The following is a 55,270-nucleotide window of genomic DNA, read 5'->3' on the forward strand; positions in this document are numbered from 1 at the left end:
GGTCGCGCTCGCCACCGACGCCGGGCCGGGCGACGTCCTCTACGGCGTCAAGCGCGGCACCGAGCAGAGCCGGCTGGCCCTGGCCGGCGACGACCGCGGGCTCACGCTGCTGCAGTTCGCCACCACCCGGCTGGCCGAGGTCGACGCCCTCGACGGCGCCGGCCCGGCCGACGTCGTCGTCGCGCTGCTGGACACCATGGACGCGCAGACGGCCGAGGGGGCCGCCCTGCTGGCGGGCCGGGCGGTCGCCGGCGGGGACGCCGCGCCCCTGCACGAGCTCGCCGGCTGGGCCGCGGAGCAGACCCACGCGCTAACGGTGCTGGCACCCGAGCTCACGGCCGGCACCGACGACGCCGCACGCGAGTCCGCGGACCTGCTGGCCCGGGTGACCGACCGCGCCGCCGGCCTGGCGGTCGCGCTGTCCTGCCCGGGCGGGCCGGCCACCGCCGGCACCGACGCCCTCGGCCCGGTGCCGGCCCCCTGTGCGACCGGGACCGACGTCGCGCCGCCCGCGACCGCGGCACCGCAGGCCCCCGCCACCGGCAGCACCCCGGGGATGCCGGCACCCGGCTCCGCGGCGTCCCCGACGCCCCCTCCGGCCCCCGCGCCCGAGCCGGGGCCCACGGCCGGGGCGCCGGGCGGCACCGGCGTCCCGGTGCCGGCCACGCCGCCGTCCGCCGAGGCGCCGCAGGTCCCCACGTCCACCCGGGCCGGGCCCGCGCCCGGTGGCGCCCGTGGCGTGCCCGGCCCGGCCGTGCCCACCCCGACGGTGACGCGGCCGCCCCGGACCCCTCCGCCACCGCTGGTCGAGACGCCGCTGCCGATCTGCCTGCCGTTCCTCGTCTGCTGACGTCTGCTGAGCCCGGCACGTCCGCTGCACCCGCGACCGCGGGCCCGTGGCGGCCCAACTAGGGTTCGGGACCGGGTCCACCACCAGCCCCGCGGACCGGTCGTGCGCCGGCCACGCCGGGTCGACAGGGAGGTCGTCGTGCCGGGACTGCCCTTCCGGAGCCGCCGCGCGCGGCGGGCGGGCGGGCTGCCCGACGAGGAGACCCGGGCGCACGTCGCCGGTGCCGCGTCGGCCGCGGCCGCCGAGGTCGAGCCGGCGCCGGCCGTCGTCCCCGACCTGACCTCGGCGGCCTTCTTCGACGTCGACAACACGATGATGATGGGCGCGTCGCTCTTCTGGTTCGCCCGCGGGCTGGCCGCCCGCAAGTACTTCCGGGCGCGGGACCTCGCGCTGTTCGTGTGGCAGCAGGCCAAGTTCCGGGTCGCCGGCAACGAGAGCGCCGACGACATGCACACCATCCGGGAGAACGCCCTCGCGTTCGTCGCCGGCCGCCCGGTCGACGAGATCGTCGCGGTGAGCGAGGAGATCTACGACGAGCTGATGGCCGACCGGATCTGGGCCGGCACGCGGGTGCTGGCCCAGAAGCACCTCGACGCCGGCCAGCGCGTCTGGCTGGTCACCGCCACGCCGGTGGAGCTGGCCCGCATCATCGCCCACCGGCTGGGCCTCACCGGCGCGCTGGGCACCGTCGCGGAGGTGGTCGACGGGCAGTACACCGGCCGGCTGGTCGGCGAGCTGATGCACGGTGAGGCGAAGGCCGAGGCGGTGCGGGCCCTGGCCGAGCGGGAGGGTCTGGACCTCTCCCGGTGCACCGCCTACAGCGACAGCTCCAACGACCTGCCGATGCTGACGCTGGTCGGGACGGCGGTGGCGGTGAACCCCGACACCGAGCTGCGCGCCGTCGCCCGCTCCCGCGGCTGGGACGTCCGCGACTTCCGCACCGGACGCAAGGCCGCCAAGATCGGCGTCCCCACGGTCGCGGCCGCAGCGCTGTCCGGCGGGATCGTCGGCGGGGCACTGGCCCTCCGCCGCCGCAACCGCTGGCCGTGGTGACGTGCTGGAACGGCCCTCGTCCGGGGCCGCGCCGAGCGGGCGAGGCGTGGGGGGACGAGGGTCCGTCGTCAGCCGAAGACGGACCTGCGCTGCAGGAGCAGCTGGTAGATCGACTGCTGGATGGTCTCGCGCACCTGGTCGGTCAGGTTGAACACCAGCATCGGGTCCTCGGCGGCCGCCGGCCCGTACGACGCGGTCTCGATCGGCTCCCCGAAGGCGATCAGCCACTTCGACGGCAGCGGCACCAGCCCGAGCGGGCCGAGCACCGGGAAGGTCGGCGTGATCGGGAAGTACGGCAGGCCGAGCAGCCGGGCGACGGTCTTGGCGTTGCCGAGCATCGGGTAGATCTCCTCGGCGCCCACGATGGCGCACGGGATGATCGGCGCCCCGGTGCGCAGTGCCGCCGTGACGAAGCCGCCCCGGCCGAACCGCTGCAGGGTGTAGCGCTCGCGGAACGGCTTGCCGATGCCCTTGAAGCCCTCCGGGAACACGCCGACCAGCTCGCCGCCGGTGAGCAGGCGCTCGGCGTCCTCGTTGCAGGCCAGCGTGGTGCCCATCTTCCGGGAGACGGAGCCGACGAAGGGCAGCTCGAACACGAGGTCGGCACCGAGCAGCCGCAGCCGCCGCTGCGCGGGGTGGTCGTCGTGCAGGGCGACCGTCGTCATCAGCGCGTCGATCGGCACGGTGCCGGAGTGGTTGGCCACGACCAGCGCGCCGCCGGTGTCGGGGACGTTCTCCACCCCGTGCGTCTCCACCCGGAACCAGCGGGAGAACAGCGGGCGCAACAGCGGCAGCAGCACGTGGTCGGTGAGGTCGGGGTCGAAGCCGAACTCGTCGGTGTCGTAGTCGCCGGTCAGCCGGCGGCGGAGGAACTCCAGCCCACCGGCGAGCTGCTCCTCCCAGCTCGGCGACGTCCGCGGCACACGGGGTTCGTCGTCCTCGGGCCGCAGCGGGATGACCCGGGCCTCAGGCATCGCGCACCGCCCGCAGCCCCGGGGCCGGCGGCGCCGGGCGCAGCCGCTGTCCGACCGAGGCGACCGTCGCGCCCACCCGGTCCACCACGGCCTGGGCCCGCGACGTCACGCTGCCGACCAGTTCCGGGGGGACGACGGGGGGCACCGTGCTGGCGTAGTCGGCCAGGGCCTCGGCAGTGGTGAAGCGCGGCGTGTAGCCGAACTCCTCGCGCAGGACCGTCGTGTCGACCACCCGGCCGAAGTTGAGGAAGCGCATCTGTTCCGGGGAGTAGTCGACGAACCCGAACCGCCGGGTGAGGCGCCCCACCGACCCCAGCGTGGGCGAGGGCAGCGGCACCTGCAGCCGGCCGAGCCGGCGGATGACCTGTGACAGCAACAGGGTGCCCTCCCCGCCGACGTTGACCGTGCCGTGGAAGTCACCGGTGGTGGCCCTGGCGAGCACCGCGAGCGCGTCGTCCTCGTGCAGCAGCTGCACCCGCGCGTCGTAGCCGAGCGCCGTGGGGACGACGGGCATCCGCAGGAAGTGCGTGAGCAGGGAGTCGATGCGCGGGCCGATGAAGTTGGTGAACCGCAGGGCCGCCACCCCGACGTCGGGCCGGCGGCGGGCGAAGGACCGGACGTACCCCTCGATGTCGAGGCTGTCCTTGGCGAACCCGCCCGAGGGGACCCGCCGGGCCTGCATGGCCTCGGTGAAGACGGCCGGGTCGCGCGAGGAGGCGCCGTAGACGGCGCTGGTCGACTTGAGCACGAACCGGCGCACCGACGGTGCGCGCTGGCAGGCGGCCAGGAGCTGCATCGTGCCGATGACGTTGAGCTCCTTCATCGGCCCGCGCCCGCCGGAGCCGGCCGGCGCCGAGCTGATGTTCATGTGCACGACCGTGTCGACCGAGGCCGTCGCGATGACCTTGCCGATCAGCGGGTTGCGGATGTCGGCGCGCACGAACTCGGTGCGGCCGAGGCGCCGGAGGACCTCCGGCGCCGGGGGGACGGTGTCCACCCCGATGACCCGTGCGATGGACCGGTCGCGAGCGAGCTCGGCCGCCAGCGCACCCCCGAGCCACCGGCTCACACCGGTGACCAGGACGACCGCGGGCGGCACGAGCGTCAGCTCACTTCTTGTTGCGTCGCTGGACGCGGGTCTTCTTCAGCAGCTTGCGGTGCTTCTTCTTCGCCATCCGCTTGCGGCGCTTCTTGATGACCGAACCCATGCCCTGTGCTCCTGGTGTCGTCGCGGCGCGACGTCCGGAGGGGACCAGGGTCCCGTCGGCCGCCGCGCGAGGTGATCAGCTCGTGTGCGACGGCCGGTCCTGCATCGACCCGGCGTCGCTCGGCGCCCGAGCGTACCCGGCGCCCCCGCGGCGACGCTGCCGCGGGAACGGAGCCGGCACCGAGCCCTCCCCCTCAGGGGTGGCCACCCCGCAGGGGGCCCGCCGCGGCCCGCCCCTCGCGGTGCGAGGAGGACGGGGTCCGCCCACGGCGAGGGGCAGGAGGGTCTGCTCTCAGGCGATGTCGGTGTAGGCGTCGCGCAGGTAGTCCTGGACGGCGCGCTCCGGCACGCGGAACGAACGGCCGACGCGGACGGCGGAGAGCTCGCCGGCGTGGACGAGGCGGTACACGGTCATCTTGGAGACCCGCATCATGCTGGCGACCTCGGCCACGGTCAGGAAGGTGACCGACGCGCGGGGCGCGGGGACGGCCGGGCGGCCGACCGGCATGGCGGCCGGGTGGGCCGGGGCGATCGGACGGGCCATCTGGGCGGCCGAGATCGGACGGCCGACCTGACGCGGGGCCGGGACGCCGGGACGGGCGTAGGCGGCGGCAGTGGCGGTGCGCTGGGGCATGCTCATGACTTCATCTCCGGACCTAGCACGCGTCGGGCGCCGGCTTCCCCACCGACTACGGGACACGCACGTGCTGATACAGAGCGTAGGGGGACAGGCGTGACAGAAGCGATGGAAGAAACGGACATGCGGACCGGTCCGTCCTGGGCAGAACTACACCTATGTAGCCACGTCGACTTGTGCCCGGGCGCGTCATCGACGACACGTCCGCATCCGACCACGGAACGTCGACAAAGCGCCGCACTCGAGCGGTAGGGTCAGCGACCCTCGGGACGCCGACCGAGCTCGACCGACCGGGCGTGCGCCGCCTCGATGGCCGCGATGAGCGCGGCGCGGACGCCGTGCCGCTCCAGCTCGCGGATCGCCGCGATCGTCGTCCCGCCGGGGCTGGTGACCGCCTCCCGCAGCTGCACGGGGTGCTCCCCGGAGTCGCGCAGCATCACCGCCGACCCCAGCGCGGTCTGCACGATGAGGTCGGCGGCCAGCTCGCGCTGGAGGCCCAGCAGGATGCCGGCGTCGATCATCGCCTCGACGAGGTAGAAGAAGTAGGCCGGACCGCTGCCCGACAGGGCGGTGACCGCGTCCTGCTGGCTCTCGGGCACCCGGCGCACCCTCCCCACCGCGGCCAGCAACGCCTCTGCCTCGTCCAGGTGCGCCTCGTCGGCGTGCGCGCCGGCCGAGAGGACCGACATCCCCTCGTCGACCAGGGCCGGGGTGTTCGGCATGACCCGCACGACCGGCACGCCGTCGGACAGCGCCGCCTCGATGGTGGACGTCGGGACGCCGGCGGCCACCGAGACGACGAGGTGCCCCGGGTCGACGACGCCGGTGAGGCGGCCCAGCAGCGTGCCGATGTCCTGGGGCTTGACCGCCAGCAGCAGCACGCGGGCGCGGGCGGCCGCCTCCTCCAGGCCCAGGGCGGGCACCCCGTACCGCTCGGCGAGCTCCGCGGCGCGCTCCGGGTGCCGTTCGCAGACGAGGATGCCGTCCGTGCCGCCGCGGCGGACCAGCCCCGACAGCAGGGCCTCGCCGATCTTGCCGCCTCCGATGATCGCCAGACCCGACCGCGCGGTCATCGCAGACCCGCCAGCCGGCGCAGCGCCGCGACGGCGACACCCTCCCCCGAGGGGACGGCGACCCGCACCCCGTACCCACCGGCGACCAGCCGGCGCTGCTGCTCGGTGCGGACTCTCCACGGCATGACGTACTCCCAGCTGTCCGGTGTTCGCTCGTTCCAGGCGGCCCGCTCGCCGGTGATGGCGATCAGCCGCGGGTCGGTGGTGCCGACCGCGGGCCGGCCGGCTCCCGCCATCAGCACGTTCAGGCAGCGCACGAACGCCAGGTCCGCCGCGGCCCCCCGCCCCGAGGTCAGGCGGACCCGCCCGCCGGCGAGGGCACGGCAGCGCTGCTCGGCGCCGGGGCGGTCGGCCGGCACCACCACGACCGGCGCGGGCAGGTCCGCGGTCAGGGTGTCGACCTGCCCGGCGTCCCCGTCGAGGGCCACGCCGAGCCCGGCGTCGGCGGCGGCCCCCGCCACCACTGCGGCGTCCGCGGCACCGAGCCGGTCCACCGGGACGGTGAGCTCGCACCGGTCGGCCAGCCCCGCGCCGGCGACCCGCGCGACGAGCTCGCGCAGCTCCGCGACGGGGTCGGCGGGGTCGGCGGCGGGCCGGTGCCCGAGGGCGACGGCGAAGCCGGCGGCGGTCAGCTCGGCCGCGGTCCGGACCGCGTCGTCGACCCGCGGGCCGGCTCCGGTGAGGGCACCGGGACGCCGGCCGAGCAGGCGGCGCACCGGCGTGGGGGTCTGCGTGCGCACGTGCCGAACGTAGTGCGGGGGCGTGTGCCGTCGTCGGGGCCGGGGTAGCGGCGGCCGCATGGCAGGAGAACTGGACGGGATGAAGGTGGCGGTCCTGGCGACCGACGGCGTGGAGCAGGTGGAGCTCGACCGGCCGTGGCAGGCGCTGGAGGAGGCGGGGGCCGAGCCGGAGCTGGTGTCGCTGGAGGCGGGGCAGATCACCGCCTACGACCACATCGACAAGGCCGACAAGAAGAAGGTCGACGTCCCCGTGAGCTCCGCCGACCCCGACGAGTACGCGGCGCTGGTGCTCCCCGGTGGCGTCATCAACGGCGACTTCATCCGTGCCGACGCCGACGCCGTGGCCTTCGTGCGGGCCTTCTTCGAGTCGGGGAAGCCGGTCGCGGCGATCTGCCACGCGCCGTGGGTGCTGGCCGAGGCCGACGTCGTGCGAGGGCGCCGGATGACCTCGTGGCCGTCCCTGCAGACCGACCTGCGCAACGCGGGCGCGAAGTGGGTCGACGAGGAGGTCGTCGTCGACGGCAACCTGGTGACCAGCCGCAACCCCGACGACCTCGACGCGTTCACCGCCGCGATGGTCGAGCAGTTCGCGGCCGGGCCGGAGGAGGACGAGGAGGAGGACTGAGGGCGGACCCCCTGGCCCGCCACTCGTGGGAGGCCCCGTCCCCGGCCCTGCGCGGGCTCAGGGGCCGGGACGGGGCCGGCAGGCCCCGGGAGGGAGCCGGGGCGGGGCCGGCAGGCCCCGGCAGGGGGCCGATCAGCTGCCGGAGAGCAGGCCGGCGGCCGGTGCGATCGTCAGGACCGTCCCGGCGAAGACCAGGACGCCGACCAGCCGGAAGCCGGCCGGCTCCTTGTCCTGCCGCTGCCGCCACGCCCCGACGCCGGCCACGAGCGCGGCGACGGCGAGCGGCGCCAGCACCACGGCCAGGTAGGGCAGCAGCTCCCACAGCACGGTGAACAGGAAGTAGATGCCGACGCCGGCGGCGAGGGCGACGACCAGCTCGCCGGCGAAGCGCAGCCACGCCAGCGCGCCCTCCCGGGGGCCGAGCGCCTCGTCGTCGAGCAGCGGGGCGTCGTCGTCGGACCGGACGACCGGGATCGGACCGGTGGAGGGGCCCGGGTCGGCCGGCGCCTGGGCCCGGGTCGGGCCGGTGGCCGACGGTGCCGCGCCGGGGACACCGGGCTTCTGCGACGGGCGCAGGCCCGGGATCGCGGCCGTGGAGGGCTCCGGCCGGGCACGCCTGCGGTCGGGGGTGGGCGTCGGGCGGGCGAGGTCTCCGGTCCGGTCGACGGCGCGGCGGCCGAACGGGGCGCGCTCACCGACGCGGCCGGTGTCGCTCGGACGTTCCCCGCCACTCCCCCGCTGGCGCACGCCGGTGTCGGAGTCGTCGTCCCGGCGGCGCCGCCCCCGTGCCGGGGACTCGACCCCGGCCTCCCGGAGGATGTCGGCCAGCGGCCGGCCGCCGGTCTCCGGGTCCCGGCGGGACGTGCCCCGCTCCCCAGGGGACGTGGTCACTGCTCTTCCCCCAACCAGTCCAGTCGCCGCAGGATGACGCCCTCCCGCAGCGCCCACGGGCAGATCCGGACGGACGGTACGTCCAGGGCCCGCATCGCCGCGCGCGCCACGACGGCACCGGCGGGCACCTGGTGGGCGCGGTCGGGGGACACGCCCTGCAGCTCGGCCAGCGCCGAGGACTCGATGCGGGACACGAAGCCGATCAGCTGGCCGAGGCCGTCCGCGGTGAGCTGGCGCGGTGCCCGCAGCCCGGCGGAGTAGGGCGCCGCACCGGTCAGCCGGGCGAGGGTCCGGAAGGTCTTGCTGGTCGCGGCCACGAGGTCCGGCGGCCCGCCGGCCAGCAACTTCTTCGCGGCCGGCTTGAGCAGGTCGGCGGCGTACTCGTCGAGCTCCTGCAGGGCGCGCAGGTCGGGACGCCCGCCGGTGCGGGCGTCGGGGAGGTAGCGGCGGGTCATCCGGCCGGCACCCAGTGGCAGGGACAGGGCGACGTCCGGGTCCTCGTCCACGCCGCTGGCCAGCTCCAGCGAGCCGCCGCCGATGTCCAGCACGAGCAGCCGGCCGGCGCTCCACCCGAACCACCGGCGGACGGCGAGGAAGGTCAGCCGCGCCTCCTCCTCGCCAGTGGTCACCTGCAGGTCGACGCCGGTCCGCTCCCGGACCCGCGCCAGCACCTCCAGGCCGTTCCCCGCCTCCCGGATCGCGGAGGTCACCAGCGCCAGCAGCTCCTCGCAGCCCTGCCGCTCGGCCTGGTCGCAGGCCTTGCGCACCGCCTTGACCAACGCCTTCTCGCCCTCCTTGGACAGGAGGTCGTTGCGGCCGACGTGCTCGGCGAGGCGGAGGACCTCGCGCTCGTCGTGCATCGGGGTCGGGTGCGCGCCCCTGTGCGCGTCGACCACCAGCAGGTGGACGGTGTTCGATCCGACGTCCAGCACCCCGAGCCGCATGCGGTCAGTCTGCCGGTCGCCGCCGGAGCGGGCTGATCCGGTCAGCAGCCGGGGGCGTCCCCGCCGCGGCTCCTACGCTGGCCAGGTGCACGACGTCCCCCCCGAGGTGCCACTGGACTTCGCCCGCGAGTGGGTCGAGTTCCCCGACCCCGCCGATCCCGCGCACGTCGTCCGCGCCGACCTGACGTGGCTCTCCTCCGCCTGGACCTGCGTGTTCGGCCGCGGCTGCGCCGGGGTGGTCGAGGGCCGTCCGGACGACGGCTGTTGCAGCCACGGCGCCTTCTTCACCGACGAGGACGACCTGGCCCGGGTGACCGCCGCCGTCGCCGACCTCACCGACGAGGACTGGCAGCTGGCTCCCGTCGGCCGCGGCGCCTGGACCGAGGAGGACGCCGCCGACGACGACGAGGGTGGCGTCCGCTCGCTGCGCACCCGGCGGGTCGACGGCGCGTGCGTCTTCCTCAACCGGCCGGGGTTCCCGGGGGGCACCGGCTGCGCGCTGCACCGCATGGCGCTCCGGGAGGACCTGCACCCGCTGCTCACCAAGCCCGACGTCTGCTGGCAGCTGCCGGTGCGGCGGGAACAGGAGGAGGTCCGGCGGCCGGACGGCACCACGGTGCTGGTGTCGAGCATCGGCGAGTTCGACCGGCGGGGGTGGGGCCCCGGCGGGCACGACCTGCACTGGTGGTGCACCGGGTCGCCGGCCGCGCACGTCTCCCCGGAGCCGCTGGTGCTGACCTACGCCGCGGAGCTCACCGCACTCCTCGGGGGCGCGGCGTACGAGGAGCTGCGCCGGCTCACCGAGGCCCGGCTGGACCAGGGGCTGGTCGCCCCGCACCCGGCCAGCCCGCGACCGGTCCCGCTCGTGCTGCACCGTCGCCGGCCGGACGCGGAGCCGGGGGCCGACCACCCGCACGGGGTGCGCCGGGCCTGACCCCGGGCTCGCCGCCACTACCCTTTGCGGGTACGGACCGACGAGCGGACGGCGGGAACTGTGATCGAGGAGCACGCGGCCGCGGACCCTCCGACGGCCGGGGAGCGGCTCCGCGGGCAGGACGCGGGGCCGGGGAGCGCCCGCCCCGACAACGCCTTCCTCGCCCTGGTGCGCATCCCGGTCTTCCGCCGGCTGTGGGCGGCGATCACCCTCTCCAGCCTGGGCGACTGGCTGGGGCTGCTGGCCACCACCGCGATGGCCCAGCAGCTGACCCGCGAGGAGTCGCTGGCGGTCCAGGGCGCGGCGATCTCCGGGGTGATCCTCACCCGCCTCCTGCCCGACCTGCTGCTCGGACCGCTGGCCGGGGCGCTCGCCGACCGGCTGGACCGGCGGACGACCGTGGTCGTCGGCGAGGTCCTGGCGTTCTCCCTGTACCTGTCCATCGCCGTCAGCTACGAGCTGACCTGGCTCTACATCGCGCAGTTCCTCGTCGAGGCGGTCGGGCTGTTCACCAACCCCGCCCGGCAGGCGATGTGGGTGGCGGTCGTGCCCCGCGAGCGGCTGGCGGTCGCCAACCAGGTCTCGCTGTTCAGCGTCTACGGCGCCGTCCCCGTGGCCTCGCTGCTGTTCGCCCTGCTGTCGACGGTCAGCCGGGGCTTCGGCGGCGCGGGCAGCGAGGCGCGGACGGCGATCGTCGTCGCCCTGGTGTTCAACGCGGTGACGTTCCTGGTCAGCGCCACGACGGTGCTGCTCTCCCGGCGGCTGATCCCGGGGACCGCCACCGACCGGGACGGCGGGCAGCGCAACGTCTTCTCCCTCGTCGTGGAGGGCGTCTCGTTCCTGCGCGGGCAGCCGCTCATGCGCACCCTCTACGTCGGGGTCATCGGCGCGTTCAGCGCCGGCGGGCTGACCATCGGCGTCGCCCAGCTCTACGTGGCCACGCTGCAGGCCGGCACCGCCGGCTACGGCGTCGTCTTCGGGGTGGTCTTCACCGGGCTGGCCATCGGCATGCTGATGGGGCCGCGCCTCCTGCCGACCGTCCCGCGCGGCAGCGTCTTCTCCCACGCCATCGGGCTGGCCGGGCTGGCGCTGCTGGCCATGTCGGTGCTGCGGGACTTCGTGCTGGCCACCGGTGCGGCCTTCCTCGTCGGGCTGTTCGCCGGCATCAGCTGGATCATCGGCTACACGCTGATCGGCTTCGAGGTCGAGGACCGGCTGCGCGGCCGGGTCTTCGCCTTCCTCTACTCCTCCGTCCGCATCGTGCTGCTGCTGGCGGTGGCGATCGGCCCGGGCCTGGCCGGGCTCCTCGGCACGCACGACCTGCGGCTCGGCGACCTCGTGCTCACCCTCACCGGGCCCGGCCTGACGCTGCTGGTCGGGGGGCTGCTGGCCCTGGTGGTCAGTGCCTACGCCACCCGCCAGGTCGCCCGGAAGGCGTCGCGCACCCGCGTGCGGGACGTCCTGCGGTTCCTGTGGGGCCGCTCGGACCTCCTCTCGGCGTCGGCCAGCAGCGTCGGGCTGTTCGTCGTCGTCGAGGGCGCCGACCGCCACCTCACCCACCGCTACGCCGAGGACCTCGCCCGGGTGCTGCGCGAGTGCGGCTGCCCGGTGGTGGTCACCGCGGAGCCCAGCGACACCCACCTGGGCCGGCAGGTGCGCGGCGTGCTGTTCCCGCCGCCCCCGGGCACCGGCACCGGGTTCCCGCCCGCCGAGCCGCTCCCGGCGGACGACGACCGGCCGGTCGGCGCCCACACGGCGGCGCTGCTGGCGGCCGCGGACCGCGCCCAGCACGTCGCGACGGTGATCCGGCCGGCGCTGGAGCGCAACCAGGTGGTGGTCAACACCCACTACGTGGACACCTCGATCGCCTTCCACGGCGCCGGTCAGGGGCTCGACGGCGACCGCATCTTCCGCACCTCGCTGTGGGCCACCCGCGGCCTGCTCCCCGACCTCACCGTGGTCGTGGACGCCCCGGTGACCGAGGCCCCCGACGGTGCCGACCCCCAGGCGGTGCGCCGGGCCTTCCTCGCCCTCGCCGATGCCGCGCCGGACCGCTACGTCGTCGTCCCGGGTGAGCTGCTCGAGCCCGACGAGGACGGCAGCCTGGTCTCCCCCGTGGTCCGGCGGCGGATCACCTCGCTGCTCGCGCTGCGCTACCCGAACGCCTCCGACGGCGGCTCCGGAGCCGCCGACCCGCCCGTCGGCGCGGCGGCTCCCGCGTCCCCGGGCCCGGCCGAGCGCTCCGTAGGGTGACCACGTGAGCGGAGCGGCGACGTGGACGGCCGAGGACACCGAGGACGTCGTCTGCTGCCTGTGCGGCGTGCCCGGCACGCTGGTCCACGACGTCGCCCCGTTCGGGGTGGTGCGCTGCCCGCAGTGCGCGCTGGTGTTCATCAGCCCGCGGCTGCGCCCCGAGGCCCTGCAGCGGCTCTACGACGACGTGGGCTACTTCGAGGGCGGCGTCTACGGCAACGCGCTCTCCGGTGACGACGGCGCCGGGGCCGGCGGCGGCCGTCTCTCCCCCGCCATGCTGCTGCAGCGCACGTGGACCACGGGCCGGCTGCGGCTGATCGAGCGCGAGCACGGCGGCGCCCCGGTCGGCGGACGGCTGCTGGAGGTGGGTGCCGGCTACGGGCTGTTCCTGGCCGCGGCGCGGGACGCCGGCTGGACGACGTCCGGCGTGGAGCTGTCCCGGACCGGCGTGGCCCACGCCCGCGGGACGCTGGGCCTGGACGTGTTCTGCGGGCAGGTGGAGGACGCCCCGCTGACGCCCGGCTTCGACGTGGTCTGCGCCTGGGACACCGTCGAGCACGTACCGGACCCGCTGGCCTTCTGGCGGACGGCGCGCTCGCTGGTCGCCGACGACGGCGTCGTCCTGTTCTCCACGCCGTCCTACTCGTCGCTGCCGGCCCGGCTGCTGGGCACCCGCTGGTGGACGCTGAAGCCGACCGAGCACATCTGGCACTTCACCCCGCGCACGCACGCCCTGCTGCTGGCCCGGGCGGGGTTCGCGCTCACCGAGGTGGTCCGCAGCCCGCTGGCACCGGCGAACGCCGCCCGCCTGGACTCCCTGGTCGGCATCGCCCGACCCATCCCCGGCGCCTGAGCGCGGGCCCGCCCTTCCGCCCCCGCGGGCTCGGGCCGGGCCCCGGGACAGGGCCGTTCAGGCGGCGCGGCCGTCCTCCCCGGCGAGCGCCGCCGCCCGGAACGTCTGGCGGTACGCCCGGGGCGAGACGCCGCGGCGCCGGGCGAACTGCTCGCGCAGCCCCGCCGCGGTGCCGAAGCCGACCAGCCGGGCGATCTCCTCGACCGGGGCATCGCTGTTCTCCAGCAGCTCCTCCGCGGCGGCCAGCCGCTGGCCGAGCAGCCAGGCGTGCGGTGTCGTCCCCGTGGTGGCCTTGAACCGGCGGGCGAAGCTGCGCGGGCTCATCAGCGCCCGCCGGGCGAGGGTGTCGACGCTGATGTCCTCGGCCAGGTGGGCCGAGGCCCACTCGAGGACGGCGCCGAGCAGGTCGTCCTCGCACGCGGGGACGGGGGCGTCGATGAACTGTGCCTGGCCGCCGTCGCGGTGCGGCGGGACGACCATCTCGCGGGCCAGCGCGTTGGCCGCGGCCGCGCCCCACTCCCGGCGGACGACGTGCAGCAGGGTGTCCACCCCCGCGGCGGTGCCCGCGCCGGTGATGATCTGGCCGTTGTCGACGTAGAGCACCATCGGGTCGACCCGCACCGCCGGGTACCGCGCGGCGAGCTCGCCGGCGTACTTCCAGTGCGTGGTGGCCCGCTGGCCGTCGAGCAGGCCGGTCGCAGCCAGCACGAACGCCCCGGTGCACTGGCTGACGATCAGCGCCCCGCCGGCGTGCGCGGCGCGGAACGCGTCGAGCAGCTGGGGCGTGGGGACGCGGGTGAACAGCTCCCACGCCGTGATCGTCACGATGTCGGAGGCGGCCAGCCGGTCGAGGCCGTGCTCGACGGTGATCGGGATGCCGGTGTCGGTGCGGACGACACCGGGCTGCTCGGTGACCAGGCCGAAGTCGAAGCGGGGCAGGCCCATGTCGCGGCGGTCGTAGCCGAAGACCTCGGCGGCGACGCCCAGCCCGAAGCTGCCCACCAGACCGTCGGCGACGACGGTGCTCACCACGAGGGGACGGTCGCTGACTGCCATGCCGACATGATGGCAGAGAAGTTGCGGTTGCGGTCAGTCCTGCCACTCGTGCGCGGATGTGGCCGGGAGCACGCTCTCCCCATGTTGCTCATCACCTGCCCCGTCACCTCCACCGACGAGCTGGTCGCGGCCCGGCGCATCCGCTCGGTGGTCAACCACCCGACCCACATCGCGCTGCACGTCGAGTGCCCCTCCTGCGGGGCGGTGCACGTCTACCGCACCGGCCGCCGGTGGGACGCCGTCCGCGAGCAGCAGGCGGCCGGGCACGCCACCCCCGCCCCGGCGACGCGGGAGCTGGCCCACGCCTGAGCGGCCGGCGCCGCTCGACCTGCGGTCCGGCGCGACTGCCCCTAGACTCGAACACATGAGCGAATCGAACCCGCACACCGAGAGCACCACGGAGAAGGACCCGTCGGACTGGGTGACCGGGGACGAGCCGGCCACCGGCGCGCAGAAGAGCTACCTGAACACCCTCGCCCGCGAGGCCGGTGAGGAGGTCCCCGAGGAGCTCACCAAGGCCGACGCCTCCCGGAAGATCGACGAGCTGCAGGAGGAGACCGGCCGGGGGCAGTGACCCTCGGCCGGACTGCCGACCGGGGCTACGCCTCGAACTTGTAGCCCAGCCCCCGGACGGTCACGAGGTACTTCGGGTTGGCCGGGTCGGGCTCGATCTTGGCCCGCAGCCGCTTGACGTGGACGTCGAGGGTCTTGGTGTCGCCCACGTAGTCCGAACCCCACACCCGGTCGATGAGCTGACCCCGGGTGAGCACCCGCCCGGCGTTGCGCAGCAGCAGCTCGAGCAGGTCGAACTCCTTCAGCGGCAGCGCGACCGGTTCGCCGTCGACGGAGACCACGTGCCGCTCGACGTCCATGCGCACGGGCCCGGCTTCCAGCGCACCCTCGGCCGGGGGCTCCACGTCACCGTGGCGGCGCAGCACGGCCCGGATCCGGGCGACCAGCTCGCGGGCGGAGTAGGGCTTGGTGACGTAGTCGTCGGCGCCCAGCTCCAGGCCCACCACCTTGTCGACCTCGGAGTCCTTGGCGGTCAGCATGATGATCGGCACGCTGCTGCGGGCGCGCAGCGAGCGGCACACCTCGGTGCCCGGCAGGCCGGGGAGCATGAGGTCGAGCAGCACGATGTCCGCGCCGCCGCGGTCGAACTCGGCCAGGGCCTCCGGCCCGGTGGGGGCGACGACGGCGTCGTACCCCTCCCGGCGCAGCATGTAGGACAGCGCGTCGGAGAAGGACTCCTCGTCCTCCACCACGAGCACTCGCGTCATGACCGTCCCTTCGGGGCGTTACCGGCGACCACGTCGCCACCGGCATCGGGACCGGCGACCGCGTCGCCGGTGGGTTCGGAGCCGGCGACCGCGCCGCCGGCGGGATGGGCGCCCGGCAGGGAGCCGGCCACGGGCGCCGGACCTCCGGCGGCGGGTGACTGCCCGACGGCGGCCCGCGAGGCGAGCGGGATCCGCAGCGTGAACGTCGACCCCAGCCCCTCCTCGCTCCACACGCTCACCGAGCCGCCGTGGTTGGTGGCCACGTGCTTCACGATGGCCAGCCCGAGGCCGGTGCCCCCGGTGGCCGAGGCCCGCGACTGGTCGACGCGGTAGAAGCGCTCGAAGACCCGGGACCGGTCCTCCCGGGGGATGCCGATACCGCTGTCGGTCACCGTGATCTCCGCGAAGCCGGACCGGGCCCGGGCCCCCACGGCGATGCGGGTGCCCTCGGGGCTGTAGGCGACGGCGTTGGCCAGCAGGTTGGTCACGGCGGTGGCCAGCTGGGACTCGACGCCACGCACCACCAGCCCGTGCTGGCCGCCGGAGGCGATGGTGATCTGCTTGGCCGACGCGGCCAGGCCGGTGCGGTCCACCGCCTCGGCGATCACGCGGTCGACGTCGACGGGCAGCAGCTCGGGCAACGGCTCGCCGCCCTGGAGCCGGGACAGGTCGATCAGCTCGCGCACCAGCCGGGACAGCCGCTCGGCCTCGTGGGTCATCCGCGCGGAGAACCGGCGCACCGTCTCCGGGTCGTCGGCGGCGTCCTCCACCGCCTCGGCCAGCAGCCGCAGCGCGCCGACGGGCGTCTTGAGCTCGTGGCCGACGTTGGCGACGAAGTCGCGCCGGACGGCCTCCACGCGGCGCGCCTCGGTCACGTCCATGAGCACGAGGGCCACCGGCCCCGGCAGGGGGCCGGTCTCCAGACGGATGCCGTGCACGCCGACCTGCCGCGGACCGCCCCCGACCAGCTCACCGGGCAGGTCCACGTCGACCCGGCGGCGGCCACCGGTCCGGACCTCGTTGGCCAGGGTCAGCAGCTCGGGGACCAGCACGCGGGTGCCGCGCACGATGCCCAGCGCCCGGGCCGGCGGGTTGGCCAGGAGCACGACGTCGTCGGCGTCGAGGAACACCACGGCCGGGTCCATGAGGTCGAGCAACCGGCGGGCCAGGATCGTCTCGGCCAGCGGCGGCGTCGCCGGCGGGGCGGCGCGGTCGAAGTCGGGCCGGTTGTAGCGCAGCAGGACCGTGGCGACGAGCCCGCCCCCGACGACGAGGCCGACCACGAGGGCGACCGTGGGACTCACGTCTCCTCCTCGCCGCCGCGCGCGGCCGCACCGCTCGCGAGCCCGCTCCCACTGCCGATGCTAGGCGGCCGCGACCCCCCGTCATCCCCCGTCGGGGTGGCGCCACCAGCGCGTACCGGCACTGTTCACGTTCCCGTGCCCACCCGTTCACCCGCTGGGCCGCAGGCCGGGCGCAACCGGACCTAGTCTCGGACGTGGACGTGCCGGAGCTGCGAACAGGCGGAGCTCGGTGCTGTGGACACGGCCGATCCCGGCCGACGAGGAGGACGACGGTGCGCGACAACTACCGCGAGGAGCTCGACGACATCCGCGGCTGCCTGGTGGACATGGCGAACTCGGTGGGGTCGCAGCTGGCCAAGGCCACCACCGCCCTGCTCGACGCCGACGTCACCCTCGCCGACCTGGTGATCGCCGCCGACGACGCGCTCGACAACACCCGCGAGAGCATCGAGCAGCGCTGCTTCACGCTGCTGGCCCGCCAGGCGCCGGTGGCCACGGAGCTGCGCACGGTCATCACCGCCATGCGCATCGCCAGCGACTTCGAGCGCATGGGCGACCTGGCCGAGCACATCGCCAAGGTCGCGCGGATGCGCTTCCCCGACGCGGCGGTGCCCCAGGAGGTGCGCCCGGTCTTCCTGGAGGCCGGTCACGTCGCCGAGAGCCTGGTCACCAAGGCCGGCACCGTCATCGCCAAGCAGGACGTCGAGGCCGCGCTCGAGCTCGAGGACGACGACGACGCGATGGACCGGCTGCACCGCCAGCTGTTCCGCGAGGTGCTCTCCGACGACTGGCCGCACGGCATCGAGACCGCCATCGACATCACCCTGCTGGGCCGCTACTACGAGCGGTTCGCCGACCACGCGGTGAGCGTCGCCCGCCGGGTGGTCTACCTCGTCACCGGCGAGCGCCGGATCAGCGCCGCCGGCTGAGCCGCGACATCGCGGTCCGCGGGACCGCACGACGACGACCCGCGGCCGGGTGCCGTCCCCGGCCGACACGACAGCGGCCCCCTCTCACGTCGGGAGAGGGGGCCACTGTCGTGTGCGCGGGCTACTTCTTGCCCTGGTTCTTGACCGCCTCGATCGCGGCGGCGGCCGCCTCGGGGTCCAGGTACTCGCCGCCGGGCTTGACCGGCCGCAGCTCGTCGTCCAGGTCGTAGCGCAGCGGGACGCCGGTGGGGATGTTGAGCCCCACGACCTCGTCCTCCCCCATCCCGTCCAGGTGCTTCACCAGCGCCCGCAGGCTGTTGCCGTGCGCGGCGACGAGCACGGTCAGGCCGGCGCGCAGGTCCGGCACGATCGCGTCGTACCAGTAGGGCAGCATCCGGACGACGACGTCGGCCAGGCACTCGGTGGCCGGGCGCACCTCCGGCGGCAGCATCGCGTAGCGCGGGTCGCCGTCCTGGGCGTACTCGCTGCCGGCCTCGATGGGCGGCGGCGGGGTGCTGTACGAGCGGCGCCACACGGTGAATTGCTCCTCGCCGTACTCGGCGAGCGTGGCGGCCTTGTCCTTGCCCTGCAGCGCGCCGTAGTGCCGCTCGTTGAGCCGCCACGAGCGCTTGACCGGGATCCACTGCCGGTCGGCCGCAGCCAGCGCCAGCTCCGCGGTGGTGATGGCCCGCTTGAGCACCGAGGTGTGCGCGACCTCCGGCAGCAGGCCGTGCTCGGCGAGCAGCTCACCACCGCGGGCCGCCTCGACGCGGCCCTTCTCCGACAGCGGCACGTCGACCCACCCGGTGAACAGGTTGGCCTTGTTCCACTCGCTCTCGCCGTGGCGGAGCAGCACCAGCGTCCCGGGGGGTGTCCTCGTCACGGGGCCATCCTGCCCGATCCGGTGCGGCTCGTCGTCGGCCCCGTCCCGAGGCTCGCCCCGAACGCGCCGAGGGATCGGTCGGCCTCGTCCCCGGTCCCGCCCCGAGCTCGCGGAGGACGGGGAGGACGAGGTCCTTCCGGGGGTCCCTCACCCGGTGAGCAGCGGCCACACCACCCACAGCTCGAAGGCCGCCGGCGGCACCAGGCCGGCCAGCAGCCACGGGCTGCGGACCGGGCGGGCGGCTCCCCAGCGCAACGCCGCGACGACGGCGACGCTGCAGGCCACCGCGACGGCCATCCACAGCACCACGGCGGGGACGTCGACGACGACCAGCTGGGCGAGGGCCAGCTCCACCGCGCACAGCAGGATCGGGTACGCCAGCGCCGACGCCGCGACCACGCCCGCGAGGGCCCGGACGAAGCGCTGCTGCGCGGGCTCCTCCTGCTGCACCGGCGTCACGCTAGAAGGACCCCCCTGCCGCCACCACTCGCACGCCCGCGGCGGGGCCCTGCCGGGCGGCCGGAGCGGCAGGGCACCATCGGATGGTGACCGCTGTGCAGCGCTGGCGCGACAAGCTGGCCGCGTGGGCCATCGACCCCGAGATCCTGGCCGCCGCCCCCGAGTCGCCGTACGGCTTCCCGCCCGGGCTGTTCGGCAGCGACCGCCGTCCCGGGCGCGCCGTCGACGCCGCGCGGGAGGTGGCCCCCTCCAGCGTGCTCGACGTGGGCTGCGGCGGCGGCGCGGCGAGCATCCCGGTCGGGGCGAGGGAGCTGCTGGCGGTGGACTCCTCACCGGAGATGCTGGAGCGCTACCGCGCGGCGGCCGCCCCGACGCCGGTGCGCACGTGGTGCGGCCGGTGGCCCGACGTCGCCGCGGAGGTGCCGGCCGCCGACGTGGTCGTCGCCGCGGACGTCGCCTACAACGTGCCCGACGTCGAGGAGTTCGTGGCCGCGCTGACCGCGCACGCCCGGCGGCGGGTGGTGGTGGAGCTCGGTGACGTCCACCCGTGGACGTCGATGGGCGCGCTGTGGCGGCACTTCCACGGCCAGGACCGCCCCGCCGGGCCGTCGGCGGCGCTGTTCGGGGAGGTGCTCGCCGAGCTGGGCATCGCGGCGGACTCGGCCACCGAATCGCGGCCGGACCCGTGGCAGGACGCCCCGCGCGACGTCGTCCTGGCCTTCACCCGCCGCCGGCTGTGCCTGCCGGTGGAGCGTGGACCCGAGGTCGCCGCGGCCATGCGGCGGTTCCGGGACGACCGGCCGCGGACGTCGACGACCTACTGGTGGGCCGGCACCGCGTCCTGACCGGCCGGCCGCCGGCGCCCGGGCAGCCAGGCGAGGACGACGACCGCGGCGACCAGCGTGGCCGCCGCGGTGCCCACCGCGGTCAGGTGCATGGCCGAGACGAAGGCGTCCTGGGCCGGGCCGACGACGCCGGCCGCGGCGGCCGCGACCTCGGCGTCCCCGGAGGTCCGGGCCGCCTCGACCGCCTCCAGGGTGGCCACGATCGAGGTGCTCGCCTCCGCCCGGGCGGCGGCGGGCAGCCCGTCGACGGCGTCCCCCAGGTGGGCCGAGTAGGACGCCGCCAGCAGCGAGCCGAGCGCGGCGACACCGAGGGCGCCGCCGACCTGGCGCACCGAGTTGTTCACCGCCGCGCCCGCGCCGGCCTTGTGCCGGGGGACGACGGACATGATCGACTCGGTCGTGGGCGCCATCACCGCCCCCATGCCGAGCCCCTGCACCGACAGGACGACCAGCAGCAGCCACAGCGGTGAGCCGGCGTCGAGCAGCTGGAACCCCAGGACGGCGGTGGTGATGAGCCCGAAGCCGGTGGCGACGACGAGCTTCGTGCCGAGCCGTTCCGCGATCCGCGACGTCACCGGCGCCGTGAGGGCCATGCCCAGGGCCATGGGGATCAGCGCGGCGCCGCTGTCCAGCGGCCCGTAGCCGCGCACGCCCTGCAGGTAGTAGACGAGGTAGAACGTCGCGCCCATGAGGGCGAAGAAGTTCAGCCCGAGGGCCACCGCGGCGGCGGAGAAGGCCCGGTTGCCGAAGAGCGAGACGTCCAGGGCCGGGTGGGTGGAGCGCCGCTGCAGCAGCACGAACAGGACCAGCAGCACCAGGCCGCCCACCAGCGGCACGAGGACGCCCGGCGAGGACCAGCCCGCCCCCGAGCCGCCGTGGATGATCCCGTAGACCAGCCCGACCAGCGCCGCGATCGACAGCAGGACCCCGGGGACGTCGAGCCGGCCCGGGGACGGGTCCCGCGACTCCGGGACGACGAGCAGCGTGGCCACGATCCCGACGACGGCCACCGGGACGGCGATGAGGAAGATCGCGCCCCACCAGAAGTGCTCCAGCACCGCGCCGCTGGCCAGCGGGCCCCCGGCGACCGCGAGCCCGGCGGCCCCGGCCCAGATGCCGATGGCCCGGCCCCGCTCGCCGGGCGGGAAGACGTTGGTGATGACGGCGAGGGTGGCCGGCTGCACCGCGGCGCCGCCGATGCCCATGACCGCCCGCCAGACGATCAGCTCGACCGGGCTGTCGCTGAACGCACCCAGCAGCGAGCCGACGGTGTAGATGGACAGCCCGAGCAGCAGCACCGTCCGGCGGCCGATCCGGTCACCGAGCACACCCCAGGAGAACAGCAGGCCGGCGAAGACCAGGATGTAGGCGTCGACCGCCCACTGGAGCTGGCCCTGCGTGGCGCCGAGCTCCCGCTGCAGCGTCGGGATCGCGACGTTGAGCGTGGTGTTGCCCATGATCACCACGAGCAGGCAGACCGTCATGGTCGCCAGGACCCACCAGCGGCGGGCGTGACCGGGCCGCTCCTCCGTGGCGGCGGCCGGCGTGCGGTCGGTCGCCGTCACGCCCCGGAGTCCGCGTCGGCCGCGGGACGGGACCTCCGCGTCGGGTCGGCGAAGTCGGCGAACGCCTCCAGGTTGCGCAGCGACTCGCCGCGCTTGACCCGCCACTCCCACTCCCGGCGGATGGAGGTGCCGAAGCCGATCTCCAGCATGGTGTTGAAGTGGTCGTCGGCGTAGCTGAGCACCGCGCCGAGGATGCGGTCGAGCTCCTCGGGGGTCACCGCCGCGTGCGGCAGCCGGCCGGTGAGGTAGACGTCGCCGACGCTGTCGATGGAGTAGGCGACGCCGTACATGCGGGCGTTGTGCTGCAGCAGGTAGGTCCACAGCTGCTCGCGGTTCTCGTCGGGCCGGCGGCAGACGAAGGCCTCCACCCGCAGCGCGTGCTGCCCGACGACCAGGCCGCAGACGGTCTTGAGCTTCTGGGTGCCGGGCAGGTCGACCAGCCAGCGGCCGGGTGCGGGGTGCTCGTGCACCAGCTCGGCCGCCCGCAGCGTCTGCTCGATGACCGCGTCGAGCTGCTCGACGCTCACCGGGCCACCTGGGCGCCGAGCGCCCGCACCGTCCCCAGCCCGCGGGCCGCGCGCAGCACCGGGCCGGACGCCGCCTGCCGGGCCGCGGCCGCCATCTCCTCGGCCGCGGCGGTGTACGCCGCCACCAGCGAGTCGACGGTGCGCTCCCAGGAGAAGGAGCCGGCGTGCCGGCGGGCGCCGGCCGACAGCAGCTCGCGGCGGGCGAGGACCGCGCGGATCGCGGCGGCGTAGTCGTCGGGGCGGCGGCCCTCGACCAGCACCCCGGAGACGCCGTCCCGGACGGCGGTGCGCAGGCCCCCCACCGCGGCGGCCACGACCGGGGTGCCGCAGGCCTGGGCCTCCAGCGCCACCAGGCCGAACGACTCGTTGTGGCTGGGGACGACGGCCACGTCGGCCGCGCGGTAGTGCTGGGCGAGCCGCTCGGCGTGCTGCGGCGGGAGGAACCGGACGAGGTCGCCGACGCCGAGCTCCCCGGCCAGCTTCTCGAGCTGGCGCGGGGCCTCCAGACCGGAGCCGCTGGGCGCGCCGATGACGTGCACCTGCAGCCGGCCGCGCAACCCCGGGTCGTCGGCCAGCATGCGCGCGGCCGCCTCGAGCAGCAGGTCGGGGGCCTTGAGCGGCTGGATCCGGCCGACGAACAGCAGCACCACGGCGTCGTCGGCGATGCCGAGGGCACGGCGGGCCGCCGTCCGGTCGCCCGGGGTGAACCGGTCGAGGTCGACCCCGGGCGGGACGATCAGGGTGCGGCGGGGGTCGGCGGCGTAGTGGTCGACGAGCTGGCGGGCCTCGTCGTCGGTGTTCGCGATCAACCGGTCGGCCTCGGCGACCACCTGCTCCTCGCCGATCACCCGGCCCTGCGGCTCGGGCCGGTCACCGGCGGCCAGCGCGGCGTTCTTCACCTTGGCCAGGGTGTGCGCGGTGTGGATCAGCGGGACGCTCCACCGGTCGCGGGCCAGCCAGCCCACCTGGCCCGACAGCCAGTAGTGCGAGTGGACGACGTCGTAGTGGCCCGGCTCGTGCTGCGCCTCCTCGCGCAGGACCGCGGCGGTGAAGGCGCACAGCTGCCCGGGCAGCTCCTCCTTGCCCAGCCCCTCGAACGGGCCCGCGCTGACGTGCCGCACGGTCACGCCCGGGCTCATCTCGACCACCGGCGGCAGGTCGCTGGAGGTGGCGCGGGTGAAGACGTCGACCTCGATGCCGCGGGCGGCCAGCCGGCGGGAGACCTCGACGATGTAGACGTTCATGCCGCCGGCGTCGCCGGCGCCGGGCTGGTCCAGCGGGCTGGTGTGCACCGACAGCGTCGCCACCCGCCTGGGCACGGCCGACCGGGGACGTCGGCGAGCGGCCACGTCCGACCTCCCGCCTCGGCTGGGGCACCCGACGGCACCCGCTCGACTCTCCATCCTGCAACAGCGCCAGGATGGGGTTCATGCCCGGCCCCTCAGCCCAGTCTCCCTCCGCTCCTCCCGTCCTGCCCGGTCAGGGCCGCACCGCCGTGGTCACCGGCGCCTCCAGCGGCATCGGGGCGGCCACCGCGCGCCGCCTGGCCGCGGAGGGGTTCGACCTCGTCCTCGGAGCGCGGCGGATGGACCGCCTGACCGCGCTGGCCGAGGAGATCGGCGCGCGGGCGCTGCCGCTGGACCTCACCGACCCCGACTCGGTGGCGACCTTCGTGGGTGCGCTGGACGGCGTGGACGTGCTGGTCAACAACGCCGGCGGGGCCTTCGACGCGGCCCCGGTCGCCGAGGCCGACCTGGACTCCTGGGCGCGCACGTACGACGTCAACGTGCTGGGCACCGTCCGGCTCACCAAGGCGCTGCTGCCGGCGCTGATCGCCTCGGGCGCCGGTGACCTGCTGTTCGTCGGCTCGACGGCCGGACTGATCAGCTACGAGGGCGGCGCCTCCTACACGGCGTCCAAGCACGCGGTGCACACCCTGGCCGAGACGCTGCGGCTGGAGCTGTTCGACCAGCCGGTGCGGGTGGTCGAGATCGCGCCCGGCATGGTGAAGACCGACGAGTTCACGCTGAACCGGGTCGGCGACCGGGAGAAGGCGGAGGCGGTCTACCGCGGGGTGCGCGAGCCGCTGGTCGCCGAGGACATCGCGGACTGCATCGCCTGGGCCCTCACCCGCCCGCACCACGTCAACGTCGACCTGCTCGTCGTCCGCCCCCGCGCCCAGGCCGCCCAGCACAAGGTGTTCCGGCAGTAGGAGGCCCCCCACCCTCGCACTCTCGGGGCGGTGCCCGGAGGGCCCAGGGCTACGGCCGGACGGCGGTGGGCTCGCGCTCGAGGGTGACGCCGAACTCCTCGTGGACCGTGGTCACGACCTTGTCGGCGAAGGCGAGCAGCTCGGCCGCGGTGGCGCCGTCCGCCGTCGTCAGCGCCAGGCTGTGGCGGGACGACGTCCCGACCCGCCCCTCGCGCGTGCCCCGGCCGAAGCCGGCGTGCTGGACCAGCCAGGCGGCGCTGAGCTTCACGTGCCCGTCCCCGGCCGGCCAGCTCGGGCAGCCGTCGACGGCCTGCGCGACCGGCACGATCGGGTTGGTGAAGAACGAGCCGGCGCTGCGGCTGTCGGGGTCGGCGGGGTCCCAGACCATGCCCTTGCCGCGGCGCAGCTCCAGCACGGCGGCGCGGACGTCGGCCAGCGGGGCGGGCGTCCCGAGCTCGACGCCGAGCCGGCGGGCCAGCTCGGCGTAGCCCACCGGGCGGGACAGCTGCCCCGGCGCCAGCTGGAAGGTGACCTCGAGGACGACGAAGCGCCCGGGCTCGCGCTTGAGCCGGCTGTCGCGGTAGGCGAACCCGCACTCGGCCGGCGTCAGCACCCGCTCGGCCTGCTCCGCCCGGTCGTACACGCGCACCGCCGTGATGACCTGGGCGACCTCCTGGCCGTAGGCGCCGACGTTCTGCACGGGCGTGGCACCGGTCGAGCCGGGGATGCCCGACATCGCCTCCATGCCGGCCAGGCCCTGCTCGACGGTCGCGGCGACCAGGTCGTCCCACGGCTCCCCGGCCTGGACCACCAGCTGCGCCCCGGTGCGCTCGATCCCCCGGCTGCGGACGGCGACGACGTCCCCCGGCCAGCCCTCGTCGGGCGCGATCAGGTTGGAGCCGCCGCCGAGCAGCAGCAGTGGCCGGCCGGCCTCGTCCGCGTCACGGACGGCGGCGACCAGTTCGTCGGCGTCGGTGACCTCGACGAGCCGCTCGGCGGGACCGCCCACCGCCAGCGTCGTCAGCTCCGCGAGGGGGGCGTTCCGTCGGACCTGCACGGCTCCACGCTAACCGGGTCTACGCTCTGGACCGGTGAGCGAGGCGGGAGGCGGGGACCACAAACGCCGAGCCGTCCTCACCCCGAAGAAGGCCAACCCCCGCCTGGCGGCCGGCCGCGCGCGGGCGCTGGGCCTGCCGACGCGGGGCACCACGAACGCCAACCGGCTGCGCCGCATCGACCGCTGGCTGCTGGCCACGCAGGTCCCCCGGCTGCGGGACGCCGCCCGGCCGCTGGTCGTCGACCTGGGCTACGGCGCGTCGGCGGTGACGACGCTGGAGATGGCCGACCGGCTGGGCCCGGAGGTGCACGGCCTGGAGGTCGTGGGCCTGGAGATCGACCCGGAGCGGGTGGCCGCCGTGGCCGACGACCGCGACCCCCCGCGGGTGGACTTCCGGGTGGGCGGCTTCGAGCTCGCCGGGCTGCGGCCGGTGCTGGTGCGCGCGTTCAACGTGCTGCGCCAGTACGACGAGGAGTCCGCGGCCCGCGCCTGGGAGACCATGTGCGCCGCCCTGGGGCCCGGCGGTCTGCTGGTGGAGGGCACCTGCGACGAGTGGGGACGGCGGGCGGCCTGGGTGGCCCTGGACGCCGACGGACCCCTCACCCTGACCCTCTCGGCGCGGGTCGCCGACCTGGACCGGCCCTCCGACCTCGCCGAGCGGCTGCCCAAGGCGCTGATCCACCACAACGTCCCGGGGCAGCCGGTCCACGAGTTCCTGCGCACGTTCGACGCCGCCTGGGCCACCGCCGCCGGGTTGTCCACCTTCGGCCCGCGGCAGCGCTGGACCGCCGCCGTCCAGTCGCTCGCCGACCAGGGCTGGCCGGTCGTCGGCACCTCGCGGCGGTGGCGGCACGGCGAGGTCACCGTCCGCTGGTCGGCCGTCGCCCGGGCCTGAGCCGGGCGGGACCGGCGAGCCCGTGGGGATGCGGCCGTCGGACCGGGCGGGATCGGCGATCTCGCGCGGTCGGGCACCATGGGGGCGTGAGGTCCCTGGGAGGTGAGCCGCTGCGCCAGCGCTGCATCGAGGCCGTCGTCGAGGAGGGCGAGCGGTTCGGCGTCCTGGGCCAGGAGATCGAGGCCGGGCTGACGGCGGCGCACTGGCGCACACCGGTGCCGTGGATCCCCGCCTGGACCGTCCACGACCTCGTCGGCCACCTGGGTGCCGTGCACCGGTGGGCCACCGCCATCGTGTGCGCCGGCACCACCGCGCCCCCGGCTCCGCCACCCGCACCGCCGGCCGACGGCCTGCTCGACTGGTACGCCGCCGGCCTGGCCGGGCTCGTGGAGGCCCTGCGGGCGACACCGCCGGACTCCCCCTGCTGGCACATGAGCCCCGCCGCGGAGCGCACCGCCGCCTCGTGGGCCCGCCGGCAGGCGCACGAGCTCACCGTCCACCGGATGGACCTCGAGGTGGCCGTGGGCGTCCCGGTCACCGAGGTCGACCCGGAGCTGGCCGAGGACGGCGTCGACGAGGTGCTGCGCGTCGTCGTCCCCCGCTGGGCGCACACCGAGCCCGTGCGCACCGCCACGGCGAGCGTCGCCGTGCGCAGCGTCGACACCGGCCGCGCGTGGCTCGTCCGGATCACCGACGGCGCGGTCGAGGTCCGCGACGGCGACTCCCCCGCCGACGCCCGGCTCGAGGCGCCCGTCACCCACCTGCTGCGCCGGCTGTGGGGCCGTCCGGCCGAGGTCGCCGTCACCGGCGACCCGGCCGCCGAGTGCCTGCTGCGCGGCCGATGACCCGGCGCCCCGTACCCGGGGTGGTGCCCCCCGGCCCCACACCGGTGGCCGGCGGCACCGCCGAGCTGCTCGGCGACGCCGACCGCGACGGCTCCTGGGTGCTCATGGTGGACGGGACACCGCAGTCGCACGTGGACCTCGACGACCCCGGGCACCTGGAGTTCGAGTACGTGCGCCGGATCGGCCACGTGCTCGACCTCGCCGCGGAGGAGGGCGCGCCGATCGACGTCGTCCACCTGGGCGGCGGGGCGCTCACCCTGCCCCGCTACGTCGCGGTCACCCGCCCCGGCTCCCGGCAGCGCGTGGTGGAGATCGACCAGCCGCTCACCGACCTGGTGCGCGCCCACCTCCCGCTGCCCCGCGGCGCGCGCATCCGGGTCCGCGCCGCGGACGCCCGCGCCGGGCTGGAGGCGCTGCCGGCCGGCAGTGCCGACGCGGTGGTCAGTGACGTCTTCGCGGGGGCCCGCACCCCCGCCCACCTGACCAGCGTGGAGTACGCCGGGCAGACGCGGCGGGTGCTGCGCCCCGGTGGCGTGTACGCGGTCAACGTCGCGGACGGGCCGCCGCTGCGCTTCGCCCGCGTCCAGGCCGCGACGCTGCGCGCCGTGTTCGCGCACGTGTGCCTCCTGGCCGAGCCGGGCACGCTGCGCGGCCGCCGCTTCGGCAACCTCGTGGCGGTCGCCTCGGACGCCGAGCTCCCCGTCCCGGCACTGGTGCGCCGGTGCGCCGCCGACCCCATGCCCGGCCGGGTGGTCGAGGGCGCCGACCTGGACCGGTTCGCCGGGAGGGCGCAGCCGGTGCACGACGCCGACGCCGTGGCCTCGCCGGAGCCCCCGGACGGCGTCTTCAGTCGCTGAGCGCGGCCTCGAACGCCGCGAGCGCGGCGTCGCCGAGCAGTCCGGGGTTGGCCGCGTTGACGACGACGTCGACGTCGGCGCGGGTGAGGTCACCGAGAACTGCCCGCAGGAGCACGTCGGGACCGTAGGGTCGGGCGCATGACCTCGCCCGTCCGCCCTCCGCTCCGTCGCGACACCCGCAACAAGGTGATCGCCGGTGTCTGCTCGGGGATCGCCCGGCGCTACGGCCTGTCGGCCGGCGGCCTGCGCCTGGCGTTCGTGCTCTCCTGCGTCCTGCCCGGGCCGCAGTTCATCGCCTACCTGGTGCTGTGGATCGTCATGCCCGCGGACCGGGGCTGACGGTCACCAGCTGTTCCCGCCGCGGCGCAGCCCGCGCACCGCGGGCCGGACGTCGACCAGGTAGACGATCGCGGCGATGATCGCCGGCAGCCCGAGGAAGCTCATCGGCCCCTGCCAGAACACGACGAGCACGGCGAGCCCGGTGATGGCCGCCCAGGCGGGCTTGGTCAGCTTCCCCGCCGCGACGTAGCCGGCCGCCGGCCGGATCAGCGCGTCGACGAGAGCGTACGCGGTCAGTGCCAGGGCCCCGTAGTACAGCCCCAGGTAGATGACCCCGTCGAAGGACAGCATGTCCGGAGGGTACCCGTCGCGCGGCCGCCGTCCGGGTCACCCGCGGCGTCCCGGCACGGCGCCACCCCGTCAGGGGAGTCGGCGACCACCGGTCACCGGGGACTCCCCCGACGGCACAGGGCCCCGGGGCGCGGTGCGCTCCGGGGCCCTGTGCGCGGCCCCTCTGCAGGGTCCCGCCGCGAGCGTGCGGCGGCGGGGGCAGAGGGGTCCTCTGTCAGGCGTCGCTCTTGGCGGGGACGGCCGTCGGGTCGGCCGGCTTGGCGGTCCGGGCGCGGGTGACGCGAGCCGAGGCCTTGGCCGGGCTGCTCTTGCGGGCGGCCGAGCTCTTCTTGACCGGCTTGGCCGGCGCCGGGGCGTCGGCCTCGCCGATGGTGGCCTTGGCGGCGTCGGCGGCCTGCGCGGTCTTCTCCTCGGCGGCGTCGACGACCTTGGCGGTCTTCGCCGCGGCCTTCTGCGCCACGGAGGTGACCTCGTTGGAGGCCTCGGCGACGGTCTCGGCGGTCTCCTCGAGGACCTCCTCGAGACGGTCCTCCACCGCGTCCACGGCACGCTCGGCGCGGAACACGACCTTGCGGAAGGTCGGCTGGCGACGCAGCTCCTCGACGACCTCGCCGCCGCGGACGGCGAGGGACTCGATGGTGGCCACCGTCTGGGTGCGGGCGGTGCTGACCAGGCCGGTCACGGTGTTCTTGACCGACTCGGGGCGGACGGCGGCGGCCACGTGCTGGGCCGACGTGCGGGCGGACTGCACGGCGCTGCGGGCGCGGCCGGCGGCCTCCTCGGCGCGGGTGCGGGCCTCCTTGGCGGCCAGGTCGACCTGGACCTGGGCCTCGCCGGGCAGGGCCTCGGCGCGCGAGCGCAGCGTCCCGACGGCGGCGCGGGCGCGCTCGACGGCGAGGTCACCGGCGCCGACGGCGGCCAGCAGGACGGTCTTGTTCTGGACGGCGACGGTCTCGCCGACCTTCTTGAGGGTCTCGGTGGTGCTCATGCGGACTCCTTGGCGGAACTCGGGGTGGGGGTGGTGCTCGGGACCGTGGTCGGTGCAGCGGGTGCGGTGGCGGCGTGCTCGCGGACGTAGGTCTCGTAGAGCTCGAGCAGGACCGCCTTGTGCCGCTCGGAGAGCGACTCGTCGTTCCGGATCGCCGCCACGGTGTCCGGGTTGCCGGCGCGGCGGTCGAGGATCCCGGCCTGCTCGTAGAGCGTCTCGGCCGAGATCTCCAGGCCCTTGGCGATGGCCGCGAGGATCTCCGCCGACGGCTTGCGCAGGCCCCGCTCCACCTGGGACAGGTACGGGTTGCTCACCCCGGCGCTGCGGGCGAGCTCGCGGAGGGACACCCGCGCGGCGTTGCGCTGCTCCCGGATGAAGTCACCCACCTGCGAGCTCGTCGCCGAGACCTTGGACCGCTCGGCGGCGACGGTCTCCGCGACACTGCCCGCCAGCTGGTCCACCTTCTCGCGGACGGTGGTCACCTGCTCGCGGACGAACTCGCCGGGCTTCTGCACGACCTCGACGCTAACCCCGGGTGCTAGCTCCTGCAAGCGGTGTAGCTAGCGCCCCGGCGTGAGCCGCCTCACACCCGTGCGGTCCGGCTCAACTCCGCGCCGTCGCGGCCGAACGCACCTCGCCCACCACGTCCTCCCCACCCGACACGGGGACCAGCGACCACGGCGCCAGCTGCTCCGCCGGGACGCCGAGCCGCCGCAGGCCCGCGCACAGGGCCGGGGTGCGGCCGCGGTCGCCACCGTCGTCCAGCTTCAGCGCGACCGCGCCACGGCCGGGCAGCGCCGCGACGTGCACGCCGTCCGCCCCGCCCTTGACCAGCAGGCCGTCGACGGCCCGCATGAGCCCGGTGTCCTCCCGGCCGGTACCGGCGACGAACCACGGGTGGGCCCGCATCGCGTCGGCCACCGCCCGCTCGCGGCTGCCCGGGGGCGCCTCGACCAGCGACGACACCGCACGCGCCAGGCCGGTGAGCGGCAGCGCGTGCTGGGGGGCCCCGCACCCGTCGACGACCACGGCGCCGACCGGGACGCCGGCGGCCTCGCCCAGCCGCGCCTCGATCGCCTCCTGCAGCGGGTGGCCCCGGTCCAGGTAGCCCTCGGTCGGCCAGCCGGCCGCGACGCAGGCGGCCAGCATCGCCGCGTGCTTGCCGGAGCAGTTCATGGCCAGCCGCTCCGGCTCCCGGCCGCCGGCGAGCCAGGCGGCGAACGTGGGGTCGTGGACGGGCAGCGCCGGCGGGCACGCCAGGTCGTCGGGCGAGAGGCCGGCGGCGGCGAGCATGCCGGCGACGAGCTCCCGGTGCGCGTCCTCCCCCGAGTGCGAGCCGGCCCCGACGGCGAGCTCCTCCCCGGAGCGCGGCGTCCAACCGGCGGCCAGCATCGCGGTGGCCTGCACCGGCTTGTTCGCCGACCGCGGCAGCACCGGCCGGTCGACGTCCCCGGCCGAGAACAGCACGTCCCCGTCGGCACCGACGACGACCACCGCCCCGCGGTGCACCGACTCGAGGAACCCCGAGCGCCAGACCTCGACCAGCACCGGGTTCTCCGGCCAGTCGGCCGGCGTCACCGGCGCGGAGCCGGGACGGGTGACGGCGGTCAGTGCCGCCCCTCGTCGGCCAGCAGCGCGGCGACGTCGGCCTCGCCGTTCTGGTAGCGCCGGCCCAGCTCCGCGGCCAGCCCGTCCATCACCCTCTGCACGCCGCGGCGGCGCTCGGACAGGGAGCTCTCGGCGGCGGCCAGGGCCCGGGCGGCCTGCTCCAGGTCGGCGTCGCCGAGATCGGGGACCGCCGACAGGTCGATGCCGCGGGTCAGGCCGTTGACCCAGGACTCGTACTCCTCGGGGGCGGCCGGCTGCACCGTCTGGTGCCGGCCCAGGCCGTGCGCGGGGCCGCGGCCCTTCTCGGCGAGGATCTCCGGCAGCAGGTCGACCAGGGAGCGGCCGTCGTGCTCGGCGCGGCGCTGCAGCTCGCGGCGCACGATGTCCAGACGGCCCTGCAGCAGCCGGCGGGTGTAGGAGAGGTTGACCTCCTCCTGCTCGGCCTGGCGGCGCAGCCGCCGGACGTCGGCCATCGGGCGCCGGACGGCGTCCTCGAGGAAGCCGGGGTCGAGCAACGCGTCGACGGCGGCGCCGCCGGCGGGCGTGGGTTCGGGGGTCACGGGGCAGCCTCCACGGTCGTGCGCGAGGGGGACGGGTGGGAGATGCCCAGCAGGGCGCGGGCCTCGGCGGTGGTCGTCGGCGGGCGCTGCGCGATCCGGGCGAGGCCGGCGGCGCGGGCCACCAGCTGGGCGTTGTCGCGCACCGGCTCCCCGGGCGCGTAGGTCAGGGTGTCCTCCATGCCGACCCGCAGGTGGCCGCCGGCCGACAGCGCCGCCAGCATCACCGGCAGCGAGGTCCGGCCCACGCCGGTCGCCGCGAAGGTCGCCCCCGGTGGCAGGTGCGGCAGGCAGGCGGCCAGCGCCTGCGTCGTCCCCGGCATCCCGCCGGGCACGCCCATGACCAGGTCGACGTGCACGTGGCCGCCGTGCGGCGGGCCGTACCGGTCCAGCAGCCGGGCCAGCGTGGCCAGGTGGCCGAGGTCGAACACCTCGTACTCGGGCACGATGCCCCGCTGCTGCATCCGGGTGTGCAGCTCGACGATGAGGTCCCAGGGGTTGCTGAAGACGTCGCGGCCGAAGTTGACCGTGCCCAGCGACAGCGAGGCGGCGTCGGGCTCGGCGTCGAGGACGGCGAGGCGCGCGTCGAACGGGTCGGTCACCGCTCCGCCGGTGGACAGCTGCACCACCAGGTCGGTGGTCTCGCGGACGGCGGCGACCACCTCGCGGACCCGGCCGAGCTCCAGCGTGGGCCGCGCCTCGGCGTCGCGGACGTGCAGGTGGACGACGGAGGCACCCAGCGCCTGACAGTCCCGCGCGGTGGCCACGACCTCCTCGACGGTCACCGGCAGCGCCGGGACGTCGGCCTTGGCCGACTCCGCCCCCGTGGGGGCGACCGTGATCAGCGTGCTCGGGCTCACCGGCCGATCGTCGCAGACCGGACGGCCCGGATCCTGTCGCGGGCCGCGGCGCGAGTGTCGTCGAGCTCCGCCGGGACGTCGTCCGGGTCGATCGCCGCCCGCGCGCCGCCCACGGTCAGCTCGGCGTCCGCCGCCACCGACTGCTTGACCAGCGCCAGGGCGACGACGCCGAGCTCGTGGTGCCGGACGACGGTGCCGGCCCGGCCCACCTCGCGGGTGCCGCTGCGCACCGGTGTCCCCGGGGCGGGCAGCTCCTCGCTGAGCCCGTCGAGGTGCAGCAGCACCAGCCGCCGCGGCGGACGGCCGAGGTTGTGCACCCGCGCCACCGTCTCCTGCCCGCGGTAGCAGCCCTTGTCCAGGTGGACGGCGCCGGTCAGCCACCCGGTCTCGTTGGGGATCGTGCGGTGGTCGGTGTCGACGCCGGCCCGCGGCCGGCGGGCCTCGACGCGCAGCGCCTCGTAGGCGTCCAGCCCGGCGGGCGTCGCCCCGGCGGCGAGCAGCGCCCCGGCCCGCGCGCCCAGCTCCGACCGCGGGACCAGCAGGTCGACGACGTCGGCCCCGTCCCCCACCGGGGGCATGCGGCGCACCCAGCCGCCGCCGTCCACGGGGAGCACCGCGTACGGCTCGGCCGGCACCGGCAGCCCGGCGGCCGCCAGGACGGCGGACCCCTGCGGCCCGACCAGCGACAGCAGCGCCCACCCGGCGGTGACGAGGGCGGGCTCGACGCGGAGCAGGAAGCGCATCCGGTCGAGGAAGGTGTGCAGCGCCTCGCCCGACCCCGGCTCGACGTCGGCCCAGGTGGTGCCGGCGAGGTCGGCGAGGACGAGGTGGTGCTCGACGTGCCCGTTGGGCGAGAGCAGCAGGGCCTCGGTGCCGGCGCCGTCGGCCAGCCGGTCCAGGTGCTGGGTGGTGAGGCTGTGCAGCCAGGAGAGCCGGTCGGGGCCCGGGATCGCCAGGACGTCGCGGTCGCTGCGGTCGACCAGGCCCGCCCCCTCGGCGAGCGCGCGCTGCTCGCGCAACGGGTCGCCGTAGTGCGCGGGGACGGACCCGTCCTGCACGGCGACGGCGCCGGGGTGCGAGAGGAGGGGCGAGGTGCTCATGTGTTCTCCGTTCCAGCGCGTTCACGGCAGGCGCGGCACGTCCCGGACAGCGCGACGTGCCCCACGTCCAGCTGGAAACCCAGGTCGGCGGCCAGACGTTCCGCGGCGGTGTCGAGCAGCGCGGGGTCGGCCGAGGAGATCTCGCCGCAGCCCTGGCAGACGACGTGCAGGTGCGGGTGCTCGGCGGCGTGGTAGACCGGCGCCCCCTTGCCGAGGTGGGTGTGCCAGACCAGGCCGAGACGCTCGAGCAGTTCCAGGGCGCGGTACACCGTCGAGGTGTCGGGCGCGGCGCCGCCCGGACCGGCCTCCTCGCGCAGCCGGGCGCTGATCGCCTCGGGCGTGGCGTGCTCGAGGGAGGCGACCGCGGCCAGCACCCGCTGGCGCTGGGTGGTCAGCCGGAGGCCGCGCGCCCGCAGGCGTTCGGCCAGCGGGGCGGCGAGCTCCGTGCGGTGCGAGTCGGCCACGCGGTCGAGCCTATGCCCGGGCGCAGTCCCTCAGTCCGGCCAGCAGGTCGGCGTAGGCGGGCACCGGGACGCCGTCCACCGTCGCCCCCGGGACCCCGGTGACGCCGTCGACGGCCCCGGCCGCGGTGGCCGCGTCCAGCACGGCGGCGTCGACGGCGGGGTCCAGCAGCGCCCGCAGCGCCGCGGCGTGCTCGGGCACCAGGACGGCGAGCGCGGCCACCAGCGCCGAGCAGCCCCAGTTCGACGTCCCGGCCACCACCAGCGCCCCCACCGGCACCCGGCAGGCGATCCGCTCCCCGTGCGCCACCTCGGCCGCCACCACCGCGGCCGGCACGTTCCCCATGCCGATCTCGTTGCCGCCGTCCCCGACCGCGCCGGTGACCAGGCCCGGCCGGGCGAAGGCCGCGTGCAGCGGTGCGGTGGCCGCCGTGATGTCCACCGCCCGCATCGTCATGACCCGCCCCTCCGCGTTGGGGCCCAGCCGCTCGACGGCGACCAGGTGCGACGGGCCCAGCGCCTCGATGCGGTCGGCGACCCCCGCGGCGTCGGCCCCCAGCGGGACGACCGACAGCCGCCCGGCGCCGAGGACGTCCAGGCAGGCGCCGGTCACCTCGGCACAGGGGTCGTCGGTGACCACCACCGGGTCCGCACCGATCCGCGCGAGCGCCGCGGCGAGCACGGCGGTGCCGACCGGCCCGTCGGTCTCCGCGGCCGGTGCCGGCGCCCAGGCGATGTGCACCCCGGTGACCAGCCCCACGCGGCTCCCCGCCGTCCCGGCCGCGGCGAGGGCGGCGGCCAGCCGTCCGAGCTGGCCGCGGACCGCGGCCCCCAGGGCGGTGACGTCGCGGGCGCCGGGCCGCAGCACCGCCTGCTCGATGGCGGCGAGGCGCTCGTTCACGCGCCTTGCCCGCCGGCGCCCGTCAGCCGGGTGACCGGCGTCGCCGTGTCCTCGCGCGACCTCGCGAGCTCGGTCACGGAACCGGCGGGCGGGCCTCCGCCAGGACCCGCCGCAGCGGTTCCAGGTACGCCGGGGGGACGGCGTGCGGCCCGTGCGGCTCCAGGAACCCGGCGACCGTCGCGCCGGTCACCCGGGCGAAGGACGCCGCCTCCTCCCCCAGCGCCCGCACCACCGGGAACCCGCCCCACGCCGTGCTCTGCGCCAGATGTGCCATGGCCGCGGCGCTCTCGGCCCGCTCCCCCACGCAGTCGAAGGGCTTCTCGGTGGCCCACAGGACACGGAACCCGTCGACGAGGGAGAGGTCCTCCAGGGGGTTGCCGCCGAACATGGCGCGCGCCTCGTCCGGGGTGAGGAAGACGGCGAAGCACAGGAAGGTGAACAGGCACTTGTCGCAGTGCAGGCACCACCGCTGGGTGGCCTCACCGCCCAGGTGCGCCTGCGTGTAGGAGCGGTTGCAGCTGAGGATCTCGCCCCGCAGCGCGGGCAGCGCGGCCACCGCGGCGACCGTGGCGAGCTCCGACAGCTGCCGGGTGAGGCTGAAGTAGCCGACACCCAGCTCGGCGGCGGCCGCGGCGAACAGCCGCTCGAACTCGTAGGACTTCGAGTACTGGTGGTTCACCCGGGCGCCGTCGACCTCGAGGGTCTCCTCGTCGGCGGAGCGCTCGTTGGCGAACACCACCGGCCCGAAGTCCCCGAGGACGGCGACCAGCGTGGAGATCGCCGAGTTGATCGCGGTCACCGGCACGTGCCCGTTGAGCCCCCCGGCCGCCGTCCGCTCGGCCAGCAGGGGGTCCAGCCGCCGGCGGACGCCGATGAGGGGCACGCCCGCGGCGGCGGTGACGTCGCGCTGTGCGCCGGTCGGGTTGATCGCCAGCGCGGTCGCCGGGGAGACGACCACGAGCGCCAGCGCGGAGTCCTTGCCGCCGCCGACCGGCAGCAGCGCGCCGGCGCCGGCGGCGTCCGCCGGCGGCGGGTCGGCCGGCCGCAGCCCGACGTCGAACTCCACCGCGTGCGGCACCGGCAGCCGGTTGACCGCGGCGAACTCGCCGAGGCCGTGCGTGTAGGCGGCCTCGGCGACGGCGAGCTGCGCCGCGGTCAGCGGCCGGGTGACCGTCACCCGGCCGGGCGCGCGCAGCTTGTAGTAACTGGTGCCCATCACCAGGTGGACGAGGTCGAGCGCGGCGTCCAGCCGGGCGAGGTCGACGTCGGCGACCCCCTCGGTGTCCAGGACCAGCCGCTCGGTGAACTCGTCCTGGCCGAGCCGGTAGGTGAAGGCGGCCTCGCCCGTGGTCAGGTCCAGCGAGCGCTCCGCCACCACGAAGGCCCCGTCGGGGACCGGCGACCGGCCCGGCTCCACGTCCGCGGCCTCAGACGCGCTGCGCACCGGCGTCCCGGAGGATCTGCTCATAGGTCCGCGCCAACTCCTCGTAGTTGCGGTAGCGGTTGTAGCTGGGGGCGCCCGGCGACAGCAGCACCACGCCGCCGGCCGGCGTCGTCCGCACCGCCTCGGCGACGGCCTCGGGCAGGCCCGCGGTCTCGGTGACCGGGGGTTCGGACCCGCGCTCGGCGGCGGCGGACCGGACGTCGGCGGCCAGCCGGGCGCCGGTGTCGGGGACCGTGACGACCCGCACCGCGCCGTCCCGGGCGACGACGGCGCGGGCCAGGTCCGTGTAGTCCAGGCCGCGGTCCTGCCCGCCGGCGATGAGGGTGACCTGCTGCGCGGCGAACGCCTCCAGCGCGGCCAGCACCGACACCGGTGTGGTGCTCAGCGTGTCGTCCACGAACGTCACGCCGTCGCGTGTGGCGACCGGGGACAGCCGGTGCGGCAGCGCCCGGAACCCGGCGACCGCGGCACGGACGGCGTCCCGGTCGGCGCGCAGGTCCACGCCCATGCGGACGCAGGCGGCGAGCGCGACGTGCACGTTGGCGACGTTGTGCACGCCCGGCAGGTGCTCGGGGCGGAACCCGGCCAGCTCCGCCGCCGGGACGACGTCGCCCGGGTCGACCAGCAGCGCGGGCTCCAGGTACCGCTCGGCGATCGTGCGGGCCTGGACGCCGACGACGACCGAGCCCGGCGCGCACCCGGCGAAGACGTGCAGCTTGTCCCGGTAGTAGGCCTCGACGCCGCCGTGCCAGTCGAGGTGCTCGGGGGCCAGCGAGGTGATCGCGCCCCACCCGGCGAAGTCGTCGACGGCCGCGGCCTGGTAGCTGGAGATCTCGACCACCAGCGTCGTCCCGTCGCCGACGGCGCCGTCCAGCAGGACGTCGAGCAGCGGCGTGCCGATGTTGCCCGCGTGCACCGCGGGCCGGCCGGCCGCGTCCAGCACCGCCGCGGCGAGCGCGCTGGTCGTGCTCTTGCCCTTGGTGCCGGTGACGCAGAGGGTCGGCACCGCCCGGGCCCCGAACTCGGCGAGCGCCAGGCCCGTGCCGGAGGTGACGGTGGTGCGCGCGGCCAGCGCCCGGGCGTCCTCGCGGTAGGGGCTGATCCCCGGCGAGCGGACGACGACGTCACAGCGGGCCAGCGCGGCGACGTCCGCGCCCACCTCGGCCCCGGGCGGCAGCTGCGCCGGGTCCGGCGGGACGGTGTCGACGACGACGACACCCGCCGCGCCGGCGCCCACGGCGGCACGGACGGCGGCGCGTCCCTCGCGCCCGTGGCCCCAGACGCCGACCCGTCGCCCGGCCAGGTCGGCGACCCTCACCGGCACCTGCGGACGGGCACGGGCGGGCGGCGACTCACGCCGCCCACTGTACGGAGCACCGGACGTGCCGACGCTCCGCCCAGCGGGTGCCGTACGGTTCAGGGCAGGTGCGCCGGGAAGTCTGGTCGGCAACGTCCGACCCGACCCATCGCCCTGGGAGCAGCCCCCGTGACCACACCCGCCCGCCTCTTCGGCCGAGGGTCCTGGACCGAGACCGCTCGGATCGCGTCGGTCCTGCGCAGGGAGACCGTCGGCGGCGCCCTGCTGCTCGCGGCCGCCGCCGTCGCGCTGGTCTGGGCCAACTCACCGTGGGCCGCCGCCTACGAGACCCTGCGCGACACCCGCGTCGGCCCGGCATCGTTGCACCTCGACCTCACGCTCGGCACGTGGGCGGCCGACGGGCTGCTCGCCGTCTTCTTCTTCGTCGCCGGGCTGGAGCTCAAGCGGGAGTTCGTCGCCGGCGACCTGCGCGACCCCCGCCGCGCCGCGTTGCCGGTGGCCGCGGCCGTGGGCGGCATGGCCATTCCCGCCCTGCTCTTCGTCCTGGTCAACCTGGGCCGGGACGACGGCGCCCTGCGCGGCTGGGCCATCCCGTCGGCGACCGACATCGCCTTCGCCCTCGCCGTCCTGGCGGTGATCAGCACCCACCTGCCCAGCGCCCTGCGCACGTTCCTGCTCACGCTCGCCGTGGTCGACGACCTGCTGGCCATCGTCGTCATCGCGGTCTTCTACACCGACGACTTCTCGGTGGTCCCGCTCCTGCTGGCGCTGATCCCGCTGGCCCTCTTCGGCCTGCTCGTGCAGAAGCGGATCCGCTCGTGGTGGCTGCTGCTGCCCCTGGCCGCGGTGACCTGGGTGCTGGTCCACGAGTCGGGCGTGCACGCCACCGTGGCCGGGGTGCTGCTCGCCTTCACCGTCCCGGTGGTGCGCAGCGCGGCCGCCGGCGGCCCGGACGCCGGTCCGGGGCTGGCCGAGCACTTCGAGCACCGCATCCGGCCGCTCTCGGCCGGGATCGCCGTCCCGGTGTTCGCCTTCTTCTCCGCCGGCGTGGCGCTCGGCGGGCTCTCGGGCCTGGCGTCCTCGGTCACCGACAGCGTCGCCGTGGGCATCACGGTGGGCCTCGTCGCCGGCAAGGCGATCGGCATCACCGCGGCGACGTGGCTGGTCGCCCGGTTCACCCGCGCCCAGCTCGACGAGCACCTGGGCTGGCCCGACGTCGTGGGGCTCGCACTCCTCGGCGGCATCGGCTTCACCGTCTCGTTGCTGATCACCGAGCTGGCCTACGGGCTGGGCTCGCCGACCTACGACCACGCCAAGGTGGGCATCCTCACCGGCACGATCCTGGCGGCGGCGCTGGCCACCGTCATCCTCCGGATGAGGAACCGCCGCTACCGGCGCATGTTCGAGGAGGAGCGGGTCGACCGGGACGCCGACGGCATCCCGGACGTCTACCAGGTCACGACGGTCGACGACGCCGCCGAGCACCGCGGTCGGCCGGACGCGCCGCCCCCGGGCCGCACCGTCGGCGGTTCCGCTGAGAGCTGACAAACGACGTTGCCGACCCCTCCGGTGGCACGTACCGTCGAGGTACACGAGAGAGGAGGTGGTCCGTAACTTGCATGCTTATCGGACTCGTGAGGTGGCTGTCCGCTAGCCGCCGTCCAGATGGGCCGCCCGTTCAGACGACAGTCTGAGCGACGGCAGATCGCCCGTCCGTCGTACGGCGGCGAGCGAGAACCGGACAGTCACCCGACCCCCGGGCCGCCGACACTTGTCCAGTCGGCCCGCGTGCAGCGCCCCTGCCCAGGCAGGGGCGGCGCCGCGGAGCAGCCCGGGGGTTGTCCGTTCTCCGGGGGGCAGTCAGGTGCAGTTCGCCGGGCGCCAGGTCGAGAGCGACGTCTCCCCCGGCGCCTGGATCGCCGAGGCGGTCCGCCCCTTCTCCGAACACGTCGTCGGCGGGCTGGTGCCGCCGGTCTTCCCCGCCTACGCCCGCGTCTTCCACCCCGCCGCGCGCTACGCCGGCCTGCACGACGTCGACGTGTCCTGGGGCGAGGTCGCCGCGGCCAACCGCACGGCGGCCCACCCCGCCATGGAGTGGGGCTCGATCACCGGCGCGATGGAGTTCTTCGCCGAGGCCGACCAGTCGCCGCTGTGGGACGGCGCGCCCGCCATGGGGCACCTCCCGGAGTCCGTGGCCGCCCGGCTCGCCGACGTCCTGGCCCGCCACACCACGACGCCGGAGGACTGCTGGTTCGGCGTCTGGGCCGGGTTCGGCACCATCGTGGCCGACGAGCCCACGCTCGCCCTGCCCGGGCGCGAGCACTGGCTGCTGCGGGGGCCGGTCGGGCTGGCCGCGGCCAACCTGGCGCCCGAGCCCTCCGAGCAGAGCGCGAACCTGTGGTGGCCGGCCGACCGCGCGTGGTTCGTCGCCACCGACATCGACCTGGTCACCACCTACGTCGGTGGCAGCCGCGCGTGCGTCGACGACGTCCTCGCCGCCGAGGGCATCGAGGCGGCCGAGGTCCTCCCGGCCCAGCGCGTCACCTGGGACGCCGACACGGTCAACCCGCTGCCGTCCGACGCCCCCGGCTGAGGCACCGGGGAGCGCAGCCGGCCGTCACGGCCTCCCCGGGGCAGCACCTCAGAGGACGGCGAGCTCCGCGGCGAGGTCGTCGAGGCCGAGCGAGCCCTGGGAGAGGGCCGCCATGTGCCAGGCCTTGCGGTCGAAGCCCTCCCCGGCGGCGCGCTGGGCGGCCGCCCGGCCCTCGAGCCAGGCGCGCTCCCCGAGCTTGTAGCTGATCGCCTGACCCGGGAGGCCCAGGTAGCGGACCAGCTCGCTGTCGAGGAAGGCGGCGGTGGCGCCGCTGTGCGCCCCGAAGAAGGCCCGGCCGAGCTCCGGCGTCCACGGCTGCCCGCGGTGCTCGGCCAGCACGCCCTCGGCGTCGTCGGGGACCGGAAGCCGCAGGTGCATGCCGATGTCCACCACGACCCGCATGGCGCGCAGCTGCTGGGCGTCGAGGAAGCCGAGCCGGGTGCCGGGGTCGGCGAAGTAGCCGAGCTCGTCCATCAGCCGCTCGGCGTAGAGGGCCCAGCCCTCCACGTTCGCGCCCACCGAACCGAGCGAGGTCTGGTAGGTCGACAGCTGCCCGGACACGTACGCCCACTGGGCCAGCTGCAGGTGGTGGCCGGGAACGCCCTCGTGGTACCAGATCGAGGTGAGGTCCCAGAGCGGGAAGCGCTCCCGGCCCAGGGTCGGCAGCCAGGTGCGGCCGGGGCGGGAGAAGTCCTGCGCCGGGCGGGTGTAGTACGGGGCGGCGGCGCTGCCGGGCGGCGCGATCATCGCCTCGACCCGGCGCACCGGCTCGGCGAGGTCGAAGTGGACGCCGTCGAGGGCCTCGATCGCCTCGTCCATCATCGCCTGCAACCGGTCGCGGATGGCGTCGACGCCGTCGACGGCCGGGCCGTGCACGTCCAGCCAGCGCATGGCCTCCATCGGGCTGCTCCCCGGGACCACCGCCTGCGCCGCGGTGCGCTGCTCGGCGAGGATCCGCCGGTGCTCGGCCCAGCCCCAGGCGTAGGCCTCCTCCAGCCCGTTGCCGGCGCCGAGGTCGGACCCGGTCCAGCGGCGGGCGTGCAGGGCGTAGCGGTCCCGGCCGACGGCGTCCGGCGTCCCCTCGGCCTGCGGGGCGTAGGTGTCGCGCAGGAAGTCACGGATCTCGGCGACCGCCTCGTCGGCCGCCCGCGCCGACTCCTCCAGCTCCCCGTGCAGGGCGTCGGGACCGCCGGCGGCGAAGCCGGCGAAGAAGGGGCCGGCCAGCCACTCGCCGAGCTGGCCGACGACGGTGGACACCTGCCGTGGCGCGACGAACAGCCCGCGCCGGGCGCCCTCCTCCAGCGATGCCCGGAAGCCCCGGTAGGCCTCGGGGACCCGCGCCATCCGGCGGGCGATGACCGCCCAGTCCTCCTCGGAGGCGGACGGCATCAGCAGGAACACCTGCCGGATCGAGTGGACCGGGCTGAACAGGTTGGACAGCGCGCGCAGCCCCTCGCCGGCCTCGTGCGCGGCGAGCTCGGCGCCCAGTCGCTCGCGCAGCAACCGGGCGCAGCGCCGCTCGACCGGGTCGTCGGTGAGCGCGGGGTCGGCGGCCAGGACGCGGTCGAGCTCGGCGAGGGTGTCGCGGGCCAGCTGCGCCTCGGCCTCCAGGCCCGCGGGGCTCGGGTCGGGCAGCCGGTCGTCGCCGGGGCGGGTGCCCAGCGACGTGGCGACGAGCGGGTCGAGGTCGCAGACGGCGTCGACGTAGCGGTCGGCGACGTGCCTCGGGGTGGTGGGTCGCTGCGGGGTCCCGGCGTCGCTCATCGGATCCGTTCCAGGCGGGCGGACATGGTGGGGCGCAGCGGCGTGTCGGTGCCGGCCCGGTCGACGGCGTACATCAGCGCGCCCTCGACGATGCCGTAGAGCCGGACGGCGCGGGCGACGTCGGGTGCGTCCGGCGTCCGGGCGACGACGTCGCTGGTGAGCTCCCAGCTGGTCGTCGTCCGCGCCCGGCCGACGTAGATCTCCACCAGGCCGTCGGGGCTGGCGACCAGCAGCTCGACGTCGTCGCCGCCGCGAGGGCGCCAGAAACCGGACTCCCGGACGTCGGGGCCCACGATCGTGCCGTCGTCGGTGAGCCGCCAGGTGCGCGACTCGTAGGCCAGGAAGCCGCGGCCGTCGTGGCTGAACCGCACCCACTGGCCGAACCGGTGGTCGCCGTCGCTCCCGGCGGCCTGCCCCTCGCCGTGCCACTCGCCCAGCAGCGGCAGGACACCCAGGAGCTGCTCGGAGACCTCCGGGCCGGAGCGGACGTCGACGGTGTCGGGCACCGGGAGCTCCGTGGCGTCGCTCACCGGCGCACCCCCCTCGGGCGGCGGGCGAGCCGGACAGCGCCGTAGCCGCAGCTCAGCGCCGCGAGCGACGCCAGGGCGACGAGGACCCAGGCAGAGACCATGGCCTCCACCGTAGGGCCGCCCGGTGACGTGCTGGCACGGCCCCGTCCAGAGGCTCGCCGCGGGCGGGCCTGCGAGCGGCGAGGAGGACGGTGCCCTCCTGCGGAGGACGAGGAGGGGGTCCTCCGTCACGCGGTCGCCGGCACCGCCGCGGCGGTCGCGGCCACCACCTCCGGCCACGGCGTCGCGGTCAGGCCGAGGACGGCGGTGGTGGCCGCGGCGTCGACGACGAAGGCCTGGTCGAACTGGTGCCGGATGTCGACCACCTCCCGCATCATCGGCGAGACCAGCCCGACGGCCCGGAGCACCGGCCACGGGATGCCGCTGACCGGCACCGGGGGCACCCCCATCGCCTCGGCGAGGTCGCCGATCGCCTGCCGCTGGGAACGCGGTGCGGTGCTCGGCACGTGCCAGGCCCGGCCCAGCGCCCGCTCGTCGGTGCCGAGGGCGACCAGCGTGGCCGCGACGTCGGGCAGGTAGGCCCAGCTGCGGGGTGCGTCGGGGTCGCCCACGACCCAGGCCCGCCGGCCGCGGCGCAGGGCGGGCAACTGGCGCACCAGGTGCGAGTGCGTGGCCGGCACCTGGGGGCCGACGAAGTCCGCGGCCCGCGCCTCGGCCGTCCGGATCCGGCCGGCCCCGTGCGCGGCGAGCGCGTCCCGCCACATGGCCGCCCGCACCCGGCCCTTGAGGTCGGTGGCGGCCAGGGGGCTGTCGGTGGTCATCGGGCCGTCCGGGCGGCCGTAGCCGTAGAGGTTGGACATCGTCACCAGCACCGCGCCGGTGCGCTCGGCCGCGCTCAGCAGGGCGGCGGCGACCGGCGGCCAGTCGGTGGCCCAGCGGTGGTACGGGGGGTTGACCGCGTTGTAGACGGCGGCCGCGCCCCGGGCCGCCTCGGTGAGCGCGCCGGCATCGGCGGCGTCGACCGCGCGGTGCTCGACCGCGTCGGTCGAGGTGCCGCCGCTGCGCGAGAGCACGCGCACGCGGTGCCCCTGCGCGGCCAGCAGCTCCGCGGTCGTCGTGCCCACCGGACCCTTCCCCACGATCACGTGCAGTGCCACGTCGTCCTCCCGGCTCCGTGCGAGAGCGGTGCTCTCGTCTGCGAACGACGCTCGCACACGGCGTCCCGCCTCGTCAAGAGCGCCGCTCTGGTTTGTGTCCACCGCTCGCAAACGGCAGGATGCACCGCATGCCGCCCACCGCCCGTGCGCGCATCCGCGCCGAGCTGACCGCCGAGATCACCGACGCCGCGCGCCGCCAGCTGGCCGAGGTGGGTGCCGCGGCGCTGTCCCTGCGCGCGGTGGCCCGCGAGCTGGGCATGGCCTCCTCGGCGCTCTACCGCTACTTCCCCAGCCGCGACGACCTGCTGACCCGGCTGATCATCGACGGCTACGACGCGCTCGGCGCCGCGGCCGAGGCCGCCGACGACCCCACCGCCCCGCCGCGCGAGAGGTGGCTGGCGGTCTGCCGCGCGGTCCGCGGGTGGGCCCGCGCCCACCCGCACGAGTACGCGCTGCTCTACGGCTCACCGGTCCCCGGCTACGCGGCTCCCCGCGAGACGGTGCCGGCCGCCGTCCGCGTCGGCGTCGTCCTCGGTCGCGTCCTGGGGGACGCCGCACGCAGCGGGGTCCTGCCCGCGACGGCCGGCGTCCCCCGCGACCCGTCCCTGCTCAGCGACGGCACCGTGGAGGTCCTCGGCGGCGAGCACCCCGCCCTGGACGACGCCGTCCGGCTGCGCGCGCTGCTGGCCTGGAGCTCGGTCTACGGGACGATCAGCTTCGAGCTGTTCGGGCACCTCGTCGGCGCGGTCGAGGACGGCGACCGATACTTCGACGCGGCGATGGGGGAGCTCGCCGGCCTGATCGGCCTCTGACGTGCCGCTCCTGCGTACCTTCCGCCGGCCGCCGGGGCCGCCCGGTGCACCCACCCCGCCCGGCGTCGTCCACCACGGCACCCTTCCCGGTCGGCACCCTCCCCGGTCCGCACCCCTGGAGCGCCCGCCGGCGCCGGGTCCCGCCGCGTCCACGCGTGGGGATGGGGCAGGCTGGGCAGTTGGGTCCGGACGGCGGACGGCGGGAGGGCAGCGTCATCGAGGGACACCGGGGCGATCCGGACACCGGACGGGTGCGCTCGCTGCGGGCGACGGAGAGCGATCTCTCGCGCACGGTGGCCCGCTACGAGCGGGTGCTGGCCAACGTCGCCGACGGCATCTACGGGCTCGACGCCGAGGGCCGGGTGGAGTTCGTCAACCCGGCCGCGGTCCGGATGACCGGCCACTCCGCCGCGGACCAGCTGGGGCTGGACCAGCACGAGCTGCTGCACGGCGTGCGGCCCGACGGGTCGCCGTACCCGAAGGAGGAGTGTCCCGTCTGGCGGGCCCTCCGCACGGGCCGGACCATCGCGACCGACGGCGAGGTGTTCTGGCGCCGCGACGGCAGTGCCGTCCCGGTGGAGCTCATCGCCGTGCCCACCGTGGAGGACGACACGGTGACCGGCGTCGTCGTCTCCTTCCGCGACCTCACCGACCGTCTCGCCGCGCAGCGGCAGGCCGCCGAGCTGCATCACCTGGCCGAGCGGGCCACGGCACAGCGCGCCCTCTCCGACCGGCTCCAGCAGGCGCTGCTCACGCCACCGCCGGAGCCGGACCACCTCCACATCGCGGTGCGGTACCGGCCCGCCGCCCACGAGGCCCAGGTCGGTGGCGACTGGTACGACGCGTTCCTGCAGCCCGACGGCGCGACGATGCTGGTCATCGGTGACGTCGTCGGCCACGACAGCACCGCCGCCGCCGCGATGGGCCAGCTGCGCGGGCTGCTGCGGGCGCTGGCCTACGACAACGACGAGCCGCCCTCGGCGACCCTCACCCGCGCCGAGCACGCCGCCGTGGGGCTCGCGGTGAGCAACCTGGCCACCGTGGTCCTCGCGCGGATCGAGCGCCGCCCCGACGTGCCCGTCTCCGGCACCCGGGTGCTCCGGTGGAGCAACGCCGGCCACCTGCCGCCGGTGCTGCTCGCCCCCGACGGCAGCACCACCCTGCTGGACACCCGGCCAGACCTCATGCTGGGCGTCGACCCGGACGCGCCCCGCACCGACCACACCGCCGAGCTGCGCGACGGCGCCACCCTGCTGCTGGTCACCGACGGGCTCGTGGAGCGCCGCGACGCCGACCTCGACCAGGGGCTGGTGAACCTGCGGGAGGCGCTGCGGGACCTGGGGCGGGTGCCGCTCGAGGAGCTGTGCGACACGCTGCTGGCTCGCATGCTGCCGGTCGCCGGGGCGGACGACGTCGCGCTGGTCGCCGTCCGGGCCTATCCGGAGGACCGGCCGCGGCCGCCGGAGGCGGGACCCAACCGCCTGCCGCCCGGCATGGACTGAGGACGCGACAGCGCCCGCCCCGGCCGGTGCCGGGACGGGCGCTGTCTGCGGTCTCCGGTCAGTCGATGGCGACGGTCGTCTCGTTCAGACCGACGTCGGCGGTCAGCACGCGCTCGCCCTTGCCGACCGGCGCGAGGGAACGCAGCTTCCACTCACCGGGCGCGGCGAAGAACCGGAACTCACCCTCGGGGCTGGTGACCACCTCGGCGGTGAACTCGTCGGTCGCGTCGAGCAGCCGCACGTAGGCACCGGCCACGGGCGCGCCGTCGTGCCAGACCGAGCCCTGGATGACCGTCTGGGTGCTCAGGTCGATGCCGGCCAGGCCACCGCCCTGCTTCGGGGCTCCACACATGTCAGCTCACTTCTCGATCGGGACGCCGACCAGCGAGCCGTACTCGACCCAGCTGCCGTCGTAGTTCTTGACGTCGGGCTTGCCGAGCAGCTCGTGCAGCACGAACCAGGTGTGGCTGGAGCGCTCGCCGATCCGGCAGTAGGCGATGGTCGCCTTGCTGTCGTCGTAGCCCTGCTCGGCGTAGAGCTCGGCGAGCTCGGCGTCGGACTTGAAGGTGCCGTCCTCGTTGGCCGCCTTGCTCCACGGGATGTTCATCGCCGTGGGCACGTGCCCCGCCTTCTGCGCCTGCTCCTGCGGGAGGTGGGCCGGGGCGAGGATCTTGCCGGAGAACTCGTCGGGCGAGCGGACGTCGATGATGTTCTTCGAGCCGATCGAGGCGACGACCTCGTCGCGGAACGCGCGGATCGACAGGTCGGGGTCCTTGGCCCGGTACTGCGTGGCGGGGCGCTCGACCGGGTCCTTCGACAGCGGGCGACCGTCGAGCTCCCACTTCTTGCGGCCGCCGTCCATCAGCTTGACCGACTCGTGGCCGTAGAGCTTGAAGTACCAGTACGCGTAGGCGGCGAACCAGTTGTTGTTGCCGCCGTAGAGGATGACGGTGTCGTCGTTGCTGATCCCGCGCGAGGACAGCAGCGCCTCGAACGCCTCCTTGTCGACGAAGTCGCGGCGCAGCGGGTCCTGGAGGTCCTTCTTCCAGTCCAGCTTGACGGCGCCCTCGATGTGGCCGCCGTCGTAGGCGCTGGTGTCCTCGTCGACCTCGACGAAGACGAGGCCGGGCTCGCCGAGGTTCTCCTGTGCCCAGTCGACGGAGACGAGCACGTCGTTACGGCTCATGGGGGGTGTTCCTCCCTGTGGTCGGGTGTGCGGGCGGACGGGGTGCGGGCGCCGGGTCGGCCCCGCGGTGTGTGGTCTGGTGCGGGGTGCTCCGGGCCGGTACGGGCCTGCCGGTGTCGGTCCGGGACCGGGTGCGGACTCGTGCGGCGGCGCGGCCGGGCGGCGGTCGGAGCGGCGGCCGGGCGAGGCGGGCTCGCCCTCAGGAGGCCGGACACAGGCAGCTGCCGACGCGGCACAGGTCGACTGTGCGGCGTGAGGTCAGCAGGATGCCCACGGCGCGAGGGTAACGGATCACACGCCACGCCCCTCCCGGGTGGCCCGGACGGTGGACAGGTGCGCGTCCACCGGTCCGGCGAGCTCGCCGGCCCGCGGCGCGTGGTCCAGCCGGCCGAGGAGGTCCCCGTCCCCGGCCAGGAACAGCAGCGTCGGGGTCGCCCGCACGTCCAGCGACCGGACGGCGTCCAGGTGGCTCTCCGCGTCCACGTCGACCACGGCCAGACCCGGCCGGGTGGCGGCCAGCTGCCGCAGCCGGGCCCGGGTCGCCCGGCACGGACCGCAGAACGCGGTCGAGAACTGGACGACGGTCAGCTCGGCGTCCTGCGGCCGCACACCCAGGCGGTCCAGGACCGCGGCCGGCACCCGGCCCGCGCTGTCCCCGGTCGCACTCATCCCCAGCCCCAACCCGGCCGGCCGGGTGCGTGTTCCCCGCGGACTCAGCCGCGCAGCACCGTGTCGGTCGCCTCCACGGCGACGTCCACGCCGTCCTCGCCGGGGGTCACCCCGGTGACCTGCAGACCGAAGGGCAGCGCGGGGAGCACGTAGCGCAGCTCGAGCAGGTCCGTGGCCTGGTCGAGGAGCCAGCCGGGCACCGGCACGCCCGCTCCGGAGGCCTCCCCGACGTCGACGACCACGGCGTCGCCGTCGAGGGCCACGGTGCCCACGGCGGTGAGGGGCAGGGTGACGCCGGCCAGCTGCACGGTGCTCTGGATGCGCAACCCGTCGCCCTCCCGGGTCAGGGTGGTGCCCGGCGGCAGCTCGGCGGAGAGCAGCGCGTAGGACAGCGTCGCCGTCCCGTCGACGCGGTCGACCGGAACCTGCTCCACAGAACCGGAGAGGACGTCGGACAGCGGCACCTGCACCCCGTGCAGGCGGACGTCGGCGCGGGTGCCCTCCGGCCGGCCGAGGTCGGCCGCGGTCAGCGCGATCCGCACGTCGTCGTAGCGGCCGGCCACCGCCTGGGTGAGGAACGGGAAGCCCTCGATGTCGACCTCCGGCTGCCCGGCCAGCTGGCCGCGCTCGGCGATCGCCCGGCCCACGCGGTCCTCGGCGATCCCCACGCCGACGCGGTCGGCGAGGGCGGCCAGCCCCACGAGGAGCAGCAGGACCACCAGCAGCGCCCGCACCGGCCGCCCCCTAGAGGGCGTTCTGCAGGACGACGGAGAACGCCACCGGCGCGCAGGCGGCGAAGGGCAGGACCGCCTGGAGCAGCGGCACCGCCCACGGCGTCCGCGGTCCCTCGGCGACGACGTAGCAGGCGGCCAGGCCGACGAGCGCGGCCACGCCGGCCAGCGCCAGCCCGAAGAGCAGCAGGGTGAGGACGTCGGCCAGCTCGCCGCTGCCGTGCCGGGCCAGCGCGACGGCGGTGCCGGCCAGCACCGAGAGGACCAGGCCGAGGACGCCGCTGGGCACCCCGTCGGCGATCGCCGGTCGCGGCAGCACGAGGTCGACCAGGTGGCCCGCGACGATCGTGACGCCGACGACCAGGAGCGCCGTCGTCGCCGCGGCGGAGTCCGCCCCGTCCGGGTCGAGCAGTACCAGCACCGCCAGCGCGGTCACCGCGCACAGCAGGAGGACGACCCCGGCCAGCGAGCCGACCACGTCCCGCCGCGGTGCGCGGCGCAGCATCTGGTGCAGCACCGCCGCGATGAACCCGACGCCCGGCACGGCCAGCAGCGAGCCGAGCTCGGGGCGCTCCGGCAGCACCACGAGCACGTCGGCGCCGGCGGCCGCGGCCAGGCCGAGCGCGGGAGCCCCCGCCCGAGCGGGGATGCCGGTGGCCGGCACCCAGGCCGCGACCAGCGCCACCTGCAGGACGGCGACGGCGGCGAGCCGGCCGGGCGACCCCGCGTACTCCCCGAGCAGCACCAGCAGCGCGGCGCCCGCGGCGGCGGCCGCGGCGGCGGGCAGGTGGTAGCCGCGGGCCGAGATGCCCGGGCGCAGGGTGGCCGCTGTCACCGGTCGATCGTCGCAGACGCCCGACGCCCGATCCGCTCGACGAGCGGCCCGGTCCCTCCGCTCCCGGCGTGTCCGGAGCGCGGGGCGACGACGCCCGCCGGCCGGACGCCGTCCTCGGTGTGCACCGTCACGCGTTGCAGTTCGGGCACGACGGACGGGATCGGCAACACGTCGGTTATCCTGCTGACTCTCTCTCGACAGCGCCGTCGTGGACCCCCGGACGTCACTGCGTCCCCGCCTCCCCCGAGGAGACGACATGCGACTCGTGCTCATGACCGCGGCGCGCCAGGCCACGACCGAGGTGCTGCCCGCCCTCGGGTTGCTGGGTCACCAGGTCCGCGTCGTCGCGCCCGAGCTGTCCAGCCTGCTCGACGGCGACTCCGGCGACGTCGTGCTGGTCGACGCCCGTCACGACCTGATCCAGGCCCGCACCCTCTGCGGGCTCCTCTCCTCCACGGGCGTGGCCTCCGCGCTGGTCGCCGTGCTCGCCGAGGGCGGCCTGGTCGCACTGTCGGCCGACTGGGGCGTCGACGACGTCCTGCTCGACACCGCCGGCCCGGCCGAGGTCGACGCCCGCCTGAAGTGGGCCACCGCCCGCCGGCTGGCCGCCACCACCCCGGCCGACGGCGCCGACGGCGGCGTCACCCAGGCCGGCGAGCTGGTCATCGACGAGCACAGCTACTCGGCCAAGCTGCGCGGCCGCCCGCTCGACCTCACCTACAAGGAGTTCGAGCTCCTCAAGTACCTCGCCCAGCACCCCGGCCGGGTCTTCTCCCGCGCCCAGCTGCTGCAGGAGATCTGGGGCTACGACTACTTCGGCGGCACCCGCACGGTCGACGTCCACGTCCGCCGGTTGCGGGCCAAGCTCGGCACCGAGCACGAGGCGCTGATCGGCACCGTCCGCAACGTGGGCTACAAGCTGGACCAGCAGGTCGCCGACGCGACGGCGGCTGCGGCCCGCGCCGAGGCCGACACCGAACTGGTCTGAGGCCGCCCTGTCCGCTCCCCTCCCGGTCACCGACGTCGCGCGCCTCGCGGCGGCCGACGTCCCCGCGGTGCTGGCCCTGCTGCGCGCCGCGACGGCCGCCGACGGCGTCCGCCCGCTGTCGGAGGAGGCCGAGCTGCGGCTGCAGCACGGCGGCCCCGCCGGCGGCCGGGACGTGCTGGTACGGACGCCGGACGGCGGGCTCGCCGGCTACGCCCGGTTCGAGGGCGGGGACGGCACGGGCGACGCCGAGGCCGAGCTCGTGGTCGCGCCCGGCTCCCGCCGTCAGGGGGTCGGCGGCCAGCTGCTGACCCGGCTCGAGGAGCTGGCCGGCGCCCGCCCGCTGCGGGTGTGGGCGCACGGCGACCTCCCGGGCTCGGCCGAGCTGGCCACCGGCCGCGGCTACTCCAGAGCCCGGGTGCTGCTCAAGATGCGCCGGGACCTCTCCGGTGTCGACCCCGATCCGCGACCGGCGCTGCCCGAGGGCGTGCAGGTGCACACCTTCCGGCCGGGCCGGGACGAGGACGCGTGGCTGCGGGTCAACGCGCGCGCCTTCGCGACCCACCCCGAGCAGGGCAGCTGGACGCCGGAGGACCTGCGGCTGCGGGAGGCCGAGCCCTGGTTCGACCCGGCCGGCTTCTTCCTGGCCTGGCGCGGTGACCCTGCCGACGGCGGCACGCTGCTCGGCTCGCACTGGACCAAGGTGCACCCGCCCGGTGACGAGGGGCCCGACGCCGTCGGCGAGGTGTACGTCCTGGGCATCGACCCCGACGCCCAGGGGCTCGGACTCGGCCGGGCGCTCACCGACCTCGGCCTGGCCCACCTGCGCACCAGCGGCCTGGCCGAGGTCCTCCTCTACGTCGAGGAGGACAACACCGCCGCGGTGACCCTCTACGAACGCACCGGCTTCACCCGGCACGCCGTCGACGTCTCCTGGCGGCGCACGCCCTGACCTGCCGGCGGCGTCCGGGCGGCGCCGTCCCGCGCCGGTCGCGGCCTCCCCTAGAACCCCGGCCCCCTCTCCGCAGGCCGACGCGCGCGGGTTCACCGGCTGGACGTGAGCTGGTTCTCACCCGGTCGGAGAAGGCTCGACCGGCGTTCACCTCGCGTTCACCGAGGTACCGGGAGGCGTCCACCTCAGCTCCTTAACTTCGACGGCGTTGGTCCTCCGCTGCTCGGCATCGACGCCCGGGCACCAGTCGAAAGGCACCGAGTTGAAGCTCAGCACCAGGTCGCGCGCCGTCGTTCTCTCGACGGCGCTGGCCGGCACCCTCGCGCTCGCCGCGTGTGGCGCCTCCAACGAGGAGAACGCCGCCGCCAGCGGCGGCACCGGCAGCTCCACGGAGCTGAGCGGAACCCTCGTGGGCGCCGGCGCGAGCAGCCAGCAGGCGGCGATGCAGGGCTGGACCGCGGGCTACTCGAGCGTGCAGTCGGGCGTGACCGTGAACTACGACCCGGTGGGCTCCGGCGGTGGCCGTGAGCAGTTCCTCGAGGGCGGCACCGACTTCGCCGGCTCCGACGCCCCGCTGGACGAGGAGGAACTCGCCCAGGCCGAGGAGCGCTGCGGCACCTCCGGCGTGTTCGAGCTGCCGAACTACATCGCCCCGATCGCCGTCATCTACAACCTCGAGGGCGTCGACGAGCTCAACCTGTCGCCCGCGACCCTGGCCGGGATCTTCAACCAGCAGATCACCTCCTGGAACGACCCGGCCATCGCCGCCGACAACCCGGGCGTGACCCTGCCGGACCAGGCCATCACCCCCGTCAACCGGTCCGACGAGTCCGGCACCACCGAGAACTTCACCGAGTACCTGTCCGCCGCCGCCGCCGAGGCGTGGCCGCACGAGGCCGACGGCGTCTGGCCGGTCGCCGGCGGCGAGGCCGCCCAGGGCACCTCCGGTGTGGTCAGCGCCGTCGGCGCCGGCAACGGCACCATCGGCTACGCCGACCTCTCGCAGGCCGGCGACCTCGGTGTGGCCAGCATCGGCGTGGGCTCGGAGTTCGTCGCCCCGTCGGCCGAGGCCGCCGCCGCCGTCGTCGAGAACTCCGAGCCGGTCTCCGGCCGTGGCGAGTACGACTTCGCCATCGAGCTCAACCGCGACACCACCGGGTCCGGCGAGTACCCGATCGTGCTGGTCAGCTACCACATCGGCTGCATCCAGTACGACGACCAGGAGAAGGCCGACCTGGTGAAGGACTTCATGACCTACGTGATCAGCGAGGAGGGGCAGCAGGCCGCGGCCGAGGCCGCGGGCTCGGCGCCCATCTCCGAGGGTCTGCGCGAGCAGGCGCAGGGCGCGGTCGACGCCATCACGGCCGGCTGATCCGAGTCCACCGCGGGTGACGGCCCGGGACGCCGACCAGGCGCCCCGGGCCGTCGTCCGGCCCGGCGACGGGCACCCGTCGCCCGCACCGCACCCACATCCGGCCGACACCCCACGGAGCAACGGTGAGCGCCACCAGGACCCCGACCGAGCCCGGCACCTCCAAGCCGGTCCGCCGGCCGGGCGACCGCATCTTCGCCGGCAGCGCCAAGGCCGCCGGCATCCTGATCCTCGTCATCCTCGCCGGGGTGGCCGCCTTCCTCGTGGTCGAGGCGCTCCCGGCGATGACGGCTCCCAGTGACGAGATCCCCGGCGGCGAGGGCCTGCTCGGCTACGTCGCCCCGCTCATCTTCGGCACGCTGCTCGCCGCCGTGATCGCGCTGGTCGTCGCGACGCCGCTCGCCGTGGCGATCGCGTTGTTCATCGCGTACTACGCGCCCCGGCGGCTGGCCCAGGGCCTGGGTTACGTCGTCGACCTGCTGGCCGCGATCCCGAGCATCGTCTACGGCTTCTGGGGCATCGCCTGGCTGGCGCCGCGCCTGGTGCCCTTCTACGAGTGGCTCGAGCGCAACCTCGGCTTCATCCCGCTGTTCGCCGGTCCGACGTCGGCCACCGGCCGCACGATGCTCACCGCGGGTCTGGTCCTCGCGATCATGATCCTGCCGATCATCAGCGCGATCGCCCGCGAGGTCTTCCTGCAGGTGCCGAGCCTGCACCGCGAGGCGGCCCTGGCCCTCGGGGCCACCCGCTGGGAGATGATCAAGATGGCGGTGCTGCCCTACGGCAAGTCCGGCGTCATCGGCGGCGCGATGCTGGGCCTGGGCCGCGCGCTGGGCGAGACGCTGGCCGTCGCCCTGGTGCTGTCGGTCTCCGGCGGCATCACGTTCAACCTGATCAGCAGCGGCAACCCGTCGACCATCGCGGCGAACATCGCCCTGCAGTTCCCCGAGTCCAGCGGCGTCGACGTCAACACGCTGATCGCCAGCGGGCTCGCGCTGTTCGTCATCACCCTCGGCGTGAACATGCTGGCGCGCGCCATCGTCAACCGCCGGGCCGATTTCTCCGGAGCCAACTGATGAGCCAGACGTCGACGGTCCCGGTGGCACCCACCGGCACGCCGCCCCGCCCGGCCGGGCGTGGCACCCGCGGCCACATCCCGCGCTGGGCACCCTGGGCGTGCTTCGGGGGCGCACTGGTCGTGGTGGCCCTGCTGGACCTGGTCCTCGGTCTCAACATCGCCCTGTACGTGCTCTACACCGTGGTCCTCGGGACCGTGGCGCTCTACACGCTGACGCGGGTCGTCGAGGGTCCGCGGCGGGCGACCGACCGGCTGGTCACCTGCCTGGTCGTCAGCGCGTTCGGGCTGGCGATGGTGCCGCTGGTCTCCCTCGTGTGGGAGGTCGTGCGGCGCGGCGTGGAGCGCCTGGACGGCGAGTTCTTCGGCTCCTCGCTGATCGGCATCGTCGGTGAGGGCGGCGGGGCCTACCACGCCATCCTCGGCACGCTGATCATCACCGCGCTGACCACGCTGATCTCGGTGCCGATCGGCCTGCTGACCGCCATCTACCTGGTGGAGTACGGCAGCGGCCGGCTCAAGCGGTGGATCACCTTCCTGGTCGACGTCATGACCGGCATCCCGTCGATCGTGGCCGGCCTGTTCGCCTACGCCCTCTTCGCGATCTTCTTCGGCCCCGGCGTCCGGCTGGGCATCGCCGGTGCGGTCGCCCTGTCGGTGCTGATGATCCCCGTCGTCGTCCGCTCCGCCGAGGAGGTGCTCAAGCTCGTCCCGAACGAGCTGCGCGAGGCGTCCTACGCCCTGGGCGTGCCGAAGTGGCGGACGATCGTCAAGGTCGTCATCCCCACCTCGATGGCCGGGCTCGGCACCGGCGTCACCCTCGCCATCGCCCGCGTGATCGGCGAGACCGCTCCGCTGCTGGTCACCCTCGGCATCACCAACGGCACCAACCTCGACCCGTTCGACGGCCGCATGGCGACGCTGCCGGTGTACGCGTACTACCAGCTCACCCAGCCCGGCGTGCCGCCGGAGTTCGCCATCGACCGCGCCTGGACGGCGGCGCTCATCCTCATCATCCTGGTCATGGGGCTCAACGTCGTCGCCCGCCTGATCAGCCGCTTCTTCGCTCCCAAGACCGGTCGCTGACCGGCATCCCTGGAGGACCCTCGTGGCCAAGCGCATCGACGTCTCCGACCTCAACATCTTCTACGGCGACTTCCGGGCCGTGGAGGACGTCACCGTCTCCATCGAGCCGCGCAGCATCACCGCACTGATCGGCCCCTCCGGCTGCGGGAAGTCCACCTTCCTGCGCTCCCTCAACCGCATGCACGAGGTCATCCCCGGCGCGCGGGTCGAGGGCAAGGTCGTCATGGACGGCGTCGACCTCTACGGCGCGGACTCCGACCCGGTCGACGTCCGCCGGCAGATCGGGATGGTCTTCCAGCGACCCAACCCGTTCCCGACCATGTCGATCTACGACAACGTCGCCGCGGGCATGCGGCTGAACAACAAGAAGATGAAGAAGGCCGACCTCGACGACCTGGTCGAGCGG

General features: G+C 75.6%; 62 protein-coding genes (2 of these 62 only partly in view). 25 read left to right on the forward strand and 37 right to left on the reverse strand.

The window, feature by feature from the left end:
* Both ACI78V_RS01130 and ACI78V_RS01135 read left to right on the forward strand, forming a co-directional pair.
* On the forward strand, positions 1-850 hold the 3' portion of the coding sequence (locus ACI78V_RS01130) for a DUF5667 domain-containing protein (RefSeq protein WP_456848066.1). Its footprint begins 311 nt before the window's first position; only the last 850 of its 1,161 coding nucleotides appear in the window; its start codon lies off the left edge, out of view; its stop codon occupies positions 848-850.
* Positions 851-988: 138 nt separating this feature from the next.
* Positions 989-1,903 carry an HAD family hydrolase gene (locus ACI78V_RS01135; protein ID WP_456848068.1) on the forward strand — a complete coding sequence of 305 codons (915 nt, stop codon included), beginning with the start codon at positions 989-991 and terminating at the stop codon, positions 1,901-1,903.
* A gap of 68 nt (positions 1,904-1,971) precedes the next feature.
* Here ACI78V_RS01135 and ACI78V_RS01140 read toward each other — a convergent pair whose 3' ends face one another.
* The 6 genes from ACI78V_RS01140 to ACI78V_RS01165 all read right to left on the reverse strand — a co-directional run bounded on the left by ACI78V_RS01140 (position 1,972) and on the right by ACI78V_RS01165 (position 6,534).
* Positions 1,972-2,877, reverse strand: coding sequence for a lysophospholipid acyltransferase family protein (locus ACI78V_RS01140; RefSeq protein ID WP_456848070.1), 906 nt, complete (start codon positions 2,875-2,877; stop codon positions 1,972-1,974).
* Positions 2,870-3,976 carry an NAD-dependent epimerase/dehydratase family protein gene (locus tag ACI78V_RS01145; RefSeq protein WP_456848072.1) on the reverse strand — a complete coding sequence of 369 codons (1,107 nt, stop codon included), beginning with the start codon at positions 3,974-3,976 and terminating at the stop codon, positions 2,870-2,872. The genes ACI78V_RS01140 and ACI78V_RS01145 overlap by 8 nt, the downstream gene beginning before the upstream one ends.
* Positions 3,977-3,986: 10 nt before the next feature.
* Positions 3,987-4,085, reverse strand: coding sequence for a 30S ribosomal protein bS22 (locus ACI78V_RS01150; protein WP_012854759.1), 99 nt, complete (start codon positions 4,083-4,085; stop codon positions 3,987-3,989).
* A 291-nt stretch (positions 4,086-4,376) separates the two neighbouring features.
* Positions 4,377-4,724 (reverse strand): helix-turn-helix domain-containing protein, encoded by a 348-nt coding sequence (locus ACI78V_RS01155; RefSeq protein ID WP_456848074.1) that lies wholly within the window; start codon positions 4,722-4,724, stop codon positions 4,377-4,379.
* 251 nt (positions 4,725-4,975) lie between these two features.
* Positions 4,976-5,794 carry a pyrroline-5-carboxylate reductase gene (gene proC / locus ACI78V_RS01160; RefSeq protein WP_456848076.1) on the reverse strand — a complete coding sequence of 273 codons (819 nt, stop codon included), beginning with the start codon at positions 5,792-5,794 and terminating at the stop codon, positions 4,976-4,978.
* On the reverse strand, positions 5,791-6,534 hold the full coding sequence (locus tag ACI78V_RS01165; RefSeq protein ID WP_456848078.1) for a hypothetical protein: 744 nt from the start codon (positions 6,532-6,534) through the stop codon (positions 5,791-5,793). The genes proC and ACI78V_RS01165 overlap by 4 nt, the downstream gene beginning before the upstream one ends.
* Positions 6,535-6,592: 58 nt before the next feature.
* Between ACI78V_RS01165 and ACI78V_RS01170 the strand changes: the two genes are divergently transcribed.
* Positions 6,593-7,159, forward strand: coding sequence for a type 1 glutamine amidotransferase domain-containing protein (locus ACI78V_RS01170; protein ID WP_456848080.1), 567 nt, complete (start codon positions 6,593-6,595; stop codon positions 7,157-7,159).
* Between the two features lie 132 nt (positions 7,160-7,291).
* Here the strand turns inward: ACI78V_RS01170 and ACI78V_RS01175 are convergent, their stop codons facing one another.
* Both ACI78V_RS01175 and ACI78V_RS01180 read right to left on the reverse strand, forming a co-directional pair.
* Complete coding sequence (locus tag ACI78V_RS01175) at positions 7,292-8,050, reverse strand: hypothetical protein (RefSeq protein ID WP_456848082.1); 759 nt, start codon at positions 8,048-8,050, stop codon at positions 7,292-7,294.
* Entirely contained in the window at positions 8,047-8,994 is a 948-nt protein-coding gene (locus tag ACI78V_RS01180) for a Ppx/GppA phosphatase family protein (RefSeq protein ID WP_456848084.1), read from the reverse strand. Before ACI78V_RS01180 ends, ACI78V_RS01175 begins: the two co-directional genes overlap by 4 nt.
* An 85-nt stretch (positions 8,995-9,079) precedes the next feature.
* On the opposite strand from ACI78V_RS01180, the gene ACI78V_RS01185 reads away from it, so the two are divergent.
* The 3 genes from ACI78V_RS01185 to ACI78V_RS01195 are packed head-to-tail and all read left to right on the forward strand — an operon-like array spanning position 9,080 to position 13,034.
* Positions 9,080-9,928 carry a hypothetical protein gene (locus ACI78V_RS01185; protein WP_456848086.1) on the forward strand — a complete coding sequence of 283 codons (849 nt, stop codon included), beginning with the start codon at positions 9,080-9,082 and terminating at the stop codon, positions 9,926-9,928.
* 60 nt (positions 9,929-9,988) lie between these two features.
* A complete protein-coding gene (locus ACI78V_RS01190) occupies positions 9,989-12,181 on the forward strand; it encodes a bifunctional MFS transporter/dTMP kinase (protein ID WP_456848088.1) in 2,193 nt (730 codons plus the stop codon).
* Positions 12,182-12,185: 4 nt separating this feature from the next.
* Positions 12,186-13,034, forward strand: a complete 849-nt coding sequence (locus ACI78V_RS01195; RefSeq protein WP_456848090.1) for a class I SAM-dependent methyltransferase — start codon at positions 12,186-12,188, stop codon at positions 13,032-13,034.
* 57 nt (positions 13,035-13,091) lie between these two features.
* Here the strand turns inward: ACI78V_RS01195 and ACI78V_RS01200 are convergent, their stop codons facing one another.
* Positions 13,092-14,090 (reverse strand): helix-turn-helix domain-containing protein, encoded by a 999-nt coding sequence (locus tag ACI78V_RS01200; protein WP_456848092.1) that lies wholly within the window; start codon positions 14,088-14,090, stop codon positions 13,092-13,094.
* An 81-nt stretch (positions 14,091-14,171) separates the two neighbouring features.
* On the opposite strand from ACI78V_RS01200, the gene ACI78V_RS01205 reads away from it, so the two are divergent.
* Together ACI78V_RS01205 and ACI78V_RS01210 are read left to right on the forward strand one after the other, a co-directional pair.
* Positions 14,172-14,399 carry a hypothetical protein gene (locus tag ACI78V_RS01205; protein ID WP_456848094.1) on the forward strand — a complete coding sequence of 76 codons (228 nt, stop codon included), beginning with the start codon at positions 14,172-14,174 and terminating at the stop codon, positions 14,397-14,399.
* Positions 14,400-14,454: 55 nt separating this feature from the next.
* Positions 14,455-14,664 carry a DUF3072 domain-containing protein gene (locus ACI78V_RS01210; protein ID WP_456848096.1) on the forward strand — a complete coding sequence of 70 codons (210 nt, stop codon included), beginning with the start codon at positions 14,455-14,457 and terminating at the stop codon, positions 14,662-14,664.
* Positions 14,665-14,689: 25 nt separating this feature from the next.
* Here ACI78V_RS01210 and ACI78V_RS01215 read toward each other — a convergent pair whose 3' ends face one another.
* Positions 14,690-15,370 carry a winged helix-turn-helix domain-containing protein gene (locus tag ACI78V_RS01215; protein WP_456848098.1) on the reverse strand — a complete coding sequence of 227 codons (681 nt, stop codon included), beginning with the start codon at positions 15,368-15,370 and terminating at the stop codon, positions 14,690-14,692.
* On the reverse strand, positions 15,367-16,674 hold the full coding sequence (locus ACI78V_RS01220; protein ID WP_456848100.1) for a sensor histidine kinase: 1,308 nt from the start codon (positions 16,672-16,674) through the stop codon (positions 15,367-15,369). The genes ACI78V_RS01215 and ACI78V_RS01220 overlap by 4 nt, the downstream gene beginning before the upstream one ends.
* A 272-nt stretch (positions 16,675-16,946) precedes the next feature.
* Here ACI78V_RS01220 and phoU point away from each other — a divergent pair, with 272 nt between their 5' ends.
* On the forward strand, positions 16,947-17,603 hold the full coding sequence (gene phoU, locus ACI78V_RS01225; RefSeq protein WP_456848102.1) for a phosphate signaling complex protein PhoU: 657 nt from the start codon (positions 16,947-16,949) through the stop codon (positions 17,601-17,603).
* Positions 17,604-17,724: 121 nt separating this feature from the next.
* Here phoU and ACI78V_RS01230 read toward each other — a convergent pair whose 3' ends face one another.
* Together ACI78V_RS01230 and ACI78V_RS01235 are read right to left on the reverse strand one after the other, a co-directional pair.
* Positions 17,725-18,486 (reverse strand): phosphoglyceromutase, encoded by a 762-nt coding sequence (locus ACI78V_RS01230; RefSeq protein ID WP_456848104.1) that lies wholly within the window; start codon positions 18,484-18,486, stop codon positions 17,725-17,727.
* A gap of 147 nt (positions 18,487-18,633) precedes the next feature.
* Positions 18,634-18,936 (reverse strand): hypothetical protein, encoded by a 303-nt coding sequence (locus tag ACI78V_RS01235; protein WP_456848106.1) that lies wholly within the window; start codon positions 18,934-18,936, stop codon positions 18,634-18,636.
* 95 nt (positions 18,937-19,031) lie between these two features.
* On the opposite strand from ACI78V_RS01235, the gene ACI78V_RS01240 reads away from it, so the two are divergent.
* On the forward strand, positions 19,032-19,790 hold the full coding sequence (locus ACI78V_RS01240) for a class I SAM-dependent methyltransferase (protein WP_456848108.1): 759 nt from the start codon (positions 19,032-19,034) through the stop codon (positions 19,788-19,790).
* Here ACI78V_RS01240 and ACI78V_RS01245 read toward each other — a convergent pair.
* Genes ACI78V_RS01245 through mshA form a run of 3 tightly spaced genes read right to left on the reverse strand, consistent with a single transcriptional unit; the run spans position 19,763 to position 23,231 of the window.
* Complete coding sequence (locus tag ACI78V_RS01245; protein ID WP_456848110.1) at positions 19,763-21,355, reverse strand: MFS transporter; 1,593 nt, start codon at positions 21,353-21,355, stop codon at positions 19,763-19,765. The genes ACI78V_RS01240 and ACI78V_RS01245 overlap by 28 nt on opposite strands.
* Positions 21,352-21,882, reverse strand: coding sequence for a YbjN domain-containing protein (locus ACI78V_RS01250; RefSeq protein ID WP_456848112.1), 531 nt, complete (start codon positions 21,880-21,882; stop codon positions 21,352-21,354). Before ACI78V_RS01250 ends, ACI78V_RS01245 begins: the two co-directional genes overlap by 4 nt.
* Positions 21,879-23,231, reverse strand: coding sequence for a D-inositol-3-phosphate glycosyltransferase (gene mshA, locus ACI78V_RS01255; RefSeq protein WP_456848114.1), 1,353 nt, complete (start codon positions 23,229-23,231; stop codon positions 21,879-21,881). The genes ACI78V_RS01250 and mshA overlap by 4 nt, the downstream gene beginning before the upstream one ends.
* Before the next feature lie 80 nt (positions 23,232-23,311).
* On the opposite strand from mshA, the gene ACI78V_RS01260 reads away from it, so the two are divergent.
* On the forward strand, positions 23,312-24,094 hold the full coding sequence (locus ACI78V_RS01260) for an SDR family oxidoreductase (protein ID WP_456848116.1): 783 nt from the start codon (positions 23,312-23,314) through the stop codon (positions 24,092-24,094).
* Between the two features lie 49 nt (positions 24,095-24,143).
* On the opposite strand, the gene ACI78V_RS01265 is transcribed toward ACI78V_RS01260, so the two are convergent.
* Positions 24,144-25,151 (reverse strand): UDP-N-acetylmuramate dehydrogenase, encoded by a 1,008-nt coding sequence (locus tag ACI78V_RS01265; RefSeq protein WP_456848118.1) that lies wholly within the window; start codon positions 25,149-25,151, stop codon positions 24,144-24,146.
* Between the two features lie 34 nt (positions 25,152-25,185).
* Here ACI78V_RS01265 and ACI78V_RS01270 point away from each other — a divergent pair, with 34 nt between their 5' ends.
* The 3 genes from ACI78V_RS01270 to ACI78V_RS01280 all read left to right on the forward strand — a co-directional run bounded on the left by ACI78V_RS01270 (position 25,186) and on the right by ACI78V_RS01280 (position 27,748).
* Complete coding sequence (locus tag ACI78V_RS01270; protein WP_456848120.1) at positions 25,186-26,046, forward strand: class I SAM-dependent methyltransferase; 861 nt, start codon at positions 25,186-25,188, stop codon at positions 26,044-26,046.
* An 86-nt stretch (positions 26,047-26,132) separates the two neighbouring features.
* Positions 26,133-26,891 (forward strand): maleylpyruvate isomerase family mycothiol-dependent enzyme, encoded by a 759-nt coding sequence (locus ACI78V_RS01275; RefSeq protein ID WP_456848122.1) that lies wholly within the window; start codon positions 26,133-26,135, stop codon positions 26,889-26,891.
* A gap of 20 nt (positions 26,892-26,911) precedes the next feature.
* Positions 26,912-27,748, forward strand: coding sequence for a spermidine synthase (locus tag ACI78V_RS01280; protein ID WP_456848124.1), 837 nt, complete (start codon positions 26,912-26,914; stop codon positions 27,746-27,748).
* Here ACI78V_RS01280 and ACI78V_RS01285 read toward each other — a convergent pair.
* Complete coding sequence (locus tag ACI78V_RS01285; RefSeq protein WP_456848126.1) at positions 27,738-27,863, reverse strand: hypothetical protein; 126 nt, start codon at positions 27,861-27,863, stop codon at positions 27,738-27,740. The genes ACI78V_RS01280 and ACI78V_RS01285 overlap by 11 nt on opposite strands.
* A 23-nt stretch (positions 27,864-27,886) precedes the next feature.
* On the opposite strand from ACI78V_RS01285, the gene ACI78V_RS01290 reads away from it, so the two are divergent.
* Positions 27,887-28,087, forward strand: a complete 201-nt coding sequence (locus ACI78V_RS01290) for a PspC domain-containing protein (RefSeq protein WP_456848128.1) — start codon at positions 27,887-27,889, stop codon at positions 28,085-28,087.
* Positions 28,088-28,090: 3 nt separating this feature from the next.
* On the opposite strand, the gene ACI78V_RS01295 is transcribed toward ACI78V_RS01290, so the two are convergent.
* The 11 genes from ACI78V_RS01295 to murD all read right to left on the reverse strand — a co-directional run bounded on the left by ACI78V_RS01295 (position 28,091) and on the right by murD (position 37,615).
* Positions 28,091-28,378, reverse strand: a complete 288-nt coding sequence (locus tag ACI78V_RS01295) for a DUF2516 family protein (RefSeq protein ID WP_456848130.1) — start codon at positions 28,376-28,378, stop codon at positions 28,091-28,093.
* A gap of 214 nt (positions 28,379-28,592) precedes the next feature.
* Positions 28,593-29,366, reverse strand: coding sequence for a hypothetical protein (locus ACI78V_RS01300; protein ID WP_456848132.1), 774 nt, complete (start codon positions 29,364-29,366; stop codon positions 28,593-28,595).
* Positions 29,363-29,881: a helix-turn-helix domain-containing protein gene (locus ACI78V_RS01305; protein ID WP_456848134.1), complete on the reverse strand. Its 519-nt coding sequence runs from the start codon at positions 29,879-29,881 to the stop codon at positions 29,363-29,365. Before ACI78V_RS01305 ends, ACI78V_RS01300 begins: the two co-directional genes overlap by 4 nt.
* Positions 29,882-29,969: 88 nt before the next feature.
* Complete coding sequence (locus tag ACI78V_RS01310) at positions 29,970-30,944, reverse strand: asparaginase (RefSeq protein WP_456848136.1); 975 nt, start codon at positions 30,942-30,944, stop codon at positions 29,970-29,972.
* 29 nt (positions 30,945-30,973) lie between these two features.
* A complete protein-coding gene (locus ACI78V_RS01315) occupies positions 30,974-31,534 on the reverse strand; it encodes an RsiG family protein (RefSeq protein ID WP_456848138.1) in 561 nt (186 codons plus the stop codon).
* Positions 31,531-32,391: a 3-keto-5-aminohexanoate cleavage protein gene (locus tag ACI78V_RS01320; RefSeq protein ID WP_456848140.1), complete on the reverse strand. Its 861-nt coding sequence runs from the start codon at positions 32,389-32,391 to the stop codon at positions 31,531-31,533. The genes ACI78V_RS01315 and ACI78V_RS01320 overlap by 4 nt, the downstream gene beginning before the upstream one ends.
* The gene (gene ygfZ, locus ACI78V_RS01325; protein WP_456848142.1) at positions 32,388-33,491 is read right to left on the reverse strand and encodes a CAF17-like 4Fe-4S cluster assembly/insertion protein YgfZ; all 1,104 of its coding nucleotides are present in this window, start codon (positions 33,489-33,491) and stop codon (positions 32,388-32,390) included. Before ygfZ ends, ACI78V_RS01320 begins: the two co-directional genes overlap by 4 nt.
* Positions 33,488-33,955 carry a Fur family transcriptional regulator gene (locus ACI78V_RS01330; RefSeq protein WP_456848144.1) on the reverse strand — a complete coding sequence of 156 codons (468 nt, stop codon included), beginning with the start codon at positions 33,953-33,955 and terminating at the stop codon, positions 33,488-33,490. Before ACI78V_RS01330 ends, ygfZ begins: the two co-directional genes overlap by 4 nt.
* Before the next feature lie 10 nt (positions 33,956-33,965).
* On the reverse strand, positions 33,966-34,853 hold the full coding sequence (locus ACI78V_RS01335) for a glutamate cyclase domain-containing protein (protein WP_456848146.1): 888 nt from the start codon (positions 34,851-34,853) through the stop codon (positions 33,966-33,968).
* Positions 34,854-34,926: 73 nt separating this feature from the next.
* Positions 34,927-36,321 carry a hypothetical protein gene (locus ACI78V_RS01340; RefSeq protein WP_456848148.1) on the reverse strand — a complete coding sequence of 465 codons (1,395 nt, stop codon included), beginning with the start codon at positions 36,319-36,321 and terminating at the stop codon, positions 34,927-34,929.
* Positions 36,281-37,615, reverse strand: a complete 1,335-nt coding sequence (murD, locus tag ACI78V_RS01345) for a UDP-N-acetylmuramoyl-L-alanine--D-glutamate ligase (RefSeq protein WP_456848150.1) — start codon at positions 37,613-37,615, stop codon at positions 36,281-36,283. The genes ACI78V_RS01340 and murD overlap by 41 nt, the downstream gene beginning before the upstream one ends.
* A gap of 168 nt (positions 37,616-37,783) precedes the next feature.
* On the opposite strand from murD, the gene nhaA reads away from it, so the two are divergent.
* Together nhaA and ACI78V_RS01355 are read left to right on the forward strand one after the other, a co-directional pair.
* A complete protein-coding gene (gene nhaA / locus ACI78V_RS01350) occupies positions 37,784-39,160 on the forward strand; it encodes a Na+/H+ antiporter NhaA (RefSeq protein WP_456848152.1) in 1,377 nt (458 codons plus the stop codon).
* Positions 39,161-39,479: 319 nt separating this feature from the next.
* Positions 39,480-40,208, forward strand: a complete 729-nt coding sequence (locus ACI78V_RS01355; protein ID WP_456848154.1) for a hypothetical protein — start codon at positions 39,480-39,482, stop codon at positions 40,206-40,208.
* A 48-nt stretch (positions 40,209-40,256) separates the two neighbouring features.
* Here ACI78V_RS01355 and ACI78V_RS01360 read toward each other — a convergent pair whose 3' ends face one another.
* From ACI78V_RS01360 to ACI78V_RS01370, 3 genes are all read right to left on the reverse strand, one after another.
* Positions 40,257-41,972, reverse strand: coding sequence for a DUF885 domain-containing protein (locus tag ACI78V_RS01360; RefSeq protein ID WP_456848155.1), 1,716 nt, complete (start codon positions 41,970-41,972; stop codon positions 40,257-40,259).
* Positions 41,969-42,502, reverse strand: coding sequence for an FABP family protein (locus ACI78V_RS01365; RefSeq protein ID WP_456848157.1), 534 nt, complete (start codon positions 42,500-42,502; stop codon positions 41,969-41,971). The genes ACI78V_RS01360 and ACI78V_RS01365 overlap by 4 nt, the downstream gene beginning before the upstream one ends.
* A gap of 227 nt (positions 42,503-42,729) precedes the next feature.
* Complete coding sequence (locus tag ACI78V_RS01370; protein WP_456848159.1) at positions 42,730-43,659, reverse strand: NAD-dependent epimerase/dehydratase family protein; 930 nt, start codon at positions 43,657-43,659, stop codon at positions 42,730-42,732.
* Between the two features lie 128 nt (positions 43,660-43,787).
* Between ACI78V_RS01370 and ACI78V_RS01375 the strand changes: the two genes are divergently transcribed.
* Positions 43,788-44,471, forward strand: a complete 684-nt coding sequence (locus tag ACI78V_RS01375; RefSeq protein ID WP_456848161.1) for a TetR/AcrR family transcriptional regulator — start codon at positions 43,788-43,790, stop codon at positions 44,469-44,471.
* A 179-nt stretch (positions 44,472-44,650) separates the two neighbouring features.
* Positions 44,651-45,973, forward strand: coding sequence for a PP2C family protein-serine/threonine phosphatase (locus tag ACI78V_RS01380; protein ID WP_456848163.1), 1,323 nt, complete (start codon positions 44,651-44,653; stop codon positions 45,971-45,973).
* A gap of 58 nt (positions 45,974-46,031) precedes the next feature.
* Here the strand turns inward: ACI78V_RS01380 and ACI78V_RS01385 are convergent, their stop codons facing one another.
* The 5 genes from ACI78V_RS01385 to ACI78V_RS01405 all read right to left on the reverse strand — a co-directional run bounded on the left by ACI78V_RS01385 (position 46,032) and on the right by ACI78V_RS01405 (position 49,394).
* Positions 46,032-46,325, reverse strand: a complete 294-nt coding sequence (locus tag ACI78V_RS01385; protein ID WP_456848165.1) for a DUF1416 domain-containing protein — start codon at positions 46,323-46,325, stop codon at positions 46,032-46,034.
* Positions 46,326-46,331: 6 nt separating this feature from the next.
* Positions 46,332-47,159: a sulfurtransferase gene (locus tag ACI78V_RS01390; RefSeq protein WP_456848167.1), complete on the reverse strand. Its 828-nt coding sequence runs from the start codon at positions 47,157-47,159 to the stop codon at positions 46,332-46,334.
* A 291-nt stretch (positions 47,160-47,450) separates the two neighbouring features.
* Complete coding sequence (locus ACI78V_RS01395) at positions 47,451-47,828, reverse strand: thioredoxin family protein (protein ID WP_456848169.1); 378 nt, start codon at positions 47,826-47,828, stop codon at positions 47,451-47,453.
* A 44-nt stretch (positions 47,829-47,872) separates the two neighbouring features.
* Positions 47,873-48,562 carry an LmeA family phospholipid-binding protein gene (locus tag ACI78V_RS01400; protein WP_456848171.1) on the reverse strand — a complete coding sequence of 230 codons (690 nt, stop codon included), beginning with the start codon at positions 48,560-48,562 and terminating at the stop codon, positions 47,873-47,875.
* Positions 48,563-48,572: 10 nt separating this feature from the next.
* Entirely contained in the window at positions 48,573-49,394 is an 822-nt protein-coding gene (locus ACI78V_RS01405; RefSeq protein ID WP_456848173.1) for a hypothetical protein, read from the reverse strand.
* 256 nt (positions 49,395-49,650) lie between these two features.
* On the opposite strand from ACI78V_RS01405, the gene ACI78V_RS01410 reads away from it, so the two are divergent.
* From ACI78V_RS01410 to pstB, 6 genes are all read left to right on the forward strand, one after another.
* Positions 49,651-50,382 (forward strand): winged helix-turn-helix transcriptional regulator, encoded by a 732-nt coding sequence (locus ACI78V_RS01410; RefSeq protein ID WP_456848174.1) that lies wholly within the window; start codon positions 49,651-49,653, stop codon positions 50,380-50,382.
* Between the two features lie 7 nt (positions 50,383-50,389).
* Positions 50,390-51,331: a mycothiol synthase gene (mshD, locus tag ACI78V_RS01415; protein ID WP_456848194.1), complete on the forward strand. Its 942-nt coding sequence runs from the start codon at positions 50,390-50,392 to the stop codon at positions 51,329-51,331.
* A gap of 262 nt (positions 51,332-51,593) precedes the next feature.
* Positions 51,594-52,703 (forward strand): phosphate ABC transporter substrate-binding protein PstS, encoded by a 1,110-nt coding sequence (gene pstS / locus ACI78V_RS01420; protein WP_456848177.1) that lies wholly within the window; start codon positions 51,594-51,596, stop codon positions 52,701-52,703.
* 125 nt (positions 52,704-52,828) lie between these two features.
* Entirely contained in the window at positions 52,829-53,779 is a 951-nt protein-coding gene (gene pstC / locus ACI78V_RS01425) for a phosphate ABC transporter permease subunit PstC (RefSeq protein ID WP_456848179.1), read from the forward strand.
* A complete protein-coding gene (gene pstA, locus ACI78V_RS01430; protein WP_456848181.1) occupies positions 53,779-54,864 on the forward strand; it encodes a phosphate ABC transporter permease PstA in 1,086 nt (361 codons plus the stop codon). The genes pstC and pstA overlap by 1 nt, the downstream gene beginning before the upstream one ends.
* A 22-nt stretch (positions 54,865-54,886) precedes the next feature.
* Positions 54,887-55,270, forward strand: partial view of a phosphate ABC transporter ATP-binding protein PstB gene (gene pstB, locus ACI78V_RS01435; RefSeq protein WP_456848183.1) — the 5' portion only. Its footprint extends 396 nt past the window's final position; 384 of the gene's 780 nt are visible here — the first part of the coding sequence; the start codon lies at positions 54,887-54,889; its stop codon lies off the right edge, out of view.

This window comes from Geodermatophilus sp. SYSU D00742, from assembly GCF_054049935.1.

Bases quoted from the DNA above. Each gene is read 5' to 3' on its own strand.
- ACI78V_RS01140 (WP_456848070.1), bottom strand. From the start codon at position 2,877: ATGCCTGAGGCCCGGGTCATCCCGCTGCGGCCCGAGGACGACGAACCC.
- ACI78V_RS01150 (WP_012854759.1), bottom strand. From the start codon at position 4,085: ATGGGTTCGGTCATCAAGAAGCGCCGCAAGCGGATGGCGAAGAAGAAG.
- ACI78V_RS01155 (WP_456848074.1), bottom strand. From the start codon at position 4,724: ATGAGCATGCCCCAGCGCACCGCCACTGCCGCCGCCTACGCCCGTCCC.
- proC (WP_456848076.1), bottom strand. From the start codon at position 5,794: ATGACCGCGCGGTCGGGTCTGGCGATCATCGGAGGCGGCAAGATCGGC.
- ACI78V_RS01170 (WP_456848080.1), top strand. From the start codon at position 6,593: ATGGCAGGAGAACTGGACGGGATGAAGGTGGCGGTCCTGGCGACCGAC.
- ACI78V_RS01180 (WP_456848084.1), bottom strand. From the start codon at position 8,994: ATGCGGCTCGGGGTGCTGGACGTCGGATCGAACACCGTCCACCTGCTG.
- ACI78V_RS01200 (WP_456848092.1), bottom strand. From the start codon at position 14,090: ATGGCAGTCAGCGACCGTCCCCTCGTGGTGAGCACCGTCGTCGCCGAC.
- ACI78V_RS01205 (WP_456848094.1), top strand. From the start codon at position 14,172: ATGTTGCTCATCACCTGCCCCGTCACCTCCACCGACGAGCTGGTCGCG.
- ACI78V_RS01210 (WP_456848096.1), top strand. From the start codon at position 14,455: ATGAGCGAATCGAACCCGCACACCGAGAGCACCACGGAGAAGGACCCG.
- ACI78V_RS01215 (WP_456848098.1), bottom strand. From the start codon at position 15,370: ATGACGCGAGTGCTCGTGGTGGAGGACGAGGAGTCCTTCTCCGACGCG.
- ACI78V_RS01260 (WP_456848116.1), top strand. From the start codon at position 23,312: ATGCCCGGCCCCTCAGCCCAGTCTCCCTCCGCTCCTCCCGTCCTGCCC.
- ACI78V_RS01290 (WP_456848128.1), top strand. From the start codon at position 27,887: ATGACCTCGCCCGTCCGCCCTCCGCTCCGTCGCGACACCCGCAACAAG.
- ACI78V_RS01295 (WP_456848130.1), bottom strand. From the start codon at position 28,378: ATGCTGTCCTTCGACGGGGTCATCTACCTGGGGCTGTACTACGGGGCC.
- ACI78V_RS01300 (WP_456848132.1), bottom strand. From the start codon at position 29,366: ATGAGCACCACCGAGACCCTCAAGAAGGTCGGCGAGACCGTCGCCGTC.
- ygfZ (WP_456848142.1), bottom strand. From the start codon at position 33,491: ATGAGCACCTCGCCCCTCCTCTCGCACCCCGGCGCCGTCGCCGTGCAG.
- ACI78V_RS01340 (WP_456848148.1), bottom strand. From the start codon at position 36,321: ATGAGCAGATCCTCCGGGACGCCGGTGCGCAGCGCGTCTGAGGCCGCG.
- ACI78V_RS01360 (WP_456848155.1), bottom strand. From the start codon at position 41,972: ATGAGCGACGCCGGGACCCCGCAGCGACCCACCACCCCGAGGCACGTC.
- ACI78V_RS01375 (WP_456848161.1), top strand. From the start codon at position 43,788: ATGCCGCCCACCGCCCGTGCGCGCATCCGCGCCGAGCTGACCGCCGAG.
- ACI78V_RS01385 (WP_456848165.1), bottom strand. From the start codon at position 46,325: ATGTGTGGAGCCCCGAAGCAGGGCGGTGGCCTGGCCGGCATCGACCTG.
- ACI78V_RS01390 (WP_456848167.1), bottom strand. From the start codon at position 47,159: ATGAGCCGTAACGACGTGCTCGTCTCCGTCGACTGGGCACAGGAGAAC.
- ACI78V_RS01395 (WP_456848169.1), bottom strand. From the start codon at position 47,828: ATGAGTGCGACCGGGGACAGCGCGGGCCGGGTGCCGGCCGCGGTCCTG.
- ACI78V_RS01410 (WP_456848174.1), top strand. From the start codon at position 49,651: ATGCGACTCGTGCTCATGACCGCGGCGCGCCAGGCCACGACCGAGGTG.
- pstA (WP_456848181.1), top strand. From the start codon at position 53,779: ATGAGCCAGACGTCGACGGTCCCGGTGGCACCCACCGGCACGCCGCCC.